The following is a 57,671-nucleotide window of genomic DNA, read 5'->3' on the forward strand; positions in this document are numbered from 1 at the left end:
GTTCATTTTTGAAAATATGCGCAGCCAGTAGACGATATCCTTCAGCCGATAATGTATCTCGCAACAGCGTAATTACAGGTACAGCTAATTTGAGATCTTGATAATTGAAATAGATTTGAAAATCACTGATATAGACCGCATCCAGCCCGCACCCTTTCTCAGAAGGATCATCTTCTGACTCGGTAGGCTTAGCAGCTTGTGAATATGTGACCTTGAGATACCCGATCAACAACATCGAAGCAGGCGAAATGGTAGATTGATCATCCGATACAATCGTAGAACTATCTGTAGACCCTTCGAGCGCTGGTTCTGGTCTGTGCATATAGATATTTAGACTATGGGAGTGCGGTTCAAATGCAATATAAAAATCGCCAATTACACGACTGCACAGTGGAATATACCCGTCTGGCATAGAGCACTCCTGCCTGTTATTCATTATTTTTGTAGAAATTGAATTGTAAATTGAATCGCTTCTAATGCTTCTTGCACAAATGCTTTATTTTCTTTTTCCCATTCATTCGGATCGTCCATAAATGAATCATCTAACCAATCTTCAAGTCCAGCCACGATTTTGCGACGTTCATTAGGTGCAGGTGCTTTTCCACGTAATGCTTGAATAGCACTGCGCATCACTTTGCAAGAAGATTGGATAAAAGGATAATCGTCTTTATCCCATGCTTTGGCATTATCCATATCGTAAAAAGCAATCCATTTTTCGATAATTGAAGCGGCTTGCTTTGGTTCTAACTGAGGCATATTGCTATTCTCCATTTCTATAATTAAAAATTGAACTATAACCTACTACGATCTCGCTGATTTGCTCATTGAAGCGGAGCGACTCTGGGACTCGTCTGCGATTCGTTGCAATTGATCTGACATATATATGTGAGTACCTGACTTGGAGGTCTGAGCGATCCGATACATCGCTCGTGCAACGTCACTTGCTTCGATACCTCGATATTTGCGAAGAGGACCTATCATTAGAAATGATAGTGCTTGAGAGACTACAGCACCGAATTGCTCTCCTGCGCGGCTATTTTTGCGTTTGCCTAGCAATAAGGATGGACGAACAATCGATAATGAAGAATAACCAACTTGTTGTAACCGTTGCTCCATATCTCCTTTGGTACGTGTATAAAAAATACTGGATTTGGGATCAGCGCCCATCGAGCTGATCACGATAAACTGCTTGGCTCCTTGTTTGTACGCCACCATAGCGACAGACACCGGATACAATACATCAATCTCGATCATCTGCGCTTGCGTTCCTGCTTGCTTAATCGTTGTACCGAGACAGCAAAAGACATCATCTGCTTTCATCTCTGCTCGATAATCTTCTAATCTACGATAATCCACTACGATCTGTTGCAACTTCAGATGTTGTAGTTGTTGCACAGGTTCACGGACAAGAGCAATCACTCGTGTATATTCTGTGCTATCTAATAACTGACGCAACAACTTTTTGCCCACAAGACCTGTTGCTCCAGCGACGAGTGCTGTTTTACCGATCACAACGATCATCTCCATTCTGCGCATCATCTTGGTTCTCTATCTTCTTTATTATCAAGATATCACCGACAAATTGCAAAATAAAATGATCGTTGGATCAGCAGTCTTTTTTTATAATAAAAACGAAGCGCTACTTCCATTGGTATGAATAATATAATCTGCACCCAAACCACGATAAATTAAGCGTGATTGGCTGCCTTCTGTAATGACATATAGCTTATCAGATGTCCATGCACGACAGATCTGGATATAACGACAACATAACGGTAGACTACGTTCAAATAAATAGATTTTGCCAATATTCAATTGCGGGATACGCCATAAGTCTTGTCGCTGAGTATCTATTACTAGAATATGCTCAATACCTATCTTTTCAAATCGAAGCTGATCTGCCTGACTGTTCACTATAATAGCAAACGGTATTTTTTTAACTTTGAGTAATTGAATAAATTGCTCCCCTGCTACTGTAGCAGGCGATACCAGTACAAATTCCTGTTCGTACTCCATGCGTGTTCGCGCTCCTCCACTCATTGTAGACAACAAAAAAAAGCCGTTAGAAGAGGACCTCTTCATCAGCTTCTAAGACAGGAGCAAAAAAGCCCCTGATATGGCATAGATGACTGTTGTCGTCTCTCTTATTGCAGCTTACGAGGTTAGCTGACGGATTCGGAAGTAAGAGTCTCCCTACAGATAGATCAACCTGAGCTGTCGTCTCTGATTCACCCCTGAATAGATCTCTAATACCCTGTCTATTCGTATGGTTCCCCCGCTTTCTGAAAGGTCTAGATTTAGCCTTTCAGCCATTAAGCTGTAATGAACTTGAATGAAATCATACGCCCGCCTTTTTCGTTTGTAAAGCAGTCTGACTCTTCATAAGGAGTGAATTTGAATCAATTCCTTTATCTTTTGAGCAGTATGCTCTTATTTTCATCATTCCATCCTTCTTTTTCTGCTGTTTGCGCAGTATTTATATAAACGGTTGTATCAGCAAGCATGATAGCCATTAGAACGTGATTGAGACCAATGAATCCGATTACATCGTTATTTTCAAGCATATAAAGCCTATTAAAAGCTTAGATTTGATTTTACTTCTACCCTTAACGGTACTATGATTGCTAACAATATCTGACATCAAAAAAGTGTGCCGGTTACTGATTTATCTGGTTTTACTATGTATAGAGATAGCGATTTTATTTGAAGGAGTGTAGATTTGAGATGAGTTTAATTTCGCCGATAGCGCCTGCTAGCAATACTGTATCCACGGTGGATCTGGCTACACATCATATTCATTCGATTGAAGTGTTCCAGTATGATAATCATCTGCTTGCGTTACCTGATATGGATGGGTATCTGCATTGTGGGCTGTTAAAAATAGCAAGTCATGGGATTACCGGTTGGGCGGAATATTCGTTTACCGATCAGGTTCAACATTTAGACCTGGTGAAATGGTGCCGGGTATTCTCTACGCTGAAAAAATGCTCGCTACAGCAAGCACAATCTCATATCGCTCAACATCATGCTAGCTGGGGAGATGTGCGTAGTCAGGTGATGGTAGAGGCTTTAACTGATCTATGCAATCGTCTACAAGATCCGCCCGATGTATGGGCATCTTCTGATATACTGGTGAATCATGCTTTTTTGTTAGATTATACAATCGCTTATTATTCCTTTTAAATAATTATGGTTAATGGATCATAACTACCTCAATAAAGGAGTGTATCTAGCTTGAATTCTGAAAAGATTATGGTCTGTGTGTATTATGGACCCAATGGAGAACGATTGATCAGGCGTGGTATTCATTTATCTCAACTTATTCAGTCTCCACTTTGTGTATTAAGTGTAATCGATCAACCTCTCGATGAAATGGATCAACAACAAGAGAACTATGTAGCGTTATGGCGTAAATTAACAGAAGAAGCTGGCGGTCATTTTGTGCTTTTAGAAAGTAACGGACAAGAAGCGGCTGATATTATTACTTCTACCGCTCAACAACACGATATTACGCAACTTATTATTGGACAATCGGCTCAGACTCGCTGGCAAGAAATTATAAAAGGTTCGATCGTAAACGATCTACTGGAAAAGCTGGGAGCGATCGATCTACATATTGTAGCGGTACAGCGTATGCAAGCCCATCTCGAAGAAACCCATGAACAAGGCGTAGATGTAGACGTGATTCAGACTTCGCGCGGATACGAAATTGCGTATGAGACGCATGGTCGACCGATCATTACAGAAGGTATCTTTTTCAAAGATATGCATACAGACTTCGATAATGGATTGCTCAAATTATGTATCGACGGGCAATATCAATATCTGAAAGTATTCAAAGGCAAGTTGATTGATGAATTGGTATTGGAACCTCATTCGGTGTAATATAGCGACTGTCGATCATATATTCATTACTAGCCTGCAATCCCTTCATCTATCAAGGGGTTGCAGGTAATTTGCTATGCGATCAGGGGTATCAATTGGAATATATTTTGATTATCAAAAATTTATATTCAAAAATGTTGTTAACTATAATCTTTCTCACTGTGCTCCTTACCTAGACATGATAATGTGAAGTTGTTCCCTTCCACTATCTCATATCAATAAAGGAGTTTATTGAATTATGAAAACAGGATTTGTTGTGATTACAGGCGCGTCGTCAAGTATAGGAGAAGCTACTGCCAAACTTTTTATCGCTAAAGGACATAATGTATTGTTACTTTCTCGTCGTGAAGATCGATTAAAAGCATTTGCTGGTCGTCAGGTGATGAAAGCGATTATTGATATTACAGATCGACCTGCTCTGGATCAAGCGATTGCAGAAGCAGAAGAACATTTCGGTCCGGTCAAAGGGATTGTAAATAATGCAGGTCGAATGTTGCTTGGTGATATTACGACTCAAGATCCAGCAGAATGGCAAGAGATGTATAATACCAATGTCATTGGACTTCTGAATGGGATGCAAGCTGTACTTCCATCAATGATTGAGCAAAAGTCAGGTACTATTATCAATATCAGCTCGATTGCAGGTAAAAAAACATTTGCCGATCATGTCGCTTATGGTGGAACCAAATTTGCTGTTCATTCAATCAGTGAAAATGTACGCGAAGAAGTAGCTCCGCACAACGTACGGGTCGTTACGATCTCTCCTGGATTAACTGAGACCGAGTGGAACGATCAGACGACCGGAGAAAAAGCTAAACTCAACTTAATGCCACAAACGATTGCAGATACGATTTACTTTGCATTCAGTCAGCCTCAAAGTATCAATATTCGTGAGATCGCTCTAGCTCCAACGCAACAACAAAGTTAAGTGTATTGACTATAGATATACGATCAATGATGGCTCTAGCATAGAACAAACACCATAGACTATATAAAAAAGCCCTCCTTTGATATGGAGAGCTTTTTGCGTTATATATTAATGAGTTTCCCCTACAATCGTCACATCGGCTACATAAGAACCTGCCCATAATAAAAATGTAAATCCTTCTTCTAACGGATCATCGGGATCGGTCAGAAATTGAACTTCTGCATACGTATTCCAAGAATCTGGCAATGATTCTGTAATTCGAATCTGGATATTCCATCCTTCCTCTGTAGGATCAACAGTAGAAGAATACAAGTCTACATTGAGTTGTTGATCGGTTAACCATTTCTGCTGTGGCAACGAAGTGGGATCTATATTCCATTCGATCAATGCTTGAGTTACCATCATATTTCGCTCCTTTGGTGCTGTAAGATAATATACTTTTCGATCCAAATTAAGAAGATCCATCGCTACGAAGCGCTCGTATTGCGCGGTAATCTGCCCAGTTAATCGACTGCCAGGATTGTTCTTTTTCAAATAAATAAGCTTTATCCTGACGGAAATAATGCTGAGATGCAGGCAACAGTGTCGCACTTCGCTGTAACAATACAGGAATCGCATCACTGGACAAATTGTTGAGATAATCGAAATCAATCTGTCCTGTCTGTTCATATCGATCTAAATTCTGCACAGCGATAATTCGATCCATCCCTACATAATTCACAACCACATAAGCGGTAAGCGCAAGCACGATATAACATTTGACAAGTGGTACCTTTTTCCAATAGATATGCAAGCCTGCGACCAGTAATAATACACCGAGAAAGATCATAAACGCATGCACAAGAAAACGGGTATACGTATATCCATAAGCTTGTTCATATAAGATAAGACGGGCAAATGCTGAATATAACATCACACCAGAGCAAATCAGTAAAATATACAACATACTATTGTTGATACGGCGCAAGATCAGATTGCTGTCTGCCATATACAAAAGTACACATACCATAATTACAAAGTTCAATGAAGTCACCATGACCAGTTCAACAAATCCACTGCGAGCATACTCTGCATAAGAATGCCCATCTGGAATCTGCCCTTGCCCTGCACCGAATAAGTAAGAGAACTGCACCACTACAAAGAGCACATACACGATATTAATCAAGATCAGTATCGTCGCCATAATAATAGGATCAATGCGTATGGGATGACGCTTAGCAACAGGAGACGCTAATAGCGGTTGCGGTCCATAGACAGGCGGAACAGGTGAAGATAGACCGACTCCAGAGGCAGCAGAAGCTGAACCGGGTAACGGTTGTTGTCTATAATCAACGACTGGCGGATAGATATAGGGTTGTACAAATCCCCACAAATATCCGAAAAAGATCAGTCCTCCAATCACAATCCATAGCACGCGAAAACTACCTTCTCCAAACGACAGTCCATCAATCCAGTTCGGCAATGTAGATAATAAATTCCCAAATATGCGATCAGCCGATGTTAGCAGACTGATAATAATCAATAGTAGCGGAAAGGCAATCACCAGACCGATTAATATTTTGGTTACGATTTTCTTTTTTTCCTGTTCCATTTTGCCTGTAGCAGCATTTTTGAGTATACGAAAAGGAGTAACCCAATGTCGTACTGCTTGTGGAATCACATGATCCAGTGCGTCGATCAACAGCTTGGGACGATGCCACGATAATCTGCGATGACTTAACATATAAGCAAGATGCAAAAAGATCAGACAAGGCACAAACAAAGCATTCAGTACCATAAAAATCGGATTGGTGAACAATCCATATGTGAGTGACAGTAAAATAATAACGGTCATCGCAAAACGGCTAAACCATGATCCTGCACGTAGCTTGTCCCCTGCATAAGTGTACATATACAAGTAAAATAAAAGAATAAATACCGGATACGAAATCCCCAGGCTATGCCCGTAAAATAAATACTGATGAACAGTCGCCAGTCCCAACGCGCCAAGCAAAGCAATCCACGTCCGATGCTTAGCCACGATCAATTTCTCGTACATTTTCGATCTCCTTTTTTTGAAAGTGCATCACTGTAGTAACCTATTTAGCTAACATATCCTATTTTTCTTATGGTCGCGCTTATCATCTGTTAGGTTTGTTGTTATTTTTATTGTAGATGATAAAATAAGAAGATAAAGAGAAGAATTATTTTATTAAATTTCCTATTTTAATAAATATATATTTCTAGCCTGCCCGCCCCACATTACAATCATTGAGGTGTCTCCATGCTCGGAGCGGAGGGAAAGAAATCGTCCGTAAGAAGCGAAGCGTTCGCCTTTGTAGCCGGATTTTGACCGCTACAGCGGTTATCCAAAAAATCCGGCTACAACAGCGATCGACAGGATGATTCCTTTCCCGAAGCGGTCCCTAGCATGTAACCCAAGGAGTATAATCCCTATGAAATTACATCATCAGTTTTTGTTATTACATTCACAGTATGGTCAGCATAGCGAAGTGCAGATTACATTAGATGAGTTAGCGACTACATTTGAGTGTACCCATCGTAACGCACTGAATTTAATCACACGAATGACAGAACAAGGATGGATCCAGTGGAGTTCACAACGTGGACGTGGACGGCGATCGACACTGACTTTTATTATTCAGCCTGAAGAAATTGCTATTGAGTCGATGATGCAGACGATTCAGCGCAAAGACATTCAGCAGACGTTAACCGAGATTCGGCAATATGCTCAATCCTCTACCTTAGAAAATCGGGTACAAGATTGGCTATTTGGCTACTTCGGCCCTCATTCCGAAATACAACGCAATCGACAGGTCGATACGCTACGATTACCGATTCGTCAGCAGATTCATACTGTCGATCCGCTATATATGAATTTGCTAGCCGAATCGTTTGTATCCAGTCATATTTTTGATGGATTGGTACGACAAGCTTCACATTCACAGCAGATTATTCCTCATCTTGCACATGCCTGGGAAGTGAATGAACAACGTACAGTGTGGACATTTTTTCTACGAAAAGAAGTCATGTTCCATCACGGGCAAATGATGACAGCAGACGATATTGTGTATACATTTCAGCGATTGATGGAGACTTCGCAACCGATGTTGTATCGCTTTATCGCCAAACAAATACAGTCTGTACAGGCACTCAACAACAATACAGTGCAGATCATATTGAAGCAACCGAGTGAATTGTTTTTGCCTTTTTTGTGCACCAGTCGAGCGGCGATAGTACCGAACGGATTGAACCGAAGAGGAGAAGAATTATTCGGAGTGAAGCCTAGCGGTACAGGCCCTTTTCGGATGGTAGAAATGAGTAAAGATAACTGTGTGCTGGAAGTGTTTAAGCCTCATTTTCAAGGACGAGCGCATCTGGATCAGGTGGAGATTATTCATATCCCATGGAATGTAGCACCCGATCAGCTAGAACAGCCTGATCGTCAATCTCCTTTTCATATGATGCATCAGCATACCTCGGGTTCAGCATCAGAACAAGGAGCTTGGAGCCAGATGCATTCCCCTGTAACGGTACGCAAATTCGTCACCTATAATACACGCAAAGAAGGATTACTACGTGATCCGCATATTCGCGCTCATATCAGTCGGTGCCTGCAATATGCGCGTGAAGCAGAGTCTTTAGCGATAACCAGCACTATCTTCGAAAATAGTTCCGATCACATCGAAAATTATACAGAAAACAATTCTACTACGAATAATAATACTTCTTCTGCATCTCATGATTCTTTGGATATGAATAGCCGTTCTAACTACAGTTATCCTAAAAAGCTTCATCCTGAACTGGATCAAGCAACGATAGCACAGATCGCCGAGACACCGCTTCGAATCCTCACGATTCCACAGTACCGCAAAGATGCTCACTGGATTGCGGATACCTTACAGCAAGCAGGATATCAGTGTAATGTGGTATCTACGCCTGTAGAGCAATTTAAAGGCAGTGTACGGATGGAATCCGATCTGATCGTCTTTTCACTGACAAGAGATCAAGATGAGCAACTACGATTATTCGATCTCTATCGCACATTAGCCAGTCATGTGGAGCATCATACGGTGATCGATATTGAGCATTTGTTAGAACAGATTCAGCGGCAACCTGATCCGCTTATCCGTACTCAATATTTTCAGCAGATCGAAGATCGATTACTGGCAGAATATCAATTGCATATTTTATATGAAAAGCCTTTTCAGACGACATATCTTCCTTCTGTACGCGGAGTTACTTTTAACAGTCAGGGCTGGGTCGATCTGCGTCATATCTGGTTCCCACCCAAATTATAAAATGTGACTCTATCTAATTTTGACAAAAAAGATGTAGCTGTATATGAAAAACCCTGCTTCCTTAGTGAATCAGGAGCAGGGTTTCATTTATTGCAGCTTCACTTGTATTCTAGTGTATTATCTAGTATTTCAATGTAACGACTGGACAATTACTTTCTTTATCGAATCGGCATCGTAATCTCATCGACATAATTGGTCGCCATCATTCGCTCTACTTCAGCTGGATGGTCTGTCTGACCAAGCACCCACATCATTTTGGTTGTTAGTGCTTCAGTAGTCATATCGTAGCAAGGGATAACACCTTTTTCGAGTACCTTTTGCCCGACTTCATAGATCGTCAGATCGCCACCTTCATATAGACACTGAGTAGTGACTACAATGCTGATGCCGCTTTTAACCAACTCTTCGATCTTATCGATCAGATTGATTTCTTTGAAAGGCACACCACCCATACCGAATCCCTCAACGATAATTCCTTTATATCCTAACGCTTTGACCGCATCGAAAATATCAGGCTGCATACCAGGAATCAATTTGAGTAGAAATACATTAGGCGAATAATGATCATTGTATACATGCCCTGCTGGACGCTGAGTATGTGGAATCTCATTATAGACAATCGTATCTTCTTCCAGATAACCGATATACGGATGGTTAATACTTTCAAATGCATTGTAACTTTTGGTTCTGACTTTGGAAGCACGTGCTCCATTAATGATTTTGCCATTAAAAACAACGAATACGCCGGATAATTCAGTGGATGCTGTACGGAACGCATCTTTGATATTAATACGTGAATCACTATGTTCTGCCAGTACCGATACTTGAGAACCTGTAATGACCACAGGCTTATCCAGTGCACCTAACATAAAGCTAAGGGCGCTTGCTGTATATGCCATCGTATCTGTTCCATGAGCAATAACAATACCATCGTAATGAGGCAAATGTTCATGGACGGTCTGAGCAATCGTCACCCATTCTTCCGGCTGAATATTGGTGCTGTCTACACTCATCAAAGTCATCGCTTCAATATTACAAATATCTTTGAGTTCTGGCACAGCGGCAACAATATGTTCTGCGGATTGAGTAGGAGTAAGTCCTCCACCTTGCTCGCCAGAAGAAGAAATAGTACCGCCTGTATTGATAAACAAAATATTTTTCATTAGTGTAAGTCCCTCCGCTGTTCTTTTACCGCTATACTAGCCTTGCTTGCTCATTTCAGTATATCACTCAAAGTGCCTTTTTTCCTCTTCTATTCTGGATATAATACGCCAGATAACACAGCACCATAAAGGCAATTCCACAATAAAAAGCAAGACTTTGATTAGGGTCAAAAGCAATCCCGATACAAGAAGCAAAACAGAGTACAAATGCAGCAATCGGCACAATCGGATACAGTGGTGTTCGGTACTTCAGCTCGCTAAGATGATGCCCATCACGTACAAATTGACGACGGAACATGTATTGAGAAGCCGCAATTCCCATCCAGACGACCACGACAGCGAACCCAGATACCGATACTAAGAAAATATAGATCGTGTCCGGCGCAACGACACTGGATAACAGCGATAATCCACCGCCAACCATACTGATAATCATCGCGTTCAGTGGAATACCTGATGAAGTCAGACGTGAAAATACAGAAGGCAACATTTTTTCTTTGGATAATGACCATAACATCCGTGAAGAAGCATATAGCCCTGAATTCGCCGCAGACAATAATGCTGTAATAATCACAAAGTTCATAATATCTGCTGCATATGGAATCCCAATTCGATCAAATACAACAACAAATGGACTTTCGATTACTCCTGCATCTCGCCACGGAATCAACGCAGACAGAACAAAAATCGTACCGACAAAAAAGATAATCAATCTTCCGACTGTTGCTTTGATCGCGCGCGGAATCGTTTTGTCTGGATCTACACTTTCCCCTGCTGCTATCCCGATTAATTCTGTACCGGAAAACGCAAAATTCACTGATAACATCGCCATAAAGATCGGCAAAATTCCGTTCGGAAATAGCCCGCCATCACTGGTGAAATTACTAAATAACGGTGCACCCGCTCCTGCTTCTCGCATCGGAATAACACCAAACACAGCAGCTCCACCTAATATAATAAACAGTAAAATAATCGCGACTTTGATCCCTGAAAACCAGAACTCGGCTTCTGCAAAAAAACGCACTGAAAAAGCATTTAACAGAAACACAAGTAAAGCAAATACGCCACTCCACATCCAGACCGATGTGTCCGGGAACCAGCGTTGCATCAACAACCCTGCTGCGGTAAATTCAGAACCGAGCGCTACTGTCCATGTTAACCAGTACATCCATGCCACCATATAACCTGTACCCGGCCCGATAAACTTGGCAGCATACGCATGAAAAGCTCCTGTAACCGGCATATGCACCGATAGCTCTCCCAGACATAACATCACTAAATACACAATCACAGCGCCCACTAGATAAGCAAGAATCGTTCCGAGTGGCCCTGCTTGATTGATCGTATAACCGGAACTTAGAAATAACCCTGTTCCAATAACACCACCCAAAGACAACATCACTAGATGTCGGCTTTTCATTTTCCGCTGAAAAGTACCTTCTTCTATACCTGTTGCTTCAACTTGCTCTTGCTCTAATGCCATCGTCCCCCGACCTTTCCTAGCTTATCTTCGAAAATAGCAAACCTTTGACAGAATCTATTTCGTTAGTTCATGATTTCTTTAATTTGAGCAATATCTTGAGGTGTCGTCCGACAACAACCGCCGATAAGACGTGCGCCTTTGTTATACCATTGATGTGCTTGTTGACCGTAATGTTGATCACAAGAGTTACCATGCCATGTTTTGGTCACCGGATCATATTGTTCACCCGAGTTCGGATAGACAACAATAGGCTTATCGGTGCTTGTAGCGATCTGCTCGATCAGTGATGGAATATATTCCAGCGCTGTACAGTTAATACCCACTGCCGCTACTTGCTCATGAGTGTGTAACCATTTTGCACAATCAGCTATACGTTCTCCATTGCTAATATGCTGTTGGTCTTTGGCACTGAAGCTAATCCATGCGTAGGAACCCGGGAACTCTTCTAGCACTTTGACGATCGCACGTGCTTCGACCAGACAAGGAATCGTTTCACAAGCTAAAATATCTGCTCCAGCTTCGATTAATAATTGAATCCGTGGACGATGAAAATCGATCAATTGCTGTTCAGTCAGATCATAGTCTCCTCGATATTCAGAACCATCTGCCAAGAAAGCACCATAAGGCCCAACAGAAGCAGCGACAAGTGGCTTAGGACGATCATATTGATCGGTTGGTTGGAGTGTATCGGCTGATCCTTCGATCGGTTGCTCTGTACGATATTTTTGCACATAGGTTGCCCAGAACTGGTCTCTAGCTTCTACAGCGATCTGCACTGATTTTTGTATTAACTGAATAGCTTCTTGTTCTGTGTATCCTCTAGCAACAAAGCCTTCGATAGTCGCTTGATAGCTAGCCGTTATCGCACAATCTGCGCCTACTTCAAAATATTGACGATGCACATCAGCGATCAATTCAGGATTTTCAATTAATAATTTGGCAGACCAGAGACTATCATTCAGATCAGCGCCCTGACGCTCTAATTCGGTTGCCATTGCTCCATCCAACACCATAAGTGGAAAGTGTTGCAAAATATATTGTATAGGATTCATGTTTTACTCCTTTTATGCGGTAATGTGAATGAGTCTGAACGTATTCTAGATGATTATACATCCTTTGTAAACCTTCATCCTACTCTTCAAATACATCTTTTTTAAAAGACCGATGAAAGAGGAAATCAATATCATATACCATTTTAGATATAGATGCTGTAAAAATTATTGTTGTAAGCCTTTTCCTAAATGATGTAGAATAATGTTATTAATTGGTTTATTTATGTGTATTAAGGTTCTTATGGGTTCAAATGGTTATCTAAAAGCTATTGAGATTACAACGAAAGGAGGAAAATGTTAACGTTAACAATTAAAGTAGAACAGATGTATAGAGGAGTTACATATGATAGTCATTATAAAGCGAGGTGCCATTCACAATGGAACGAACGATTAAGACACGTCATACACTTGCTTATGGAAGCGGTAACATCTTAGGAAGTGGTGCACTGGCTGTTAGTGGAGCATGGTTATTATACTTTTATACTACTTTTTGCGGACTATCTCCTGTTCAAGCGGCATTAATCTTTTCGATTGCGAGTATTGTTGATGCAGTCAGTAATCCTATTATGGGTTTTGTCAGCGACAATTTCCACCGGACACGACTCGGGCGACGGTTTGGACGACGTAAATTTTTTATTATGCTAGGTATTCCTTTGATGCTAGTCTATCCGTTGATGTGGATGGATGGTTTTGGATTCTGGTATTACTTATCTACTTATATACTATTTGAATTGATTTATACATCGGTAATGGTTCCTTATGAAGCACTTGCATCAGAGATGACACGTGATTTTGGAGCACGTTCACGTCTCACAGGCTGGAAAGCGATGTTTGGTAAAATGGCGAACTTTGCAGCTGCTTTTATTCCCGGGCGCTTTATTGCTGAATATGGCAAAGATTCACCGTTACCGTTCTTTTATACAGGGTTGGTGTTTGCCGGATTATTGATTATAGCATTGATCTTTCTGTATAAAAACACATGGGAACGTCCATCCGAAGAATTGCAAAAAGAATTGGCAGATGAAGCTCCACTGTCATTTATCGATTCAATGAAAAAACTGTTTATCGATATTTCTTCAACGTTTCGGGTCAAAACGTTCCGTCATCATTTGGGGATGTATCTAGGTGGATTTTCAGCAGAATGGTTATTCACATCTGCATTTACGTATTTTATTGTATTTTCTTTATTTCAAAGTTCAGAACAAGTATCCAATCTTAACAGCTTTAACTCGGTTATTCAGTTGATCTCTACCTACTTTTTTATCCAATTCTGTGTACGTAAAGGATTCAAAATGCCATTTATTATGGCACTTACGATTGTCTGCTTCAGTGTCGCAGGATACGGTATTCTGTATCTGACCGGTGCTTCTAATATGATGGTCTGGTTGTATGTGATCACTTTATTTATGGGTCTGGGTACAGGCGGTGTCTATTATATTCCATGGAATCAATATACATTTCTAGCCGATGTCGATGAAGCACTCACCGGACGCAGACGAGAAGGCATCTACGCGGGGATGATGACATTTGCAGGTAAAATGGTTCGAGCTGTCGTCGTATTTATACTCGGCTGGGTATTACAGTACTTTGGCTTTGTCTCCAAAGCATTAACACAACCGGTCAGCGCGCAACATGCTATTTTCGGTGTACTCGTATTTGGAACGATTATTTTAGCGATTGTCGGTATTTTGGCTACACTTGTAATGAAATTGACGATTGATAATCACAAAAAAATGATTGACGAGATTGATCGACTCAAAGCAGGCGGTTCTATGCAAGACGCTACACCTGAGACACGTACTATTTTTGAACAACTGACTGGATTTGCTTATGAACGCTGTTGGGGACACAATAATGTAGGTTACAAAAACGTTCCTCGCGATCAAAGTATTCCTGTCAAAACATAATAAAAGCGCTTTGGAATATGTACTTCTGTTATCTACACTCAATGCAGTGTACAATAGTGACAGTAAGCAATATCCGTTTAAACAGTCGTTATTTCAACTTTTTCCGCTTTATTATGTAAGCACTTCTATTTACTTATATTCCAATAATAAGTAAATAAAATGCAACACAAATTAATGATTGAGGTGAATAGTGTAATGACAAGTACAGTATATGATGTAGACACAATTCAAAATTGGGCAGCACGAATGAGCGATTCTGTGATGCAGCGTACTCCTGAATTGAAGCACAAATGGGAATACGACAACGGTGTTATTTTCAAAGGGATGGAACTGGTATACGAGTTAACGCAAGATCACAAATACTTAGATTATATTCGTACTAATATGGACTTTTTTATTGAAGAAGCAGGGGGTATTCGTGGTTATACGGTTGACGAATACAATATTGATCACGTGAACAATGGTAAATTATTATTCCCTCTGTATCGTGCAACCGGTGAAGAGCGGTATCGTATCGCCGCAGATCTGCTACGTCAGCAATTGATGAATCATCCACGTACCAGTGAAGGCGCATTCTGGCATAAGCAAATTTATCCGTACCAAATCTGGTTAGATGGGCTGTATATGGGTGCTCCATTCTACGCCGAATATATTCGTGAATTTGCCGATATCAAAGACTATAGCGATGTGACGCAACAATTCAAATTATGCTATCAACATACACGTGATCCACAGACAGGACTGCTCTATCACGCATGGGATGAAAAAAAAGAGCAACCGTGGTGTGATCCTGAAACAGGGTTATCCAAAAATTTCTGGGGACGTTCAATCGGCTGGTTTGTGATGGCATTGGTCGATGTACTCGATATTTTGCCAGAAGATCATGAAGATCGGGATGCTATTATTCAGATGCTTACAGAAACGATGGAAGCATTGATGAAAGTACAAGATCAAGAGAGTGGTGTATTTTATCAAGTTCTAAACTTGCCAGATGCGAAAGGCAATTATCTAGAATCGTCAGCTTCTTGTATGATTCTGTATGCTGTTACCAAAGGACTGCGTAAAGGTTATCTACCCGAACGCTATCGTGTCAAAATGGAGCAGATTCGCAACGGAATTATTGAGGAATTTATCACGATTACCGAAGAAGGTCTGATCAATCTGAATAAAACTTGTCAGGTTGCTGGTCTTGGTGGTAAAGACAAACGCGATGGCACGTATGCTTACTACATTAGCGAACCGATTATCTGTAACGATCCCAAAGGAATCGGTGCTTTTATTCTAGCGATGGCTGAAGTTGAACTGTTGAACCAACCTGTGAAATAAATAGAATTGGCAGATAGAACACTCATACGATCTAATTTCCGATCTATAAAAGATAGTCCTATCGAATAAGCGCTGTGAAGCTGTAACGATTCTGTTATCGCTTCACAACGCTTGTTTTTGTTTTATGATGAGAAGAGCAATGATCTCAAAGGAGGTACCATTTCTATGAAATTGATTGATACTGCACCGCTCGTCTCTCAACTGACTGAGCGAGAATTATATAGTTGTCTGATCGTCCAACAGGGCGTGCAAATTTTAGATTATTATCGTGAGCCTGATCAAAAAGAGGTTCCACTCAAAATCAATTCCTGTACCAAAAGTATATTGTCTAGCCTAGTGAGTATTGCGATTGATCAAGGTATTATGCCTGCTCCAGATACAGCGATCTCTACTTTTTTTCCACAGCTTCATCAAGACCCTGATCCACGTAAAGCTCAAATTACAATCGAGCAGTTACTTACGATGTCTGCTGGATTCAACTGGACTGAATTTGGAGGACAACATTCATTTCCTACAATGAGCAAAACGTCCAATTGGATTGAATTTGTACTGTCGCAACCGCTTGTTCATGAGCCTGGCACCGTGATGGAATACAATTCAGGTTGTTCGCAGTTGTTAGCGACGATTCTAGCGCGCACGTCAGGACAATCTGTAGCTTCTTTTGCTGAACAGCATCTATTTGCACCACTGGGTATTAATCATTATATCTGGGAGACTGATCCGCAAGGTGTACATACAGGTGGATTTGGACTGCAACTACCTCCAGCGGCGATGCTACAATTTGGATTGTTGTATTTACATGAGGGCAAAGTGAACGGGAAATCATTGATTCAATCATCCACTGTACGACATGCTACAAGCCCATTAATCGCTGTAGATAGCCCGCAAAAAGCACATTACGGTTGGCACTGGTGGCATTCTTCTTTTACATTGGACAGCCAGCCCAAAGTCGATATTCCCTATTATTATGCACTAGGGTTCGGCGGACAGTATATTGTCGTTGTGCCTTCTTACGAGCTAGTCGTTACAGTATCAGCAGACCGATTCAAACGCAAGCGCACACCGCTTGATGTATTTCGCGATTTTGTAGTGCCTTTGCTAGAAGAACAAGACGTATAATCATGGTACCTAGCGTATACATGTGATAAATAAAATATACAAAAACACGACTACGATTATAGGCAGTCGTGTTTTTGCTATTTCGTTATTATTAAACTTGTTATACTGTCATTCCTAGAAATTGATCCAATCGATTTTTTTGAAGCCAGTGATGACGGTAATGCATATCAATAATCGTAAACCATTCCTGAGCGTTTAAATGCCCAAAGCGCGGATGAGCTACTGTATATTGTGGATTCACTGTTGCTAAAAGAGGCTCAATATTCTGCATACGTGCACGCACTTGTTCTAATCCTTCTAGCAATTCAGCTTTGGTAGAAGGTTGTGTGGGTGTATAAAATGGAGAAGCTGGAACCTGTACACGAATAGGTGGAAAATTGCCTAATTCCAGTATTGCTTCCCCTGCATAGGTTTTGTAGTTCACTTCGGTAATCTCTTCTTCTGCTTGCTGACGCTTGATACAGGTATCAATATTGGCAAGATGCATCTGTTGCGCCGATTGTATCAAATGATTGTACATTTGACCGAGTGACCATTGTTCTGCCTCAGGTTGTAACGTTAACTGTTCAATACTATACGGTTCCAACGCTTGAATATACTGATCGACTTCCTGTTCAAATTGTTGCAGTACCTTTTTCGTATCCATCAATATCTTCTCCTTGGGCGCTTCACGATCTGAAGTAGCGATCTGAGCGGTTGATTTGTATTTACTATACAAAAACGCTACTGACAACATTATGTCAGTAGCGTTTTAACATATTATTTATTTTTTCAATTATTTGTAATCGCAACGATGTTGGTTCTAACACAGTCACCTGATCTCCCCAACTCAAGATCCAGAAAAGCACATCTTCTACCTGCCGTACACGTAGCGTAACGATCGTAGCAGATGGTTCTTCTTCTATTTTTTCGATATAAAAATTACCCACTTCTTGAATACGTTCGGTCATATGTGGATCAAATTGTAAACGTATCAACATGTTCCGATCATCAGGCGGGCGGTACTCGGATAATTTGAAATGCTCGGGTAAAACAAAGCTATCCTGTAATTCCACCAGATCAGAAATACGTGACAACCGAAAATGCCGAATATCTTGCCGTAATTCACAATAAGCTACCAGTACCCAGTGATTCGTATTAAAGGCTAGACCGTATGGACAGACTGTTCGTGTAATAGCAGAATGATGTGGCTTACTATATCCAAATTTTAATTTGCGTTTTTGGACAATCGCTTGTCCGATCGGTTCAATATATTGCCTGTCGTCTATTGTCGCTAGTGTTCTTTGTTGAGCCAATAAGCGAATCCCTTCACGCATCGGATTCGATTGTTCACGTACGATAGCTGGCAAAATAGATTCGATTTTGCGCCGGGCCACTTCTGCATTACGGCGATAATGTTGTCCGAATTGCTGTTCTACAAAATCGGTGCCGATTAATAAAGATACTGCTTCAGAAGCTGTAAAATGAACCGGTGGCAAAAAGTACCCTTCCATTAACAAATAGCCTTGCCCGGGAGAACCAAGCAATGGCACACCTGCTTCACTGAGTGCTTGCATATCGCGGTAGATCGTCCGTACGCTGATCTCAAAGATACTCGCTAAATCTTCTGCACGTACCCACGATTTGCGCTGAAGCTCCAGTACAATCGCTAACATGCGCTCTGTTTTGTTCATTGCTTCACCTCATCCGCTCCCACAATTACTATTTAAAAATACTATACTGTTATTTACTTTGTTTGACCAACTTTTTACGGATAGCTATCTATAATCCACAATCATGACTGGGTAGCACAAAAAACCGTTACTGCATATTTACAGTAACGGCTAGGTAAGGATGAATTTGTACAAATATTACGTGGTTTGCGAAGAAATCCCTGTCTTCACTTGAGTGCTATCTCCAGCATCAGATGCCATAGCACTCGAATTTTCGTTGTCCTCTGGATTGTCGAACATTTCACCTTTACGCGATAAAATAATATTTAACAAGACCGCTGTAATCGAACCGGTCACGATCCCGTTTTGCAAAAGAGTCTGGGCAAAGCTTGGCAATTGACCAAACATATCTGGCAATACCGCAGAACCTAATCCAACAGCAATACTACATGCTACGATCATCAGATTGCGATCATTACGCAAGTTCACTTCTGACAGGATCGAGATACCCGATGCCGCTACCGATCCGAACATCACGATCATTGCTCCGCCTAATACTGCATTTGGAATCACAGTCGTAAGAGCTGCTAATTTCGGCAATAAACCAAGTACAATCATAATACCGGATGCTGCAAAAATGACATTACGTGTTTTGACTTTGGTAAGCGAAATCAGCCCTACATTTTGAGAGAACGCTGTATACGGAAAAGCATTGAAAAATCCACCTAACATAATCGCTAGACCTTCAGAACGAAGTCCGTTGACGATCTGTTTTTGCTCGACTTTCTGCTCAATCGCTTTCCCGACCGCAATATACACCCCTGTCGATTCAACCATACTCACAATATTAACAATGACCATCGTAACAATGGCGGTTAAGCTAAATTCCGGTATACCGAAGTAAAAAGGCTGTGCTACACGTACCCAAGAAGCATCTCCTACCGAACCGAAATGCACCATCCCCATACTATACGCAACAACAGTACCGACAAATAATCCGACCAATACCGAGATCGAACGCAAAAATCCTTTAGCCAGACGATTGACTAACAAAATCACTAATAACGTTATTAGGGCAAGCATAAGATTACGAGGTGCGCCAAAATCGCTACTGCCTTGTCCGCCTGCTACATTGTTCATCGCTACTGGAATCAACGATAAGCCTATAATCGTTACGACCGAACCGGTAACGATTTTCGGGAAAAAGCGAAGCAGTCGACCATATAATGGCGCGATCAAGACAACGAATAATCCAGATAAAATAATCGCTCCATAGGCGGTGGCGAGATTCGAGGTCGACGCGATGGCAATAATTGGCCCTACAGCAGTAAACGTACATCCCAATACAACCGGCAATCCACTACCAAAATAACGTGTTCCTAGTACTTGTAGCAATGTAGCAATCCCGCAGGTAAATAAATCGGCGGCGATAAGATAAGCCATTTGTTCGGCAGTCAGATGCAAGGCTCCACCGACAATAAGTGGTACAGCAATCGCACCTGCATACATCGCCATCACATGTTGAAGCCCTAGTGTAAATATTTTGCGTCTACTTAACATGGAGAATCCTCATTTCCAGAAGCTACGGTCACCAGAGAAGGAATCAATGGTGTCTCTTCGATAAAATCAACATGCCCTGGAGACATCGATGAAATGCGTGCTAGCGATTGAATCGGAATCTGGCGTTCTTCCAGTAGTCCGCGTCCCTCCTGGAACGTCTTCTCGATCACACAACCGACACCAACCAACGTTGCTCCTGAAGCTTTGACGATATCTGCTAGACCAACTAGCGCCGCTCCTGTGGCTAAAAAATCATCAACGATCAAGATACGGTCTTCTTTATTCAGATAACTTTGGACGATCGTCACTTGATACGTTTCTTGCTTGGTAAATGAGTGTACAGAAGCCGCATAGACCACATCACCTTGCGTGATCGCTTTTTTCTTTTTGGCATAGACGAAAGGAACACCCAAAGCAATTCCCGTTGCCATCGCAAATTGAATCCCGCTTGCTTCGATCGTTAACACTTTAGTGATCTTTTCATGGGCGAAAAGTCGGGCGAATTCTTTGCCGATCTCAACCGCTAATCCAGTATCCACCTGATGATTCAGAAATGAGTCCACTTTCAATACCTTTTCGGACAAAATCTGTCCTTCCTGACGAATACGTTCTTGTAATTCTTTCATATGTTCTCTCTCCTTTAGAATAACGATGTAATTTGTGGGGAAATAAAAAAGACAGACTTCCTTGAGTGATTGCTCTCAAGTGAAGTCTGTCTGTATCGATCCTCTATAATCATCATGTCCAATTATAAAAATACGATCTGCATAACAATGTATTGATCCCAAGCGAACGTTATCGCTATGCTCCAATACATGCTTCACTCATAGTCAGATCATTACAGTGGTGATCCGGTAGAAACTTTTGGGCCATATTCCCAATATTATATGAGGACGATTGCCGATTCCTCGCGCAATCTGTATAAAATTATATATGTATACTACACGTATTCATGTAACGTTTCAAGAATAATTTTCACATTTTCATAAGAGAAGAGCCTTTATAAGATATTCTCTTTCAACAAATACATGTAATTACATATACTTCTATTCATTATCTATTTCAAACAATCCCACGAATCTCGTCTAGCGACTGTACCTTTTCCTTTTCCATCCAAGCAGTGAGTCCAGATACCAATTCCTCACCTGCATGTAAATTCACAAAATTATACGTCCCGATCTGCACGGCTTCGGCGCCTGCCATAATATATTCAATCATATCTTCTACCGAGCTAATCCCGCCCATCCCGATCACTGGAATAGAGAGTGCTTGAGAGACTTGATGCACCATTCGTAGCGCTATCGGCTTGATCGCAGGGCCAGATAGACCTGCATACGTATTTTGAAAAGCACTACGCCGCTGAGCAATATCGATCTTCATCGCTGAGAAGGTATTCACCAGCGATACAGCATCCGCACCTTCTTGCTCACACATATACGCCATTGCGACAATATCCTGTGCATTAGGCGATAATTTGACGATCAACGGAATACGAGTAACCTGTCTAACTTCTCGTACAATCTGGCGAGCCACTTCGGTATCGACTCCGAACTGAATACCGCCTTCTTTGACATTAGGGCATGAGATATTCAGTTCCAGTAGATCAACAGCCTTCTGTCCCTGACGTTGACGGAGATCGCAAGATTCGCTGATCTGCGCCGCACCAGTTACGTATTCTTCCAGATGTGCTCCGCCCAAATTAGCAATAACCACCGCCCCACTGGCAACCATATGATCTAATTCATTTTCCAGAAAAGACGTTATGCCTGGATTCTCCAACCCGACACTGTTCATCATACCTGATGGTGTCTCCTGCACACGACAACCGGTATTGCCTGAACGTGGATGCAAAGTCAGACCTTTACTCGCTATCCCGCCAAGTATACTGAGATCGTACAACTCGCCATATTCTCGTCCGAATCCGAATGTTCCAGAAGCCATAATGATAGGATTACGCAGTGCTACGCCTGCTAGATTACATATGAGAGAGGTCATTCCAGTTCACCTCCTCTGCTGTAAATACAGGGCCTTCTTTGCACACACGAGCATTGCCGTTCACCGTCTGAATTGAGCAAGTGAGGCAAGCGCCGATACCACATGCCATTCGTTTTTCTGTTGAAATGTATAATAATGTGCGCGCATGGAGTGATTTTATTTTTGTAGCCAAAGCTTGTAACATACCCGCAGGCCCACAAGCCATAATGACTGAATACAATCTAGGGTCTACGATATCAACGATATTGGTGTGTTGCCCCTGAGTGATATGAATCTGCTGGCTGTCCTGTAGGATCTGCTCGAAAGACTCGACCGCAAAGGAATGATGATTAAATCCTACATAAATATCTGCCTGACGGTAATGTTTAGCCGCTAATAGCAACGGTGCTACTCCCATTCCTCCGCCAACCAAAGCAACCGATTCAGAAGGATCAACGACCGGGAATCCATTTCCAAAAGGGCCGGACAATTGCAATTCCTGTCCTACCGATAAGCTTGCTAATAGAGCTGTTCCTCTACCTGTCACTCTATATAAAAAGGCGATATAATCATCGCCTTGATCATGAATACTCAGCGGACGAGACAGCAAAGGATCGGTTATAGCAATCCCCTGCGTAGCACGATGACGTATCATATAAAATTGTCCCATTGCTCCTGCCCATTGACCTGCTACCTTGATCACATACACGCTTGGAGATACTTCTATATTTGAGATAATCGTTGCCATTCACACTTCCCCCTTTTCACCGCTCACTATCTTACAGGGAAGTGTAGGATTTGGTTGTAACTATTTTCACAGTTGTCTTATCTTTTTAATCGTTTATTTAGCGTACTAGATTAATATTCAGCAGACTAAGCCCTATCACTGTTAACAAAATAAAAGCAGTCATCATCACATGTACTTTGCGGTACATTACCAGAATAGCGATATATTCGCGGATAAAAGCATTTGGTAAATAATAAAATGCAGTACGTGAACCCACACCATCGCCTGTAATCCCTGCTTCTCGTGCATAGATACCTGCGCGGAATAAATGGAAATTGTTCGTCACAAATATACAGGAATATGGATTACCTTCCATCAATGCATCCATTTTTTGTTTGGAAAATTGCATATTTTGTAGTGTATTTACAGATTGATTTTCGACAATAATCTGATCATTAGGGATTCCTTTGGATCGCAGATAATTGCGTATCGCTTCTGCTTCAGCAATCGCTTCGTCACTACCCTGTCCACCTGAAGCAACAAATCGAGGGGGTGATTGTATTTTTTGTTGTCGATAATAAAAAGTAATCGCACGATCAATACGACTTGCTAATAGCGGGGGAACACGATCTTTAATCAATCCACTGCCTAAAATAATAATAAAATCTTGATTGAGCTTTACTCGGTTGAGGTTGTACAAAGTGGAGGATACCAGATAACAAATAAATAAAAATCCATAATACACAAAGCATAACTGAATAAAGATAATAACAGGTTGCAAAATACCGACCGAAGGCATCAGGAATGTAATAACAGGTAAAGTCGCTATCCCTATGCCTACAAGCAAAGATAGCAAGTTAGGTAATTTCCAGCCTTCTTTGGATAATAACGTACGTCCATTGTAGATCAGTGCAATTCCAATCACTAATAACATGACAGGAGCAAGTAATACTAGAATAAGTACTAATAATAGACCGATATATGGAATAACCCCATCCAGATTACTGATTGCATACACAATCGAACTGAACAAAAGAAGCAATATTCCAATCGTCAGAAAGACTCCATTTCGTACCCGCCGCTGATCGATTGCGTAATTGATAACGAACAAGATAAGAAAAAAGACAGTCAAACTGTATATATAAATCACGTATTTTCCTCCTGTTGTCTATGTTCCATTTTGATCATTCAGACTTCTTTTTTAGCATATCGGGTTGGTACGATAAATCAACTTACAATACTGTAAGGTAGACGTAAGCCAAATCGATAGTACACATAGCTAGTTGGTTAGTAAAGTAGATCGTAAGATCTCTACACGAAAGGAACGATCATTATGCGTAACGGAACTAAGCTTTTACTATTTGTACTCACGATAGTTATCTTGCTTGTTATCACATTGGTTAGTCAATTATCTGAGAAAGACCTGACCAAACTTAATCCGTTGATTCCTAAGCAAATCTATTATGTACAAGTTCATAATTCGTCTTCTAATACTTCATCTTCACAGGATACAACTGTCGAATACACATTACCCGCATGGGATGACAAAGGAAACCCTCAAACGATTACATTTTTCGGTATGCATTCATTACGTGAAGGTGCTTATCTCCAATTAACACTCAAAAATCAACAAGTGCTATCTTATAAGGAAATTTCTTATGACCAGATTCCCACAGTAGTCCAATCCTATTTGCGTCACTAACTATTTATTGTACCGTTGAGAGCTACTTCATCTCATAACAGGTTGCCAGTCTATAAATAATTAGAATACTTCTTTTATGTAAAAAAAGGACTCTCTTTTCTTCGTGTTTGCGATAACATGAAATAGAAAAGAGTTCTTTTTAGGTTAAATAATACCGATGAACTGTAGGTAAGGAGTGAATAATCATGCAGACTATTTTGATTGTCGAAGATGATCGTAAGATTGCCGAATTATTGCAATCGTATATTGTGAAATATGGCTACCATGTTATTGTAACCACAGACTTTGAACATGTGCTACAACAATTTCAACAAGAGCAACCGGATATGGTACTTCTGGATGTTAATCTCCCCAGTTATGACGGGTATTACTGGTGTCGTCAGATTCGTGCCCATTCCATCTGTCCGGTGATCTTTATTTCGGCACGTGCAGGGGAAATGGATCAGATTATGGCACTCGAAAATGGAGCCGATGACTATATTACTAAACCGTTCGATTACGGTATCGTCATGGCCAAAATTCGCAGTCATCTACGGCGTGCTTACGGAGAATATGCTTCCAAGCATGAAGAGATTATTTTGCATAAAGAAGGATTATCTTTATACCCTGAACGACTAGAACTTCATTACAACAATCAGAGCGTATTATTAACGAAAAAAGAAGCAGATATTATTGAAAGTCTGATCGAACGCCATCCACGAGTAGCTAGCCGGGAAGCGTTACTTGAAAAGTTATGGGACGATCAGACCTATGTCGATGAAAATACACTGAACGTCAATATCACTCGTGTACGCAAAAAGTTTCTTGATCTGGGTCTATTGGATGCGGTAGAGACGGTGCGCGGCATCGGTTACCGACTGTATATTTCGTGGAATCAGGATGATGGATTATGAAGCTTTTTTTGAAAGAACATGCGCTGTTAATCGTTATTCAGATTATTCAATTTAGTGCCGTTATGAGCATTTATTGGTTAGATGGATACCGGAATGTTGGCCCTGCTCTGTATTCGATTATGTTAGGGCTGTTTTTCTTAGGTGGATATTTATGTTATCAGTATTACAGCCGTCGTCATTATTATCGGCGCTTACAGGAGCCTCTACTCTCATTAGATGATTCGGTTCAGCAGTTAGATCAAGCTCCTGTCTCAGAAGCATTAGAACAATTGCTACGCCAGCAGTATCGATACTACCAACAACGTCTTGCTACGATTAATCAACAACAGCAAGAGCATTTAACATTTATGAATCAATGGGTACATCAGATGAAGACACCTTTATCTGTGATCGAATTAACAGTACAAGATGTGGATGAACCTGAATTTGCAAGTATTCGTGAAGAACTGGAACGGATGAGTTCAGGGCTGAATACGATTTTATATATGGCACGTTTAAGAACATTTGAACAGGATTTTCATATTCGCTCGATCTCGTTATCTGAAGTAATCCGCGAAGTGGTGCAAGAACATAAGCGTCTCTTTATTCGCAATCAAGTGTATCCTGATGTGAAGATCAAAGACGGTGATCTCTGGACAGAATCGGATCAGAAATGGCTCTTTTTTATGGTCTCTCAACTGGTCGTCAATGCGGTCAAATACTCGGCACACACCAACAATAAAGTGATTCTTTCTTCATATATTGTAGGTCATCAAGCGGTGATCGAAGTACAAGATTATGGTGTAGGGATTCCAGCTTCGGATATAAAGCGTGTATTTGAACCTTTTTTCACCGGCGAAAATGGTCGGCATTTCCGCGAATCAACAGGTATGGGCTTATACCTAACACACGAAGCAGCTCAGCGACTAGATCATCAGTTGGAGCTAGAATCTACGGTAAATCAAGGTACAACAGTACGTATTCTTTTCCCATCATATCAGCGTTAATGCTATCTTACAGCGCTGTAAGGTGATTGAAAGAGAAATCGATAGTTCCTTTAATCGGTTCTATCTATACTAAACGTATCGAATCAATCACCGAGGGGGATAAGACATGTTACACGTTAATCAGGTTAGCAAAATATACGAGGGCAAAGTCACTTATCAAGCGTTATCCAATATTCAATTTACGATCGAAGATGGTGAGTTTGTCGGTATTATGGGGCCTTCAGGTAGCGGTAAAACAACACTGCTTAATATGATTGCCACTATTGATGAACCAACCACTGGAGAAATTTTGATCAATAATCAGAATATCAATCTTTTGAAAAAAAATGATCTTGCTACATTTCGGCGACGTGAACTTGGATTTGTTTTTCAAGACTTCAATCTTCTGCATACACTGACGGTCGAAGAAAATATTGTACTTCCTTTGACACTGGATGGGGTAAAAGTCAGTGAAATGAAAGAAAAAGCGGCTGTTATCGCTGATAAGCTAGGTATCACAGGAATTATGAATAAGCGCACTTATGAAATTTCTGGTGGACAAGCACAACGTGCCGCTATAGCGCGTGCAATGATTCATACGCCACATCTTTTATTAGCGGATGAGCCGACAGGTAATCTGGATTCCAAGTCTGCTCGTGATGTGATGGAACTACTGGAAACGATCAATCAAGAACAACAGACAACAATGATGCTTGTCACTCATGATCCGCTTGCTGCTAGTTATTGTCAGCGTGTGATCTTTATACGCGATGGCAAATTGTATACCGAAATTCATCGCGGGGAACACCGTCAGACGTTTTTCCAAAAGATTATCGATACGTTATCACTGCTAGGGGGTCACGCTAATGACATTTCGTCAATTCGCGTATAACAATATCGCCCGTAATAAGCGGTTGTATGCCGCTTATTTTCTAAGTAGTATGTTTACAGTTATGGTCTTTTTTACGTTTTCGATTTTTGCTTATCATCCAGCGCTCAATCAAGGTACGCTAAATCATGATGCTGCTACTGGACTATCTGCTTCCAAATGGGTCATTTATGTATTTTCGTTCTTTTTCGTGCTTTATTCGATGAGTTCATTTCTACGTTCCAGACAAAAAGAATTTGGATTATTAATGATGCAGGGAATGTCTGTAGGGCAACTACGCAAGATGGTATTTTTGGAAAATATGATGATCGGATTTGCCTCGACACTGGGCGGTATTGGACTTGGACTTGTATTTGCTAAAGTCATTTTGCTCATAGGTGAACGGATGCTTATTCTGGAGGAATCTCTTTCTTTTTATATCCCTTTGCAAGCAATGATCGTAACGTTTATTTCATTTATGATCCTGTTTATGTTGATTTCGTTATTTATTACGTTTGTGCTACGTAATCGGCAATTAATCACTTTAATCAAAAGTAATCAGACTTCCAAAGGTGATCCTAAATCATCCATCTGGTTATCAATGATAGTCGTTTTATTGATCGGGATTAGCTACTTTGTCTCCTTAACTGCTTCCGGAGAAGAAGCGATCTATTTACTATTCCCGGTTATTATTATGGTCAGTATTGGAACCTATTTATTATTTACACAATTAAGTGTCTATATTATTCACCGCTTAAAAGCACGTAAATCATTATTTTGGTATAAAACAAATATGTTGTTATTTTCGGATCTAGCCCATCGCATGAAAGATAATGCTCGTACCTTTTTTCTTGTCGCTATTGTATCAACTGTTTCTTTTTGCGCGATCGGTTCATTGTATGGTCTTCAGTCTGTATTAATGTCGAATACCGTTTCATCTAGTGCTTATCCGATGACTTATTTTTCTACAGAAAAAGATACAGCACGAGCACAACATATTCAAGATATTAATGACGCATTAAATACACATCATATTGATATGACTCCTGCTGAATTACATCTATTGCGTTATAAAATCAATGATTCTAAAGACACCGTCACAATTGTCAGTCTTGCTGATTATAATCGATTGGCTACTTTGCTAGATGAACCTACTCTTACTTTACCGAATCAACAAGCAGTCATTCGCAAAACATCTACGATTGGAGATCAATCGAAAAACGATGTGTTACACGGGCAGATTACGTTAGAAAAAGGATTGTCTATTCAAATAGCCAATCAATCAGCTATGTCTCAAGTCATTCCAATGGTTAGAGATTATATCGTTGTACCGGATACTTTTTATCAAAAGCTTCAACATCCGTATGCTACCAATCAGATTAATGTATGGAATGGATCTGTAGAGCAATCGACTGCTATACAAGTTGCTTCAGACATTCAGCAGTCTGTTAAGCCTTATGAAGCTGATTATCAATTTTTCGCTAAAGACTATGAAATCTATATTCAAAAGAAACAATTTGGTTTGCCTCTGTTTATTAGTTTGTTTATCGGGATTGTCTTTTTTGTCTCGGCAGGAAGCTTCTTATACTTCCGTCTATACAGCGATCTGGATGAAGACAAACAGAAATTCAAAGCTATTTCCAAATTAGGATTAACAACCAAAGAGTTACACAAAGTACTCAACTGGCAGATTGCATTACTGTTTTTCGCTCCGATCGTCGTGGCTTTGGTTCATGGAGCTGTAGCGTTAACAACATTATCGAATATGTTTAACTTTTCGCTTGTAAAAGAATCCAGTATGGTGTTAGGCATATTTTTATTGATACAGATTATTTACTTCTTTATTGTGCGACACTTTTATATCGGGCAAGTGAAATCGGCTTTGCGCTAATAAATCATAAAAAAGCATCCTGTTTATCTACAAATCTCTGTAGTATAAATAGGATGCTTTTGGCTTTTGTTTATCTGTTATTCCAGTTCTGATCTAGCATGATTATGGAGTGACTACACCTGTTCCACCATATTGAGCAATCGTTGATTGTAATGTACTTCCACTGTCCAGATTGTAGGTGTAAGGTACACTGGTTAAGCTTCCAACTTGTCCAATCGTATTATTTCCACTGCTTACATACACATTGTTACGCTCTACTACATATCCATCGATTCCTTTTGTTTTGGTCGTCATAATCGGAGTTTTGACATTGTTAAAGTAATTCCCTTCTACAAGAACCTGAGCTCCGATACGTGAATTGACGCCTGTTTCTGCATTTTCATAATAGTTGTTGTAGATATGCCCTGTTCCAAAGCGTAAAGAAGGTAAGCGAGAATTGGTATTTACAAATGAATTATGATGATACGTCACATGGAACTTACCTGTATCTTCGCTAGCATTGTTATCACTATGCCCTACAAGTGATGTTTTGAAATGATCATGGAATTTGTTCCAGGAAGCAGTAACGTAATCTGATCCATGAGAAATATCAAGTAATCCATCATAATAATCTTTGTCATGAGACAGGTCACTCGATAGATCATTATGATCTACCCATACATGATTAGAAGCTTGTACTGTGATGGCATCGGTTCCGGTTGCTTTGGAAATATTTAAGTTTTGGATAATGACATTACTGGAGTTTTTAACACGTAATCCGCCACCGGTTAAGCCTGAATTTTTGCCTACACCTACTACTGTTTTATTAGACGTGATATCGACTTGTCCGCTTAGATTAATCGTACCGTTGACTTTGATAATATATTTACCTGATGCAGTACCGTAATTTTTTAACGAAGCTAGATCACTAACTGTAACGGTTGTTCCTCCTGCACCACCTGTTGTCGATCCGCTGACTGTGGCATATCCTTTTATCGCAAAGTCAGGTGCTGCTGAAGCAGGTGCTATTAAAGCTAAAGAAGTGACAACGCCCAGACAAAGTGCCATGATCGATTTCTTGTTCAATACTTTCATTAACTATTTTCCACCTTTCAAATGTGAGATAACAACCTGGCATCAGCATAAGTTTATTTGTAAATAATTACCATATAAAAATAAAGAATATGATAATAATGAAATATAAATATAGAATTATCCCTTTAATGTTAACGTTTACATTTTGAAAGTAGTAAGAAAACGAACAAAAAAAGAAGAAGATCCTCTTATCCTAACAGAGTATCTTCTTCCCTTTGATATAGAACTAAATTGAAATATCACTACTGATTACTGATATTACATTACGATTCACTTTGTGGTTGAAATGAAATATTGATTTCGACGATCTCTGAACGTGTTCCTATGCGCATCGGTGTTCCCCAGAATCCATAACCTGACGATACGATCGAATGCAGTTGCCCTTTTTGCAAATAGCCCCAATCATTCTCATAGATACGCTTCGTGATCAAATACGCTGGAGCCACCTGTCCACGATGCGTGTGACCGGAGACAACAAGATCGGTTCCTAATTTCTGCTCAGCATCTAATTCATACGGTTGATGATCCATCACAATAATCGGCTTCGAATGATCGACCGATTCTAATAACTTCGCTAATTCTGCACGTGGACGATCACTGTAATCTTGACGACCAACCAGTGTAATCCCATTATCCAGAACTGTCGATTCATCATAAAGTATATTGAGATCACTATCATCTAACACTTGAATCAAATTAATCCCTTTTTCAAAACGATCATGGTTCCCAAGAGACGTGTATACAGGGGCTTCGATCCCTTTCAAAATCTGCGGAATATTTGTTTTCACAAAGTATGGCAGATTATCATCGATCACATCACCTGGAAATAGCACCAGATCAGGCTTTAATTCGTTGATCATTTTCACCATTCGTCTAGCATGCGATTCATTGGACAAAACACCAAAGTGAGTATCCGATACCATAATCACTTTCATATCCTGCTTGCCTGTAACTGGCTTATCAATCGTAATATCATAATTACGTACCACCGGACTGTACGCATTGAACATACCTATACACGCTACAATCACAAATACAAACAGTGTAGTCCATCCCGCCCAGACAATCACTAAATGTTGAGATAAAGAGGTAAAACGAGTAATAAGTACACCTAGATTCATAATCGGTAACCATAAGACTAAAATATATAACACCATAAACCAGACAGCACTAATGATCTTAATTGTTATACTTTCACGTACCCAGAAGTTCAAAAAGAATGAATAGGCTAAAACAATCAGCACCGCAACAAAGATGTATCTCACAAAATGATGATCTGGCAAAATCTGTCCAAACCATACCCAACCATTCCATCCCATATACAGCAAGATCAAATTATAAACAATAAAAATAATGATTCCTATTAACAAATAAGTTGACTCCTATCTCTGTTGTATAATGATTACTTTTTGCTTGTAACTATCTCTATATAAGTATATACGATATACAATCATGTACCAAATGATAAAAATAGTATAAAACTATTCTTACGTAAAAAATACGCAAATACATAACTAAATAGATTTGATTTTACTACCCACTTAGCTATAGGAGGTTATCATCTGTGTCTGAATTACTCGATCCCAAAAATGTTTTTTTATTTAAACGTATTTTTGGTAGTGAAAAGAACAAAGATGTATTGCTTAGGCAGTCCATTAGTGAATTGGTTATTATTTCTTAAAGGTACTGATCCATCACACTGGGAGGTGCTATCTATGAATGAACCTGAATTAAAAAAAGCGATGACTACGCTCGAATTCCTAAGTCAAGATCGCGAAGCTCGTATGCGTTACGAAGCGCGCCAGAAATTCCTGCATGATGAAGCTTCACTTGTCGATTCTGCGATGGCAGAAGGCGAACGCCGTGGCGTTGAAGCAGGTTTTCAAAAAGGAATCGAACAAGGTATAGAAAAAGGCTTAGAGCAAGGCATTCAGCAGGGGAAACATCAAGCACTGTTAGACATGGCTCGTAATATGCTTTCTCTTGGATTAGATATTGAAGTGATTGCCAAAGCAACTGGTTTATCTCAAGAAGCTATTCGTTCTCTATCCTGAGTCTAGAATTCAATCAGCATTGTCCTCTATGATGTTGCTTCAGATTCGTAATACAAGTAAGAGCCTATCATCGCGATAGGCTCCTTTTTTAACTTTATATTAGCTTTGAAGCTACAAATAATTGTACGATTATCTTACGTATTCATAATTACTCGCATGCAATATGCTAGGCTTTAACTTTATTTCAACGCTTTGTGCACTTTGAGTAATTTGCCTTTGACAGTAGTATCCTTCATCACTTTCAAAACATGAGGACCTTTGCCATTCAGAATCTCAACGTAAGTCACGTTATCCTGAATCGTAATAATTCCAATGTCTTCAGCCGTTACGCCTTCGATCCGAGCAATCGTGCCTACAAAATCGACTGCACGTAATTTTTTCTTTTTGCCACCATTAAAATACAACTTCATGATTTCTTTGTTCAATTGCTCACTTTTGGCAGGTTTGCGTTCTGCACGAATTCCCATTTTACCCTCAAATGCTTCACGCGCACGATCCACCTCTGTCGCTTCAGGTGCTTCTTTGTGCGGAATCGCAAATCCGATATAGTCTTGAATTTCACGCAAAAATTTATCTTCAAATGGAGTGACAAATGTGATCGCTAGACCGCTTTTACCTGCACGCCCTGTTCGTCCTGTACGGTGCACATAGCTTTCTTTTTCCAGCGGTAGATCATAGTTAATCACATGTGTAATATTGTCGATATCGATTCCGCGAGCAGCCACGTCGGTTGCTACTAAATAACGGAATTGTCCACGTTTGAAATCTTCCATTACAGCAAAACGATCTTCTTGCAACATCCCGCCATGAATCTTCGCACAGGTATAATCGTTCGCTGTTAATCGTTCACTCACCATATTTACATTATCTTGAGTACGGCAGAAAATAATACAGCTATCTGGATTCTCAACAACCGTAATATCTTGCAACAGATTAAATTTATCTGCATCTTTCACTTCGTATAATGCATGCTCTATCGTTGCCGTCGTAAGCCCTGTCGCTTGAATCTCAATATGCTCCGGCTGACGCATATGACGGTGGCAAAGACGTTCGATATCTTGTGGTAATGTGGCAGAAAATAGCAATGTAGTGCGGTCTTTCGGCAATGCTTTGATAATATTTTCAACCTGTTCTATAAAGCCCATATTTAACATTTCATCGGCTTCATCAATAATCAGAAATTCTATTTTGTCCAAAGCCAGTGTACCGCGCTGAATATGATCCAATACACGTCCAGGTGTACCGACTACAACATGACTTTTTTGCTTCAATTCGAGTGTCTGCTTGGCATAAGGTTGTTTTCCATAGACTGCGGTTGCTTTGATGCGCTTAAAGCGTCCGATATTAGTAATATCTTCTTTTACCTGTGCAGCCAGCTCACGTGTCGGGGTGAGGACTAACGCTTGTGGTTTGTTCTCATTCCAGTCTACTAACTCGCACAACGGAATACCGAATGCAGCCGTTTTACCGCTACCTGTCTGCGATTTAACGACTAGATCTTGACGTTCCAACGCCACAGGAACCACTTTTTGCTGTACTTCTGTAGGCTGGGTGTAGCCCAGTTGTTGCAATGCTTTTAAAATATCTTCACTTAATCCATACTCTTGAAAATTAGACTGACTCATGAAATACCTCTTCTTTTTATAAATTAACATGCTCTTTCATTTCACTAAGCATGCTGAATAATGAACATAAAATCGCTTCAACAATAGCACAAATAGATCGCTTGCTTGATCGTATACATTTTTACTCACTCTATTCAGTATACGCTATATTGACAGTTAACATCTGAGAAAATAGCAAAAAAGACGTAGCTTACTGCTCAAATTCAATAATTTTTATATTTCGTAAAAGTTCTTCTAGTTCATGTGTGACTTTATCCCAGATCACAGTCGCTTCTTGAACCAATACCTGTTCACGTTGATCCTGATGATGCTCTATTTGGACGGATGTACATAGTATTAATGTTCTGTTTGCAAAAGAGCGTAACAGGTCTGCAACTGTAGACATACGATCTGACAAATTAGACAAATCTAATCGTTTAAAGTAATATTCCATTTCCTCGGATAATTTACTGCGTATCTTGGTCGTATCTGTTCTAGATAAATCTGCATCCTGAAAAGCTAATTCGATCGCTGTCGTCATCATATATCTTGCTTCATACATATTCAAATTGTAGTGTCTTTGCTGGATATGTAGTAAAACTGCTACTTGCAACGCAGTCAGACGGAACCAATACAGCTCTGCATATACTGAATCCAATTCCCTTTTAGAAAATAATACAGAAGATGTATTACAGATATGTAGTGATTCTATTTGAGGCCAACGAATAATTGTTCGAGCAACTTGCCGTATCGCTTTGCCCAAATGTATACGACTTGGTGGTTGATCCATAGTAAGCACATCTCCTTCCAGTAAGTAAATTAGAGGTAACCTACACCTCCTTACCCATTTCACTGTAAAAGAAAAAGGTAGTCATTATATTCCTTTGCAGGAGTACAATAACTACCTTTAATACTCATTTACTTTATTGCATTTTAATATTCGTTAGCATCAAAAGTAATGATTTTATCAAATACTACATTTTCAGTTCTTGCTTTGAAAGGTCCCATATTCCATGTTTTGTTGAATGTATAACGACTTGGACCTGTTCCATTTGCTTTAGCATCATACCAAGATACAAATTGAGCATACTCAGAACCACTCAAATCATATTCTTTTTCTAACCCGTTAACCATAGTAATAACCAATAGAACACGACCACCTGATGGCGTAGTTGTTCCTGTCGTTAGTTCTGCATTAACTTCGTTAGAGTCATAGCTTTCGCCTGTAGGTAGAACAGCCGAAACTACATAATAATAAGCTTGGTTTTTATCTGCTTTAGTATCTTTATACGTAGCTTCAGTTACATTAGCAGCAATAGTCTCATATGGACCACCAGCAGTAGTAGCACGTTTTACATTGTAAGCTGTAGCATTTTGCAACGCATCCCAAGTTAAGCCAATAGAAGAAGTTGCTTTATCAGATGTAGCTACTAGATTTTTAGGCATTACAGGAGCATCTTTTCCAAATAATTGCATTTCATGAATAGTAAGCTTTACACTATCCGCCGTATTACCATTATTAGCAGTAATATTCACACGATAAAATGTATACGGTAACGTGTTATTCAACAAAACTTCTTTAGCTGTTGGATCTTTCCAATCAGAAATATTAGATTGAGTATCTAAAACAACCCAAGTTTTATTATCATTTGAAGCTTCGAATGTCCAATTCTTCGGAGAACTAGTATCCATTGGTTGATTACGGTTAGACGCACTAGGACCATAATAAATAGTATATTTTGATACTATTGTTGCTTGATTGAATTCAAAAGCTAACCATCCAGTAGTTGAACCTGTTCCCCAAGCTGTCCAAGCATCCGGTACTTTTGTGCTATACGATTTTTTACCATCAAATGCTTTCCAAGCAGGTAGTCCATCATAGCTAGAACTTGCACTTGCTTTTCCAACTGAATTAGTAGTTGTAGTCATTGTAGGAATAAGACTTGTATACGTATCTGTTGCTGCATATGTAGAATGACTCCACCCTACTACTAAAAAACTTAAAAACATAATTGCACTTAATAATTTCTTTTTCATGTTCTAAATATTCCTCTTTTCACTGTATATTTATTCAAACTATTTTATTACCCTATTACTTATCGGCATTTGAGTTGCCACTTGTTAGAGTAAAATTCTTTATTATACAAATTTATATTATACATAGGAGACTTTCTCCTTTTCATTGCAAGATTCAAAGAACCATTTTACAAATAGCAAAAAAATATGTATGATAGATATATCGAATTATCTCGATATATCTATCATATATAAAAAGGAGTGAATTTCTGTGCGAAACATTAGAGTTTATCATGTCGATGCTTTTACAGATCAACCGTTTACAGGAAATACCGCAGGGGTCGTATTGGATGCAGAACAACTAACTGGAGAAGAAATGCAACAGATTGCAAAAGAACTTAATTTATCTGAATCTATCTTTTTACTTCCTTCGGATCAAACAGGTATCGATTATAAAGTCAGATATTTTACACCTACTGACGAAATTCCTTTTTGCGGACATGCTACTATCGGATTAACCTGGTTACTAGCTACAGAACTTGGACTATCTCAGCAACAAGATGGAGTCGTTCTAGGAACAGGAGCAGGTGCTATTCCAGTCGTCTGGCATCAAGAAGAAGGTCGTGTACAACGGGTTGAAATGACTCAGATCACTCCGCAAATCAAAGCGTTACCTGTAGACTTACAAGCAATTAGCGAAATGGTAGGCGTTCCTGTCGATGCGATAGATCCTGCTTACCCAATCCAATTATCCCATACTGGTAACTGGCATTTATTGATTCCTGTACATAGCCAGCAAGCTATAGACCAAGCAACACCTGACCTTATAGCACTAAGTAAGCACAATAAAGAATACCAGATTGCCACAACTCATCTATTTACGTTTACTCCGGATGCTGAGGACGATTATGATTTGTACACTCGTGATTTTGCACCCGCTATTGGAATCGCTGAAGATCCTGTAACAGGCGCAGCGAATGGTGCTTTGACCGGATATCTGTATCTCAATCATATGATTCCACAGGATCAGATAACACAGCTCAAAATTGCTCAAGGGCGTGCTATCGGTCGTCCTGGATTTCTATATGTACAAGCGATCCCAAATGGAGAACATCCAATTATCAAAGTAGCAGGTACTGCAAAGATTACGATTCGAGGCACATTAGATATCTAATGATAGATAGTAAAAAAGCAAAGTCTTTAGCTATGGCTAAGGCTTTGCTTTTTGAATAAATGCCTTGTAGATCAACGGGTCAAATCTAACACCATAAATTCCTCATCCCAATACTGACCTTCATACTTTAGTGCATTGCGTTCGAATCCATATACGATAAATCCTAGACTCTGATATAGTTGCTTGGCTGCACTATTATTAGATATAACGGTTAAATGTATCTGCTCTAGCCCGTCAAATAAACGTGCTCTTTGGACTAACTCTGTGATCAAAGCTTTACCTAGCTTTTGACCTCTAGCTTCTGACGAAACGTACATCGCATAGATATTGCCTTTATGTATCGTTTTGACATTACTTTCTCTTATAAAAGTTACCATTCCTACAAGCTCGTCCTGATCAAAAGCACCTAATGTGAATCGACTATTAGAATATTGAAGCTTATGTTGTACATCTTCTATCGGTTTGGAGACTTCACTATCATATGTAACTAAAAAAGCTTCGGGATTTTCTTGCAATGATCTTAACCTAAGTGCACGATAGGATACTGCATCTTCAGAAGTCAAAAGCCTAATATCCATCTTACAACCTCCTATACTTATATAAAAAAACAAAGCCTTTAGAAAATCTTTGGCTTTGCCTTTTGAACTACAATTATACGATTCTAATTTCCAACAGCTTATACTTGAATGTTCCCATAGGCGCTTCAAAAGTAATCGTGTTACCGACTTTTTGTCCGATCAACGCTTTACCTAGTGGGCTTTCATACGATAATTTGTTGTTAATAACGTCTGCTTCAGCAGGTCCGACAATCTGGTATTCGATATCTTCACCGAACTCCAAATCATGTAGGAGTATAGTAGAACCAATACTGACTTTGGAAAGATCCAGGTTATCTGCATTGACCACTTGTGCATTACGTAGCATTTTTTCTAGAATAAGAACGCGTGTCTCCATAAAAGCTTGATCGTCCTTCGCTGAATGGTATTCACTATTCTCTTTCAAATCTCCGTAACTGATAGCAAGCTTCAAACGTTGCGATAACTCTTTACGGCGTGGCCCTTTCAGTTCTTCAAGCTCATCTTCCAGCTTTTTGATACCTTCACGGGTCAAAATAATTTCTTCGTGTTCCTTAGCCATATGCGCTCAACTCCCTCATTTAACAGTATACGCTATATTGGCACACTTTCGTTACTTTAATTGTAAAATAAAGTGATTAAATTTATAAGATATCTAAGTTAACCACAAATAAAACGCATACATTGTATAAACATCAACTTTCATCCTTATTGTATTGCCTATGATAAAGACAATGTACCAAAAAAGCTAAATTCTATCTCAACGCTTGAGAAATGAATTTAGCTTTTGGTGAATATCTTTTACTTGCTCGGAATAAACTGTCTGATCCAATTACCGAATCCAGCCGGATTACGAGATTGAATCAAAACAACCCCTTCGCCCCGGAAGCGACACACAATGCCCTCTCCACTGGTTACACTGGATAACCAACCTTTCGATGCTTTTTCAATCTGGTAATTCATATATCCCGGCCATGCCACCAGATGAGCATTATCGACGATTACTTCTTCACCATGAGCTAGATTGATTGCATGAATCGAACCATAAGAAGACAAGAATACAGTTCCTTTACCCCGAATTTCGATAATAAAGAAACCTTCACCTGAAAATAATCCTTTTTTCAGATTTTGCATTTGTGTACCCACTTCAATACCTTCTGTACCTGCTAAAAAGCCATCTTTTTGAACATACAAACTATACGATCCATCTAATTCTACAGCAGTTACATCGCCAATACTGGAAGGTGCTAACAACACTTCCGCAGGGCCACGTGTAGAACGCAACTCTTGAAAAAAGAATTTTTCTCCTGATAACATACGACCCAGACCACCCATCAGTCCGCCGTCCATCGTTCCTTTAATTTCTACATTGGGAGACATCGAGACCATAGCGCCAGATTCAGCTTTGATCGCTTCTCCTTGTTCTATATGTACCTTTAACATGGCAAACGCGCCTTCATACAAAATGTCATATTTCATCTTTGTTCACCTATCCTTTCAATATATTAAGCTTATTTATATTATGACACTTCACCTTTGGCATTGTATATATGCACTACGTTTAATTGTCTTTGTAATTTCTCATTGATGATATGCAAAATATGTTGTATTCTGATGGTTCGATTGCTGAAGTGACGTGTAAATATTTTCGATAGCCCTATATGTTGATATGTAAGTATTTAAGCGTGTAATTCTGTAATGAATCTATTCAAATAAAAGATAGTTAGATCAGGAGGTTCATTTGTGTCAGAAGTGAATAAGCAACAAGTAGTAGACAGCGTACCGCAAAAAGGATTCTTCGGTCATCCCAAAGGATTGTTCACTTTGTTTTTCACTGAATTCTGGGAGCGGTTCTCTTATTATGGAATGAGAGCGATTCTTGTATTCTACATGTACTATGAAGTATCTAAAGGTGGACTTGGATTCGATGAAGCGACAGCGCTTGCGATTATGTCGATTTACGGATCACTTGTCTATATGTCCGGTATTATTGGAGGATGGTTAGCTGACCGCGTGTTTGGCTCATCCCAAGCGATATTCTATGGCGGCGTCTTGATTATGATCGGGCATATTGTGCTCGCTATTCCTAACAGCGTACCGCTATTATTTGTATCGATGGGCTTGATTGTACTCGGTACAGGACTACTCAAACCGAACGTTTCTAATGTAGTTGGTGAATTGTATGGGGAAAAAGACAATCGCCGCGATTCTGGTTTTAGTATTTTCTATATGAGTATCAATCTAGGTGGATTTATCTCTCCTTTGATCGTCGGTGGATTGCAGACTAGTTATGGTTTCCACTGGGGTTTTGCTACAGCAGCGATCGGGATGTTTTTAGGGCTGGTTGTATTTGTATTAACGAAAAAGAAAAATCTAGGTCTAGCAGGTACTGTAGTAGGTAATCCACTATCTGCTGATGAGAAGAAAAAAACGATCAAAATTTTTGCAATCAGTGCGGTGATTATTGCGATTATCGTAGTACTGGCAATTATGATGGGTTGGTTAACGTTAAAATCATTTGTCACTGTAGTGGCTATACTGGGAATTTTGATTCCTATCTGTTACTTCGTTACGATGTATCGTAGCCAAAAAACAACAGATGTCGAACGTTCACGTCTGCTTGCTTATATTCCTTTATTTATAGCGGCTGTGATGTTCTGGTCTATTCAAGAACAGACGTCAACCGTACTGGCAACTTATGCAGATAAACGTACTCAATTGGACTTTATGGGTATTCATATTGCTCCTGCATGGTTCCAATCACTCAATCCGCTATTTATTATTGCGCTATCTCCTGTGTTTGCAGCGATCTGGCTCAAACTTGGAAATCGTCAACCGATTATTCCGCGCAAATTCTCTTTAGGATTGCTGTTTGCAGGGTTATCGTTCCTTGTTATTCTTATTCCTTCTTACTTCGGTGGTGAGAATTCGCTTGTAAGCCCGCTATGGCTTGTACTGAGCTATTTTATTATTGTAGTTGGAGAGTTATTCCTTTCTCCTGTTGGGCTGTCTGCAACAACCAAGCTCGCTCCTGCGGCTTTCTCTGCGCAAACGATGAGTCTATGGTTTTTATCTAATGCTGCGGCTCAAGCGATTAATGCGATTATTGTTCAATTTTATAGCCCCGATACCGAAATGATCTATTTCGGAGTGATCGGTGGTGTGTCTATCGCACTTGGTGTGATCCTGTTCGTGATGGGTCCCAAAATTCAAAGCTTTATGAAGGGTGTACTGTAACAACCAAACCTATAAAAACAACCTTGAGGACTTTAAAGTCATTCAAGGTTGTTTTTATTTAATATAATTGTGCCAACTCTATATTTAATGCTTCTGCTATACGTTTAATTAATTTAATATCTGGAGCAGAAGCGCTAAATTCAAAGTTTTCAATAACTTCCTCATCTACTCCGACCCGATTAGCCAATTCTAAATGGGTATAACCTAACTGATCTTTAGCAATGATTAATTTATCTCGCATCATTATTCTTGTAGTCTCATCCACTTCAAACTGATCTTCTACAAAAACTTTTTCTATTTCTCCAAGTTTGAAAACCATAATCGTAAATTCTGATGTTTGAGATACCGCTTTAAATCCTCTTTTATGATAAAACTCAACTGAATTAGGTAATGCCTCTATCGTAATAAAATTGCATCCACTTTGCTGTGTGACATCTGTAGCTATTTCGATAATTTCTTGCATTAGATGCTTACCATAACCTAGACCTCGGTACCTTTTATCTATAGCAAAATAATGAAGTTTAATAGCCGGGAAATAGTACTGTTCATCATTAGGTAATTCCCAACCATATTTATCTCCAAATTCATTAACCTTATTCCTTTCTAATTCAATTAAATCATTATGTAAAGTAAAGAACCCGACTAAATTTTGATCTTCATCAAAGTATAATCGGGTTGTAGCTGTTTGGAGTTCATGAAAATATAATGCTTTGGTTAATAAAAACTCTTTTATCGTATTCTCATCAAAACTTCCAAATTGAAAATTGTTTAAATGACCAGTATAACTAGAAGAAATGTAGTCAAAAGTTAGCACTTCTCGACCTACTTTCTACGTGAGGAGCGCTTATGATTACTCAGATCTCGACGAACATTATCCATAATATCGCTATGCGTTTTTTCTTTTTTAGTTGCATATTCCACAAACTCGGAGAGCTCTTTGTCATTTTCAAAACTGATTTTGGTCGGTCGAATAGGCTTGAGTATATTTGTACTGGCCACTTTATAACGACCTCCTTCTTTTTAATCAATATACTATATTATATCATCGCTCATATTCTAGTGTAAATAAATAACATGATACTTTCTTTTAGCCAAAGCGCTTGGTTTTGTACCATTTGCTTTCTCTACCGGTAATCCGATCATACGTAATCGAGAAGAATGCTTTGACCGAGATAATCAGGAACAATTGGGAATACGTAAAGTAAGAGACGCACGATAAAATAAAGTTACGTGTATTACTTTGTCCGATATCTGTTGCCAGTGCCATATTAATCTGCAATACATAGATGTAATACATAAGCGCCCAACCAATAACCAGATATACATATACGTCTCCAACAAATTGAACAGGAGATACGACCGCAGGATTAAATAGCTCTATAATCTGATACACAATATTAGCTAAAAAAATAATATCCGAGACAATAATAGCGATCATAAACCAGAAATAACTAGCTGCATAATACATAACATGTAGCTTGATACGCCAGCTTGTTTTATCAAATAAATGATGAATATTGTCCATCACTACACTGTAATTGCCTTTAGACCAGCGTTCCCGTTGCTTCATATACACACTGAGCAGTTCCGGTTCTTGTTGATACGCTTCGGCTTGAGGAGCTAATGCGATCAGCTTCCCACGCGTCAAAATTTCAAATGAAATCGCGGTATCTTCTGTTATGGCTTGCGGGTCCCATCCACCGATCTCTTCCATTAAGTCTTTGCGCACAATAAAGTTCGTGCCCGGAATCGTACCCAATCCGAATAACTCCCACATACCTGTATGATGCACGCGCTGAATCGTGACAAGTTCCAGATTGATACAACCGGATAAGAAGTTCTGGCTGCGATTACGTGCTTTGTTGCGACCGAATACAGCACCGTATTTTTCAGGTTGTTCCATTGCTTTTTGGGTTAGAAAAAGAAGTGCATTTTTCTCGGGTGCGGCATCTGCATCATACACGCATAACCATTCGCCTTTGGAGATCACCATTGCATCATTTAACGCACCGGATTTACCACCACTACCCGTACGCTCCATAATAGTAAAGTCACGATCAGCATAAGCAGGTTGTTCTTTCAAAGCTCGCAAACGAGCAGCCGTATTGTCACTACAATTATCAGCTACGATAATAATCTGTACTTTGTCCTGAGGATAATTCAACTTCAAAATATGCTCAACGGTAGACATAATGACGATTTCTTCATTATGTGCAGGTACAATCACTGTTACATTCGGGAAATGATCCATATTTTCAGGAATCACCATCGGAATTTTATTCTGCTTGAACATAAACCGAATCGCGCCCCACATAATGACGATCGATTCGAATACAGCAATCCATATACTCATAATCGAGATGAGCAAAATAGCATCAGACATGATTTTTCCCCCGGTCATACTTTTTATTTACATTTGCACGGAAAACCAATGTCATAATGGTAAGTACAATAATAGCGATACCGAATAAGCTACTAATCACAATACAAAGCGGGATAAACCAGCTCGTATATTCCATCTCTATCAACCTCCTTGTGAACAAACATGTATTTAAATATATTCTGCAATCAGATCGGTTTCTGTATTGCGTTCTAGCGCAGAGATAATGCCATCAATATTCTCATAGGTGCTGAATTGTTCTTTTTGAAATACGAATGCTCCTGCGCGAATGACAAATTTCAACTCTTTGCCTTTTTTATCTAAAAATTTGATATTCATCATAGCGTTTTTGATACGATCGGTTAACAATTGCAGATATTGTTGATCGGTCATAGGACACAAAATAATAAAACGCCCCTCTTCAATCGAGAACTTATAATCTTCATACCGAATTTGTTTTTGAATCGTCTCGGACAACTCCAACAGAAATTGCGAATAGAGCTGGCTACCTAACGATTCTTGTACCAGTGCTAGAAATTCAATCTTGAACATCGCCATCGAAAATGTATAATTTTCGGAATAGCGTCTAGCCAGGTTAGACTGTTTGATAACAGTAGCTTCTAACGCCTTTTTGTTGCCTAATGTCGTATACAAATCAATTTCAGGATCACGCTTGCGCAAGTCTTCTAATCGTTCACTAACTCTTTGATTACGAATCAACGTCGATTTGATAAAAGCAGCAATCAGAATATTAGCTGGGATCAAAAATAGTTCAAAAAAGATCAGTGTATTGACTGGCGCATATGTCACCATCCATACAAAATAGGTCACTATAAATATAAAAATAACCACGACAGCAATGCCCATCGAAACGACAAACCCGAACAACAATGCAACCATTGCGCCTATATTCAAAGCAATCTCTAATAAGCTATAGCCACCATCTGCATAAATATTAAAAAACACAAGCACTTCCTGTGCGATCGCCAGCACAATCAAAATGATATAACCCAAACGCATTTGATTAATAATGCTGGTGTTGGTACTTAATTCTTTACGTTTTCGACTTGTTCTCATTTACTTCGTGTCACTGCCTTTCTGCAAATGTGTCTCTGCTAAAAGAGGAAATAAATCATCAAAAATATGAGTATCTCCATCAAATACATAGCCTCCCGGATAAGCTTGATCCCATCCTCTCATCGTTAGCATTTGTGCATATAATTGGTCTGCCCACTGCTGATCGTTCTCCTGTAAAGCTAACAAAATCGCAAGTCCGTACACTGCTGGCGATTCATATGCTACATCTGCGGTCTGATCAGCACGCTTATAGCGTCCGGCTAACTTATGATTCTGCTCAAATTCTTTTTTCATAAAAGTGATCAGTTGATCGGAAGGCTCACCTAATTCACTCCGATGGATCGCTAAAATCAGTTGATCTATCAGATTAATCGTATCGTCATAGTTGTATTTGCCTGTAGCTACGCTGTATGTTCTGGGGTAAAAGACTCCATCATTGGGCGTATTGTGAAGTAGATCGGTGTACTTCGTGTACTCTTGAGTGGTGATGATGTTGGTCTGCTTCATCTGTTCCAAAGCAGGCACATCAATATATGTTAGGCTGAGTACATCTGCGGAATATCCATGTTCAAAATCATGATAATCGACAAGATAACCATGTTGCTGATCTGAAGCAAGCAACGTATCGACAATTTGCTTGGCAGTTGTATGATAAGTAGGCTGTTTCCACTGGGTAGATGCTTGTAACAGCGCGCCTACGATACGTAGATCATCTCCAAGTGCGTTGGTATTTACTTTCGATTGTCCATTCGGCTCTAATTTCCAGTAAATATAATGCTTGTCTTTATCCAAAAAATACTGTTGCAACAACGTATAACTGTGTTCAAAACTTTTGGAGTCATCGGTTAGTAGCGCATATTGCATCCACAATCCTAGCGATTCAGATAATGATTCTCGGCCAGCTACAATATCAGGATCTGTCGAAGTAGCGGGTAAAAGACGACTCGCTAACGTCCCATTCTCATTGACCATATGGGATGTAATAAACGCTGCTGTAGGGGAGGCTTCTGGTTGAGAACGATATGTATACACTCCGCCTATGATCACAATAACTGCGATACAACCTATCATAAGTAATATCCATTTCTTCGGAAAATGATGTTTCTTTCTTTTCATATCTTTCTCCTATTGCATACATTTCTGCTTTAGAAATATACGTATTCTACTTTATTTATCGGCTACTCTTGAAGATATAGTTACTTTTTTCTATCAAAATTCGACAATATATGCATCTGTTATATTTTGAAAAGCAAAAAACCAGATCATTCGCAGTCATATGCTACGAAATATCTGGTTTTATCATATAATCTCGTTCGATAGCTGTCTAGTTGATTAATACACTTCTATCGATTGTAATGTTGGACAATAACGCGATTCGACAATAGATATTCGAATATGCTGTGCACTAATATCTGAAAAACGACAAATATGCTTATATCCGACAATGGAACCATGATAACATTCGATCCATTTTTGATGACGATCCTGATAAGAAATCGTAAAGAACTCGATACGTTGCCCTGACTCAATATGTTCCATTAATACGATTCGATGAAATGTCTGGATTGTTCCCAAATCCAGTTCGATCTCAGCTTGCTCTGTTCCATAGGGAGTACACCAATACGTCTCTTCCGCGAGATCGATAGCGAGAGGAGCAGGATGCTCTGGATCTGAATCAGATGCTTGAATTAGAGCATGTTCAGCTAGATTATATTGATAATAATTCTTTATTTTCTCTCCTAATTGTTGCAACTCATACACATCTTGTTCATGAATTAATCCTCTACGATCAGGCGGTATATTTAGCAAAAAGCAAGCATTCCCGCCTACTATTCTTTCATATAATTCCATAAGTTCTGTGGATGTTTTGACCTGATCATCTTCAGCCGAATGATAAAACCAGCCCGGGCGAATCGATGTATTAACTTCCGCAGGATACCAGATCAAATGCTCTGTTTCGGCAATCATATGGCGACTGCCTAAATCGTCTTGATCCGAACGCACCAATGTAGCAAATTCTCCATTATCTTCAGTTTGCGAGTTGGCTTGTATCTTTTCGTTATCCTGCATACTTGCAGGTACAACACTCCATTCAGAAGAACGGGTATGCCCTGCTTCATTACCACACCAGCGTACATCAGGGCCACATATTGAAATCACCGCTTGTGGTTGGAGTCTGCGAATAACCGCGTAATAGCGATCCCAATCATACACTTGCTTTTTCCCTTGTTTGCCTTCTCCACAAGCCCCGTCAAACCATACGCTAAATAATTCACCATATCCAGTTAACAGTTCTTCAAGCTGATGTACAAAATAATCGTTGTAGGCTTCAGAATCTCCATATGTAGGTTCATGACGATCCCATGGAGAAAGGTAAATCCCAAATTTCAGACCTGCTTTGCGGCAAGCTTCGGATACTTCTTTGACCAGATCTCCTTGTCCATTGCGCCACGGACTATTCTCTACCGAATGATCTGTATATTGACTGGGCCACAGGCAAAATCCATCATGATGCTTGCACGTTAGAATAAGTCCTTTCATACCTGCCGCCTGACAAGCATCTACCCATTGCTCTGCATCCAATTGCTCTGGATTAAATAACGCAGGTGACTCATCACCCATTCCCCATTCCCTATCGGTAAATGTATTCATCGAAAAATGAATAAAGCTATAAAATTCTAACTTTTGCCAGGCTAATTGTCTGGCTGATGGATAGATATGAGCCGCTTGTTCAATCGAAATCACCATATGTGGTTCTTCCTTTCGTATCATCAGTATGCTATATCGGATCTGTTATCTTTTTTTACTGTCCTAGATCAGCAGTATCCACCAACTGCACTTGCAATTGTTTGTATCCATGTAATTCGAACAGGATTAACTCATTATCGCCTTGCTTTAACAATGGCGCAGGAATATATAGTGTTTTCTGCGGCCCTACTTGCCAGTATCGACCTAGATTAAATCCATTTAAAAACACTACCCCTTTGACCCAACCATCTACTCTTAGAAATGTATCGGCTGGAGATTGTACATGAAATATACCACGGTAAAAAGCTGGTTGATCAAGTGGGGCTGATAGCGTCTCTGTCTGCGTATAGATAAGGTCGCTAAGCGAATGTAGCGGTAATGGATAGATCGTCCAGTCATATAGAAACGCATTGCCATGCCGTACACCTTCCGTAATCCCTTTAGGATCGCGCAAGTAAGGCCCATAATTAATACGTCCCATATTTTCGACTAGAATATCTAAACGTATGCCTTGTTCCGGTACTTCTAAAGGAAGATTAGACGGGGTCCAGCGCTCGATAATCCCTTGATATGTTTCATCTACATATACGATAGCCCGATCACTTACCTGTTGAAGAACAAGTTCCATTTCGGTTCGTGACCCTTTGACTATAGTGGAATATAAAATAAAGCCATACGCTTGCCCTAGCTTTTCCATCGGTTCAGGTGAAGAAGAATGAATCGCTGTAGTTAGCACATCTAGATTCTGCAATAAAGGACTATATTCATGTAAAGTTACAGTGCCGTAATTAGCAGTCGGGATCGGTACAGGTAATTCCAATGCAGGTAAATCTATATATTCACCAAGCACTTCTCGAACCGCAAAAAATTTATCTGTCGGCTGTCCCTGTTCATTTAATAAAGCTCCATAATCATAACTTCCTACAGTTGGTTCATACTGCTTAATATGATTGGCTCCATTGTAAAAGCCAAAGTTTGTTCCTCCGTGGAACATATAGAAGTTGAGTGAAGCTTGTTCATATCGCAAAATGTCATCAACAGTCTCTGCGGTATCTTGTGCTGAACGGGTCTGATGAGGTTCCATCCAATGATCAAACCAACCATCCCAGAACTCCATCACCATAAGTGGAGCATCCGGTTGATACTGCTTGAGCTTAGCAAAAGCAGACGTCGCATTCGATCCAAAATTAACGGTCGCCAGTACACCGGGAACCATCCCACCCTGCAACATAAAGTCTTCCGGCCCATCTGAAGTGAACAACAATACATCCATTCCCCGTATCACCATTGCTTCTTGAATGTATTGAAGATATGCTGTATCGTTGCCATAACTTCCGTACTCATTTTCGATCTGCATCGCTATAATCGGCCCACCTTTGGTACATAACAAAGGTTGAAGAAGCGGTAGTAACACATCATAATAAGCATCTACTTTATCCAGATAAGATATATCATAACTACGCAGTCGCATATTCTGATCAGCAAGCAACCATGCAGGCAATCCTCCAAATTCCCATTCGGCACAAATATAAGGGCTCGGTCTAACAATCACATGCAATCCTAATGATCCGGCTAACTGAATAAAAGCTACAACATCTGCGATACCTGTAAAATCAAAAAAACCTTCTTGTGGTTCATGCAGATTCCATGGAATATACGTCTCCACTGTATTTAAGCCGAGAGCTTTTAGCTTGAGCAACCGATCTTCCCAGTATTCAGGCACGATGCGAAAATAATGTATTGCACCAGACAGCAGACGCATCGGCTGACCGTTATAGACAAAGTCATTGCCAACAACTTCAAAAGTGTTCAACAGCGCTTCCTCCCTATGATCTGATCTACTACGATCAACCTTTGACCCCGCCCATCATCATGCCTTCGGTTAATCTTTTCTGCAATAATGCATAGACAATGACGGTAGGAATCAATACAATCACTAATCCTGCAAACAGAGAACCCCAATCTGTCGCATATTGTTGAATCTGCATCAGATTAGCCAGCCCGATCGGAATCGTTTTTTTCTCATCACTTGTGACTAATGTTAATGCCAGTACATATTCATTCCAAAAGTCAAAAAAGCCGAATACCACCAGAGTTACAATCGCAGGACGCGTAATCGGTAAAATAATACGGAACAAAATATTCATATATCCTGCTCCATCAATCAGCGCCGCTTCTTCAAAATCTTGTGGAATCGACTTCATAAATCCAATCATCAGATAGACAGAAAAAGAAAGGCTACCTGTTGCATAGACTGCACTTAGCCAGAAGCGATTATCCAGCATATGTAGATTATTCATCAGAATAAATAGCGGTACAATAATATACGCACCTCCGATAAACAATCCTGCCATATACAGATTCGTAATCAATCCTCTGCCTCTAAATTGCATTCTACCTAACGCATACGCTGTCGGTAAAGCTACCGCTAACAGAATAACCATCGACATCGCAACCACTAATACCGAATTTAGCATATAATCGCCAATACGAGCGGTAGTAAAAGCATTCACATAATTTTCCCAGTTTAATGTCTTCGGTAAGCTCCACGGACTTTCCATCACTTCTGTATTTGTTTTGAACGAAGCTAATACATTCCAGATCAAAGGATAAACGACGATTAATGCCTGTATGATCAAAAAAATACGTAACACGATATGACCTACCCAGCGCAGCGGTGTTTTGGATACACTAACCTTAGGCTTTGTGCTCCCGCTTTCAAAGTTGGCTGTCATCGACATGTTAAGATGCCTCCCTTCGTGTTAAACGGTTGCTTAAAATCGCTAACAAAAACGACATTACAAACACAAATACACCGATCGCCATCGCATAGCCAAAATTGGAATTGGAAAAAGCCTGACTGTACAGATAAGTCATAATCACTTCAGAATGACGATTTGGCCCTCCGCCTGTCATAATCGATACGATAATAAAGCTAATCGTAAGCACACCGTTAATACTGAAGATAATCGTAATTCGAATAATTTCCCATAACATCGGAATCGTAATATGGATAAACTGCTGAATTGGGGTAGCTCCATCTATACCTGCCGCTTCATACAAGTCAGGAGATATACTATCAATTCCTGCCATATACATCACCATATAATAACCAACCGCTTGCCAGATCATCGTGATTGCTAACGCCCACAATACTGTCCGTTCATCACCTAACCACGGAAGCGCCCAGCTACTTAATCCGATGAAATCAAGCCCTGAATTGAGAAATCCAATCGTCGGATGATAAATAAATGACCATAGAATAGCAATGACGACAAAAGATAAAATACTGGGAAAGAAAAATAAAGTGCGATAAAGTCCACGTTCTTTCAATTTGGAACGTGTCAGAATCGATGCATTAATCAATGCGATAAATAACGTCAACACAGGCACCACTAACATCAAAAATCCGGTATTTCGTAACGATAACAAAAATACATCATCATGGAATAAATCGATAAAATTTTGGAATCCTACCCATTTCGGCTCATCTCCGATACCTGTCCATAAGTAAAAAGATTTCTGGAATACTTCGACCGTAGGATACAACTTAAACAACGTAAGCAATAACAGTCCGGGCAACAAACAAAATAATAAAAACCAACGCCGTCTTGTCTTCATTTTCATAGGATGCGAAGACTCCTTTCGATCAAAGAGGACGATATTATCGCCCTCCTTAGTTTTTACTTATGGTGTATTATTCACTAACTCTTGATTCAGTTCAGTATATAATTTGGTCATTTGCGCACTATATTGATCTAATGTCATCTGCTTATTCATCAATGAAGAAATAGGATTATACACTTCTTCGCTTGGATTGTATTTGCTACCTTTAGCTACCGATTTAAACGAACCGTTTATGGCTACCATACCGCTATCGACTGTTTTATAGACATTGTAAGTCGTATCAGAAATATACTCTTTGACCAGATCGGGTGCTCCTTTAACAGCAAGGATTCCTTTCGATTTTTCAGCATTAAGTTTTACACTTTTATCAGTATACAGATACGATAAAAAGGCTTTAGCTAATTCTGGATTTTTGGCTTTGGCTGGAATAACGATCTGCTCTACACTGGTCATCGCTGTAACCGGATCACCTTTTTTAAAAGCAGGTACGCCTAGAAATCCAAACTCAAATCCTTCTTCACGCGGAGCATCTTTCATTTCATCTTCAAACCATGTGCCATTCGGAATAAACATCGCATGACCTTGCATAAATTCGGTCTGTGCTTGTGTATGATTCAAAGCGACTGTACCTTTCATCAATCCGTTATCTTCGGTAGCGATCTTTTCCAGTACACCCCATACCTGACGGAATGTGTCACTTGTCCAAAATGTAGGATTGTAATCAAAAAAATCAGTTAATCCCTTCTGCTTACTCACACTATAGATCGAAGGTACAATGATTTCTTCCAGATAACCTGGATATAACCCTTGATACGTAAATAGCGCTCTATTATTTTGTTGTGCTGTTGTATTGAGTGCTAACAACTCATCCCATGTTTTTGGAACTTCAATTCCTTTTTGTTTAAAAAGAGTTTTGTTATACCACAATCCCATTACACCAAAGTTAAACGGGGCAGCATACACTTTGCCATCTCCATAAGGAGCCATCGCTCTGGATTCTAAAGCACCCAGTAGAATTTTATTTTTGAGCGGCTGTGTTTCTCCTTTTGGCGTGCTATCAAACACATCGGTTAAATCTAGTAAAGCATGGTCTTTGACCAGACCATCTAGCAACGATGTATTATCACTGCCTGCAATATACATTAAATCCGGCGGATTACCGGCTACAATTTTGGGGCGAATCAATTCAGCGATTTTGGGACTGGCGGTAATATTGATCTTGGTTCCCGGATAATCTTTCATAAAGTCTTCTGCAATCGTATCCCAGTATTCCCGTCCATATCCTCCTTGAAAAACAGCGATATTGAGGTCTGGATCAGCAAATTGGCTATTGGCTGCTTGAGTGCTTTTATCTGCACTGCCTGCATTACCCCCACATCCAGCCAACAACGAAAATGACAATACAACTGCACTTAACATATTTAATGTTTTGATCCCCTTCATACATTCACCCCATTTATATAATGAGCTTCTGGATAGAAGCGACGCTGCATGTATTCAGTATAGAAGGGTTGTGATGATAGTAAAATGTACAATACAGGTAAACCTTATAGATGATTTTTAGTTTTTTTATATACGATGAACAAAAAACTAGACAATTTTATGATCATACATAAAATCATCTAGTTTTTTTATTTTTATCTATCATGATAAGACAGGTTTTATCTGTTTAGGTGAGATTCCATAACGTTTTTTAAACAAGCGATTGAAATAAAATGGATCATGAATACCTACTTCTAACGCTACCTGTTTGACCAGCCATTGTCCTGAGGATAGCATTTGATACGCATGATTCATTCGAATATCGTTTAGATATGTTAGAATACTTTGCCCTATTTCTACTTTAAATACCTGACACAAATAAGGTTCAGACAGATTCACATAAGCCGCAATTTCAGATAAATGAATACGCTCTGCATAATGAGTCTGCAAATAATCGATCACTTTTTGTACTTCTGGCCGAATCATCACTTTATGATTGGAATGAGGTGGACTTAATCTATGGGGTGTTGGCTTTATTGCTAAAGGTAGAGGGGATTCTTCGATATTCAGACAGTACTGGATATGTTGTCTAAGTTCATGCTCATTACTTGCTCCTATCGTGTACACAATCTGTAAAGGAATATTGTAATACATGTTGGATAAACTGATCAGCCGTTGCGCTATTGTTTCACTCCAAGAGGATGGATTCGCAGATATTAACGAAGAACTTTTTTCACAAGTTACGCCTAAAATAAATTGATGATTGTTCAGTTCAGCTAACATTACATGATGACTATTGGAAAAGAGTTCATCTGATAATCCAGATAAAGCTGACTTTAAGCGTTGAGCTGCATTCAATAGATTGTCGTTAGCATTAGCTTGTTCGATATTGACTGCAAATAAAAAGAGGAGTTGTCGCTCGGTATCCAATGGACGATAAGAAGAGTCTGAAGATGCAGATGATTGTGTATTGATCTCTGCACGTTGAAGTAACTGGATAGCGGAATGATCTATACCGCATATCTCCAATAATTGCTGCTGAAAATCACTATATTCTACAGGGTCAGCGATACTGAGAGATGTATTTTTTTGGAGTACGGGTTCTTTTTGATCTATTTTAGCAGCCATTTCTTCAAGCACTTGCATAAAGTTATCTGTCTGCAATGTTAATTTGAGCATATAATCATGTGCACTATGTTTGAGTGCTTCACGTACCAATTCAAAATCATTGTAGTTGCTCAATACTAAGATCTCTCCATGATACTGATCAGCTCGTAATTGCTTAATAAGCGCTATCCCATCCATATCAGGCATCTTGATATCGGTAATCACAATATCAATATCAGTCTGTGCGATAAGTTCAAGCGCAGTACGTCCATTCGAACATGACCCCGCATATTCAAATCGACTGCCTTCCCAATGAATAAGCGTTTTTACAGCATGACGAACAATCAACTCATCATCAACAATCAACACTTTATACATCATTTTTGTCCTCCTTTGTACGATCTCGCTTAGGTAATATAATCTCAGTCGTTGTTCCATAATTAATTCTACTATGTGTGATTAGACCATAAGGTTCTCCATAATGAAGCCTGATTCGTTCATGTACATTTGTAATACCTATTCCAGATAATGAGCGATACAATGCTTTCTGTTGACGTTGTTCGGCCTGGTCAAATCCTTTGCCATTGTCGCAGATAAGAATCTGTATTCCTTGATCAGATAGACTGGCTTCTATTCGAATATTTACTTTAGCATGTTCATCTGCTCCAGCATGCAAGATCGAATTTTCGACAATCGGCTGTAAAATAAATTTGGGTACCATCCATGTAGCAGTGTCTTCATGCAACTGCACTTCCAGATGAAATGAATCACCATAACGAATACGCTGAATATTTGCATAATGTTGTACATTCTCAATTTCTTTTGCTAACGGGATCATTTCTTCTTTGACTAGAATCGTATTGTGAAGCAGTTCAGATAATGAGCCAATCCCCTGTGTTAGCGAAGCATTGCCACTGAGCATTGCACTCCATTTCAACGAATTTAATGTATTAAATAAAAAGTGAGGATTAATCTGAGCTTGTAACATTTTGAGTTCTGCTTCTCTTTTGGCTTGCTGTTCGGTCTGGATCTGCACGATCAATTGTTTGAGTCTATCTACCATGTTGTAGATAGTTGATGTTAATTGCTGCATTTCATCTGGATAAGGCCCTTGTTGAGGCATTCCGTCTAACTTCCCACGATCTACCCGTTTGGCAAATAACAAAAGCGAACGCATCGGCGAACTAATACTAAAATATATCCACATAGATACGATAGCAGACAATAGTAACGTCAATAGACATAAGGCGATAATATGATTTCGTAATCCGGTAAGTTCTGACACGATAAAAGAATGAGGAATCAAGCCGATAATATGCCAATTTGCCATCTGAATCTCTGCACTGGTCACCAGCATTTTTGTATTCAAAATCGTTGATTCAAATTCTTCAGATTGGCCTTGATGTTGTTCGCTGATCATTTTGGATATGATATCTTTGTGAAAAATATTGCCTTGTACAATCGCTGGATTCAACGAAGAAATTACCATTCCATTATCATTGGTTATGTAGATACTACTACCTTTTCCTAGATTGACAGACTGATATAGATTACGGGCAAAACTTTTTTCATCAAAACAAAGAACAATATAGCCTAGATATGAATTTAGATCATTTTCGGAATAGATTTTGCGGGTGAGGGCTAATGTTGGCGTACCACGATTAGAACGAAGGTAAGACCAATACGCATTACGAGCAACGCCTTCTGTTTGAGTCATCACTTCACTTAATTGATCACCTGGATACCATTGATAGCCCAGATCAAAAAAAGCCGCGCCTGTATTGGTCATAATAACGACATTAGAAAGGTTACTAAAGCTGAAAATCTGCTGATCCAGTTGTTTGCGAATCAACGTTTGCAACACATTTTTGTCCAGATCGGTTAACTGATTGTAATTGGCTAGCCCTGTCTGAATCGAAGGATTAATAATAATATTTTCACTTAATGTCTCGTATTGTTCCAGTTCTCTAGCGATATTACGAGCTAATTCATCTAATGTCTGTGTAGATGTCTCACTGATCTTGGTTGTGGTCGATGTCTCATAGATTTGATTGGAGTAAAAGGCGACAATAACGACAGGTAAAAGAGAAGTAATTAGAAAAGCGATAAGTAAGCGATGCTTGATCGAAAGATGACGAAGTAGGAACGAGGATTTTTTGAACCATTTCAATTTAGCGTTAGAGGGCATACCAGAACACCTTCTTGCATCATTTTTCATACTATAATAGCAGAAATTAGAACGCTTGCAAGATCACATCAAGATGATATATTGCAAAAAAGACTGCCGGAATTCACCGACAGCCTGCTTTATTTCATCTTCATACTCTCTCAATTCATTGGAATCATGAACCAACCACAACAGGATTGTCTTCATTTTTCGCTTGTGCTGCTTTTTTAATTTGTTTACTGCGCAATTGTCCGCAAGCTGCATCAATATCTGTTCCATGCTCCAGACGAACTGTACAGTTCACACCATTCTTTTTCAACGTATCGTAGAATGTAATAATCGATTCTTGAGAACTACGTTGATACTGGCTATGCTCATCAACCGGATTGTATGGAATCAGATTCACACTGGCTGACTTGTTCATATGAGCGATTAGATCAGCCAATTGCTGTGCATGTTCTTGATGATCGTTCACATCACGTAGCAAAATGTACTCTAACATAATCCGGCGATTTGTTTTGGTTAAATAGTACTCTACAGCAGACATCAATTGCTCTAACGGATAAGCACGATTAATTTTCATAATGCGTGTACGCAGTTCATTATTCGGTGCATGTAAAGAAAGAGCTAGATTCACCTGTAGATCACTATCGGCAAATTCTCTGATTTTGTCAGGCAGACCACTTGTGGAGACAGTGATACGTTTAGGCGCAATTACCAGACCTTTGCGATCTTTCACAATATTTAAGAAATCGACCATATTTTCAAAATTATCAAATGGTTCGCCGATTCCCATGACTACGATATGCGTAACCAATTGGTCTTGCGCGGCTGCATCCAGATGAAATTGCACTTTCATAATCTGTTCCACAATCTCACCTGCGGTGAGATCACGACTTTTCTTAATTAGACCACTTGCACAAAAGCTACAGCCGATATTACAGCCTACTTGAGTGGTTACACATACCGATTGACCATACTTCTGACGCATCAATACCGTTTCGATCAAGTTGCCATCTTCCAAACGGAACAGAAATTTCACTGTACCATCAGCAGATTCTTGCTTCACATGTTCGGTTAATGTCTGAATTGCAAAATGCTCGGCAAGCAAAGCGATACAAGCCGGATTCACTTCAGTCATTTCATTAAATTCAGTTACACGTTGACGATACAAATAATCCCAGACCTGACCGGCGCGGAATTTCTTGTGTCCACGTTCACCAAGCCATGACGATAATTGATCTAATGTTAATCCATAAATGGATGGTTTATTCATGGTATACCTTCTTTCAAAGCTATTAAATTTGAGGAAAAACAGATTAGAGTAGATCTTTTTCTTCTGTTTGAAGAATAGATGCTAACAATCCAGGAAATTGAGTGTCTAGTTCACTTTGGCAAATACGATAAAAATGTTGCCTGCCATCAATGCGTAATTGGATTAATCCCGTTTCGCGTAATATTTTAACATGATGAGACAAGGTGGATTTGGAAATATGACTCATTTGAAAACCTGCACAACTTTTTTCTCCATGATGTGCAAGACACAATAGTATTTTCAATCGCACAGGATCACTTAGTGCGCTGAATACATCGACAAGCTTGATCGGTGTCGGTCTGGTAGCTTCTAATATTTTCATACTTTTCAACTTATCATTTATTGGAGCAACTATCAATTGAAAAGTACGATTTTGGTCGAACTATTTATTATGTTAGATGTATGATACACTTTAACAGTTCGAATTTCATCAAACTATTAAATACAATGAGAGCAAGATTGTGTTTTTTTATCAAAAAGGAGCCTTATTAAATGACAACAGCTATCCAAACATTAAATGACTATTTCCGCTTATTCGATGCTTCACGTACTGATCCACAAGCGATGGAACAATTGTTGGATTTATTTATTCCAGATGTAGAGATTGTACTGAACGGAGCTACACGTAACGGGTTCAA

54 protein-coding genes, 1 pseudogene and 2 riboswitches (2 of these 57 cut by a window edge) are annotated in these 57,671 nt (G+C 39.6%); of the genes and pseudogenes, 16 read left to right on the forward strand and 39 right to left on the reverse strand.

Going from position 1 to position 57,671, the window contains the following annotated elements; genetic code table 11:
* The 4 genes from PQ456_RS21870 to PQ456_RS21885 form a co-directional block, all read right to left on the reverse strand.
* Positions 1-412, reverse strand: the 5' portion of a protein-coding gene (locus PQ456_RS21870; protein ID WP_273614113.1) for a hypothetical protein. Its footprint begins 131 nt before the window's first position; the window shows 412 of its 543 coding nt (coding positions 1-412); its start codon is at positions 410-412; the stop codon falls past the left edge of the window.
* Between the two features lie 23 nt (positions 413-435).
* A complete protein-coding gene (locus tag PQ456_RS21875; RefSeq protein ID WP_273614114.1) occupies positions 436-756 on the reverse strand; it encodes a hypothetical protein in 321 nt (106 codons plus the stop codon).
* A gap of 45 nt (positions 757-801) precedes the next feature.
* Entirely contained in the window at positions 802-1,539 is a 738-nt protein-coding gene (locus PQ456_RS21880) for an oxidoreductase (protein WP_273614115.1), read from the reverse strand.
* A gap of 81 nt (positions 1,540-1,620) precedes the next feature.
* The gene (locus PQ456_RS21885; RefSeq protein WP_273614116.1) at positions 1,621-2,016 is read right to left on the reverse strand and encodes a hypothetical protein; all 396 of its coding nucleotides are present in this window, start codon (positions 2,014-2,016) and stop codon (positions 1,621-1,623) included.
* A gap of 120 nt (positions 2,017-2,136) precedes the next feature.
* Positions 2,137-2,313, reverse strand: a riboswitch (cyclic di-AMP (ydaO/yuaA leader).
* 411 nt (positions 2,314-2,724) lie between these two features.
* Here PQ456_RS21885 and PQ456_RS21890 point away from each other — a divergent pair.
* The 3 genes from PQ456_RS21890 to PQ456_RS21900 all read left to right on the forward strand — a co-directional run bounded on the left by PQ456_RS21890 (position 2,725) and on the right by PQ456_RS21900 (position 4,813).
* Positions 2,725-3,183, forward strand: a complete 459-nt coding sequence (locus PQ456_RS21890; RefSeq protein WP_273614117.1) for a hypothetical protein — start codon at positions 2,725-2,727, stop codon at positions 3,181-3,183.
* Between the two features lie 51 nt (positions 3,184-3,234).
* A complete protein-coding gene (locus PQ456_RS21895; RefSeq protein WP_273614118.1) occupies positions 3,235-3,885 on the forward strand; it encodes a universal stress protein in 651 nt (216 codons plus the stop codon).
* Between the two features lie 238 nt (positions 3,886-4,123).
* Positions 4,124-4,813, forward strand: a complete 690-nt coding sequence (locus PQ456_RS21900; protein ID WP_273614119.1) for an SDR family oxidoreductase — start codon at positions 4,124-4,126, stop codon at positions 4,811-4,813.
* 108 nt (positions 4,814-4,921) lie between these two features.
* Here PQ456_RS21900 and PQ456_RS21905 read toward each other — a convergent pair whose 3' ends face one another.
* Both PQ456_RS21905 and PQ456_RS21910 read right to left on the reverse strand, forming a co-directional pair.
* On the reverse strand, positions 4,922-5,215 hold the full coding sequence (locus PQ456_RS21905; protein ID WP_273614120.1) for a hypothetical protein: 294 nt from the start codon (positions 5,213-5,215) through the stop codon (positions 4,922-4,924).
* Between the two features lie 49 nt (positions 5,216-5,264).
* Entirely contained in the window at positions 5,265-6,851 is a 1,587-nt protein-coding gene (locus tag PQ456_RS21910) for a DUF4153 domain-containing protein (protein ID WP_273614121.1), read from the reverse strand.
* A 397-nt stretch (positions 6,852-7,248) separates the two neighbouring features.
* Between PQ456_RS21910 and PQ456_RS21915 the strand changes: the two genes are divergently transcribed.
* Complete coding sequence (locus PQ456_RS21915; protein ID WP_273614122.1) at positions 7,249-9,114, forward strand: ABC transporter substrate-binding protein; 1,866 nt, start codon at positions 7,249-7,251, stop codon at positions 9,112-9,114.
* A gap of 158 nt (positions 9,115-9,272) precedes the next feature.
* Here the strand turns inward: PQ456_RS21915 and PQ456_RS21920 are convergent, their stop codons facing one another.
* The 3 genes from PQ456_RS21920 to mmuM all read right to left on the reverse strand — a co-directional run bounded on the left by PQ456_RS21920 (position 9,273) and on the right by mmuM (position 12,812).
* Positions 9,273-10,277: an asparaginase gene (locus PQ456_RS21920; RefSeq protein ID WP_273614123.1), complete on the reverse strand. Its 1,005-nt coding sequence runs from the start codon at positions 10,275-10,277 to the stop codon at positions 9,273-9,275.
* 67 nt (positions 10,278-10,344) lie between these two features.
* Positions 10,345-11,760 carry an amino acid permease gene (locus tag PQ456_RS21925; RefSeq protein ID WP_273614124.1) on the reverse strand — a complete coding sequence of 472 codons (1,416 nt, stop codon included), beginning with the start codon at positions 11,758-11,760 and terminating at the stop codon, positions 10,345-10,347.
* Between the two features lie 62 nt (positions 11,761-11,822).
* The gene (gene mmuM, locus PQ456_RS21930) at positions 11,823-12,812 is read right to left on the reverse strand and encodes a homocysteine S-methyltransferase (RefSeq protein ID WP_273614125.1); all 990 of its coding nucleotides are present in this window, start codon (positions 12,810-12,812) and stop codon (positions 11,823-11,825) included.
* A gap of 377 nt (positions 12,813-13,189) precedes the next feature.
* Between mmuM and PQ456_RS21935 the strand changes: the two genes are divergently transcribed.
* The 3 genes from PQ456_RS21935 to PQ456_RS21945 all read left to right on the forward strand — a co-directional run bounded on the left by PQ456_RS21935 (position 13,190) and on the right by PQ456_RS21945 (position 17,164).
* Positions 13,190-14,719: an MFS transporter gene (locus PQ456_RS21935; protein WP_273614126.1), complete on the forward strand. Its 1,530-nt coding sequence runs from the start codon at positions 13,190-13,192 to the stop codon at positions 14,717-14,719.
* Between the two features lie 195 nt (positions 14,720-14,914).
* A complete protein-coding gene (locus PQ456_RS21940; protein WP_273614127.1) occupies positions 14,915-16,045 on the forward strand; it encodes a glycoside hydrolase family 88/105 protein in 1,131 nt (376 codons plus the stop codon).
* 165 nt (positions 16,046-16,210) lie between these two features.
* Entirely contained in the window at positions 16,211-17,164 is a 954-nt protein-coding gene (locus tag PQ456_RS21945; protein ID WP_273614128.1) for a serine hydrolase domain-containing protein, read from the forward strand.
* Positions 17,165-17,264: 100 nt separating this feature from the next.
* On the opposite strand, the gene PQ456_RS21950 is transcribed toward PQ456_RS21945, so the two are convergent.
* From PQ456_RS21950 to PQ456_RS21980, 7 genes are all read right to left on the reverse strand, one after another.
* Positions 17,265-17,810: a DinB family protein gene (locus tag PQ456_RS21950; RefSeq protein WP_273614129.1), complete on the reverse strand. Its 546-nt coding sequence runs from the start codon at positions 17,808-17,810 to the stop codon at positions 17,265-17,267.
* Positions 17,811-17,904: 94 nt separating this feature from the next.
* Positions 17,905-18,837, reverse strand: coding sequence for a helix-turn-helix transcriptional regulator (locus PQ456_RS21955; protein WP_273614130.1), 933 nt, complete (start codon positions 18,835-18,837; stop codon positions 17,905-17,907).
* A gap of 177 nt (positions 18,838-19,014) precedes the next feature.
* Positions 19,015-20,376 (reverse strand): nucleobase:cation symporter-2 family protein, encoded by a 1,362-nt coding sequence (locus PQ456_RS21960; protein WP_273614131.1) that lies wholly within the window; start codon positions 20,374-20,376, stop codon positions 19,015-19,017.
* A complete protein-coding gene (locus tag PQ456_RS21965; protein WP_273614132.1) occupies positions 20,370-21,002 on the reverse strand; it encodes a xanthine phosphoribosyltransferase in 633 nt (210 codons plus the stop codon). The genes PQ456_RS21960 and PQ456_RS21965 overlap by 7 nt, the downstream gene beginning before the upstream one ends.
* 181 nt (positions 21,003-21,183) lie before the next feature.
* A riboswitch (purine riboswitch) is annotated at positions 21,184-21,287 on the reverse strand.
* A 151-nt stretch (positions 21,288-21,438) separates the two neighbouring features.
* The gene (locus PQ456_RS21970; protein WP_273614133.1) at positions 21,439-22,371 is read right to left on the reverse strand and encodes a dihydroorotate dehydrogenase; all 933 of its coding nucleotides are present in this window, start codon (positions 22,369-22,371) and stop codon (positions 21,439-21,441) included.
* On the reverse strand, positions 22,352-23,098 hold the full coding sequence (locus PQ456_RS21975) for a dihydroorotate dehydrogenase electron transfer subunit (protein WP_273614134.1): 747 nt from the start codon (positions 23,096-23,098) through the stop codon (positions 22,352-22,354). The genes PQ456_RS21970 and PQ456_RS21975 overlap by 20 nt, the downstream gene beginning before the upstream one ends.
* 97 nt (positions 23,099-23,195) lie before the next feature.
* A complete protein-coding gene (locus tag PQ456_RS21980; RefSeq protein WP_273614135.1) occupies positions 23,196-24,227 on the reverse strand; it encodes a YdcF family protein in 1,032 nt (343 codons plus the stop codon).
* A gap of 183 nt (positions 24,228-24,410) precedes the next feature.
* Between PQ456_RS21980 and PQ456_RS21985 the strand changes: the two genes are divergently transcribed.
* From PQ456_RS21985 to PQ456_RS22005, 5 genes are all read left to right on the forward strand, one after another.
* Positions 24,411-24,779, forward strand: coding sequence for a YxeA family protein (locus PQ456_RS21985; protein ID WP_273614136.1), 369 nt, complete (start codon positions 24,411-24,413; stop codon positions 24,777-24,779).
* 185 nt (positions 24,780-24,964) lie between these two features.
* Positions 24,965-25,672: a response regulator transcription factor gene (locus PQ456_RS21990; RefSeq protein WP_273614137.1), complete on the forward strand. Its 708-nt coding sequence runs from the start codon at positions 24,965-24,967 to the stop codon at positions 25,670-25,672.
* The gene (locus PQ456_RS21995; protein WP_273614138.1) at positions 25,669-26,658 is read left to right on the forward strand and encodes a sensor histidine kinase; all 990 of its coding nucleotides are present in this window, start codon (positions 25,669-25,671) and stop codon (positions 26,656-26,658) included. Before PQ456_RS21990 ends, PQ456_RS21995 begins: the two co-directional genes overlap by 4 nt.
* A 106-nt stretch (positions 26,659-26,764) precedes the next feature.
* Positions 26,765-27,529 (forward strand): ABC transporter ATP-binding protein, encoded by a 765-nt coding sequence (locus PQ456_RS22000; RefSeq protein ID WP_273614139.1) that lies wholly within the window; start codon positions 26,765-26,767, stop codon positions 27,527-27,529.
* Entirely contained in the window at positions 27,504-29,396 is a 1,893-nt protein-coding gene (locus tag PQ456_RS22005; RefSeq protein ID WP_273614140.1) for an ABC transporter permease, read from the forward strand. Before PQ456_RS22000 ends, PQ456_RS22005 begins: the two co-directional genes overlap by 26 nt.
* 102 nt (positions 29,397-29,498) lie before the next feature.
* Here the strand turns inward: PQ456_RS22005 and PQ456_RS22010 are convergent, their stop codons facing one another.
* On the reverse strand, positions 29,499-30,470 hold the full coding sequence (locus PQ456_RS22010; RefSeq protein ID WP_273614141.1) for a pectate lyase family protein: 972 nt from the start codon (positions 30,468-30,470) through the stop codon (positions 29,499-29,501).
* A gap of 263 nt (positions 30,471-30,733) precedes the next feature.
* On the reverse strand, positions 30,734-31,840 hold the full coding sequence (locus tag PQ456_RS22015) for a metallophosphoesterase (protein WP_273614142.1): 1,107 nt from the start codon (positions 31,838-31,840) through the stop codon (positions 30,734-30,736).
* Between the two features lie 285 nt (positions 31,841-32,125).
* Between PQ456_RS22015 and PQ456_RS22020 the strand changes: the two are divergent.
* A pseudogene (locus PQ456_RS22020) lies at positions 32,126-32,524 on the forward strand (Rpn family recombination-promoting nuclease/putative transposase); the annotation flags it as partial.
* Between the two features lie 179 nt (positions 32,525-32,703).
* Here PQ456_RS22020 and PQ456_RS22025 read toward each other — a convergent pair.
* The 3 genes from PQ456_RS22025 to PQ456_RS22035 form a co-directional block, all read right to left on the reverse strand.
* Positions 32,704-34,149, reverse strand: coding sequence for a DEAD/DEAH box helicase (locus PQ456_RS22025; protein WP_273614143.1), 1,446 nt, complete (start codon positions 34,147-34,149; stop codon positions 32,704-32,706).
* 190 nt (positions 34,150-34,339) lie between these two features.
* On the reverse strand, positions 34,340-34,918 hold the full coding sequence (locus tag PQ456_RS22030) for a hypothetical protein (protein WP_273614144.1): 579 nt from the start codon (positions 34,916-34,918) through the stop codon (positions 34,340-34,342).
* Positions 34,919-35,061: 143 nt separating this feature from the next.
* Positions 35,062-36,165 carry a discoidin domain-containing protein gene (locus PQ456_RS22035; protein ID WP_273614145.1) on the reverse strand — a complete coding sequence of 368 codons (1,104 nt, stop codon included), beginning with the start codon at positions 36,163-36,165 and terminating at the stop codon, positions 35,062-35,064.
* Between the two features lie 250 nt (positions 36,166-36,415).
* On the opposite strand from PQ456_RS22035, the gene PQ456_RS22040 reads away from it, so the two are divergent.
* Positions 36,416-37,318, forward strand: coding sequence for a PhzF family phenazine biosynthesis protein (locus tag PQ456_RS22040; protein WP_273614146.1), 903 nt, complete (start codon positions 36,416-36,418; stop codon positions 37,316-37,318).
* Positions 37,319-37,389: 71 nt separating this feature from the next.
* Here PQ456_RS22040 and PQ456_RS22045 read toward each other — a convergent pair whose 3' ends face one another.
* The 3 genes from PQ456_RS22045 to PQ456_RS22055 form a co-directional block, all read right to left on the reverse strand.
* Entirely contained in the window at positions 37,390-37,896 is a 507-nt protein-coding gene (locus tag PQ456_RS22045) for a GNAT family N-acetyltransferase (protein WP_273614147.1), read from the reverse strand.
* A gap of 73 nt (positions 37,897-37,969) precedes the next feature.
* The gene (gene greA, locus PQ456_RS22050; RefSeq protein WP_273614148.1) at positions 37,970-38,455 is read right to left on the reverse strand and encodes a transcription elongation factor GreA; all 486 of its coding nucleotides are present in this window, start codon (positions 38,453-38,455) and stop codon (positions 37,970-37,972) included.
* Between the two features lie 239 nt (positions 38,456-38,694).
* Positions 38,695-39,372, reverse strand: coding sequence for a TIGR00266 family protein (locus tag PQ456_RS22055; protein WP_273614149.1), 678 nt, complete (start codon positions 39,370-39,372; stop codon positions 38,695-38,697).
* A 264-nt stretch (positions 39,373-39,636) separates the two neighbouring features.
* Here PQ456_RS22055 and PQ456_RS22060 point away from each other — a divergent pair, with 264 nt between their 5' ends.
* The gene (locus tag PQ456_RS22060; RefSeq protein ID WP_273614150.1) at positions 39,637-41,130 is read left to right on the forward strand and encodes a peptide MFS transporter; all 1,494 of its coding nucleotides are present in this window, start codon (positions 39,637-39,639) and stop codon (positions 41,128-41,130) included.
* A 58-nt stretch (positions 41,131-41,188) separates the two neighbouring features.
* Here PQ456_RS22060 and PQ456_RS22065 read toward each other — a convergent pair whose 3' ends face one another.
* The 15 genes from PQ456_RS22065 to PQ456_RS22135 form a co-directional block, all read right to left on the reverse strand.
* On the reverse strand, positions 41,189-41,944 hold the full coding sequence (locus tag PQ456_RS22065) for a GNAT family N-acetyltransferase (protein ID WP_273614151.1): 756 nt from the start codon (positions 41,942-41,944) through the stop codon (positions 41,189-41,191).
* A gap of 8 nt (positions 41,945-41,952) precedes the next feature.
* Positions 41,953-42,129 carry a hypothetical protein gene (locus PQ456_RS22070; protein ID WP_273614152.1) on the reverse strand — a complete coding sequence of 59 codons (177 nt, stop codon included), beginning with the start codon at positions 42,127-42,129 and terminating at the stop codon, positions 41,953-41,955.
* Between the two features lie 88 nt (positions 42,130-42,217).
* On the reverse strand, positions 42,218-43,513 hold the full coding sequence (locus PQ456_RS22075) for a glycosyltransferase family 2 protein (RefSeq protein ID WP_273614153.1): 1,296 nt from the start codon (positions 43,511-43,513) through the stop codon (positions 42,218-42,220).
* Positions 43,506-43,649, reverse strand: a complete 144-nt coding sequence (locus tag PQ456_RS22080; protein WP_273614154.1) for a hypothetical protein — start codon at positions 43,647-43,649, stop codon at positions 43,506-43,508. The genes PQ456_RS22075 and PQ456_RS22080 overlap by 8 nt, the downstream gene beginning before the upstream one ends.
* Before the next feature lie 32 nt (positions 43,650-43,681).
* Positions 43,682-44,587, reverse strand: a complete 906-nt coding sequence (locus PQ456_RS22085) for a GGDEF domain-containing protein (RefSeq protein WP_273614155.1) — start codon at positions 44,585-44,587, stop codon at positions 43,682-43,684.
* A complete protein-coding gene (locus PQ456_RS22090) occupies positions 44,588-45,703 on the reverse strand; it encodes a glycosyl hydrolase family 8 (RefSeq protein WP_273614156.1) in 1,116 nt (371 codons plus the stop codon). It abuts the gene before it with no gap.
* Positions 45,704-45,919: 216 nt separating this feature from the next.
* A complete protein-coding gene (locus PQ456_RS22095; RefSeq protein ID WP_273614157.1) occupies positions 45,920-47,335 on the reverse strand; it encodes an alpha-L-fucosidase in 1,416 nt (471 codons plus the stop codon).
* A 55-nt stretch (positions 47,336-47,390) separates the two neighbouring features.
* On the reverse strand, positions 47,391-49,148 hold the full coding sequence (locus tag PQ456_RS22100) for a glycoside hydrolase family 35 protein (RefSeq protein WP_273614158.1): 1,758 nt from the start codon (positions 49,146-49,148) through the stop codon (positions 47,391-47,393).
* A gap of 34 nt (positions 49,149-49,182) precedes the next feature.
* Positions 49,183-50,076, reverse strand: a complete 894-nt coding sequence (locus PQ456_RS22105) for a carbohydrate ABC transporter permease (protein WP_273614159.1) — start codon at positions 50,074-50,076, stop codon at positions 49,183-49,185.
* 1 nt (position 50,077) lies between these two features.
* Positions 50,078-50,962, reverse strand: a complete 885-nt coding sequence (locus tag PQ456_RS22110; RefSeq protein ID WP_273614160.1) for a carbohydrate ABC transporter permease — start codon at positions 50,960-50,962, stop codon at positions 50,078-50,080.
* A 60-nt stretch (positions 50,963-51,022) separates the two neighbouring features.
* Entirely contained in the window at positions 51,023-52,405 is a 1,383-nt protein-coding gene (locus PQ456_RS22115) for a carbohydrate ABC transporter substrate-binding protein (RefSeq protein ID WP_273614161.1), read from the reverse strand.
* Between the two features lie 201 nt (positions 52,406-52,606).
* Complete coding sequence (locus tag PQ456_RS22120) at positions 52,607-53,932, reverse strand: response regulator transcription factor (RefSeq protein WP_273614162.1); 1,326 nt, start codon at positions 53,930-53,932, stop codon at positions 52,607-52,609.
* Entirely contained in the window at positions 53,922-55,739 is a 1,818-nt protein-coding gene (locus tag PQ456_RS22125; RefSeq protein WP_273614163.1) for a sensor histidine kinase, read from the reverse strand. Before PQ456_RS22125 ends, PQ456_RS22120 begins: the two co-directional genes overlap by 11 nt.
* 154 nt (positions 55,740-55,893) lie before the next feature.
* On the reverse strand, positions 55,894-56,994 hold the full coding sequence (rlmN, locus tag PQ456_RS22130; RefSeq protein WP_273614164.1) for a dual-specificity RNA methyltransferase RlmN: 1,101 nt from the start codon (positions 56,992-56,994) through the stop codon (positions 55,894-55,896).
* A gap of 43 nt (positions 56,995-57,037) precedes the next feature.
* Positions 57,038-57,355, reverse strand: coding sequence for an ArsR/SmtB family transcription factor (locus PQ456_RS22135; protein WP_273614165.1), 318 nt, complete (start codon positions 57,353-57,355; stop codon positions 57,038-57,040).
* A 170-nt stretch (positions 57,356-57,525) separates the two neighbouring features.
* Here PQ456_RS22135 and PQ456_RS22140 point away from each other — a divergent pair, with 170 nt between their 5' ends.
* Positions 57,526-57,671 carry the 5' end (the start) of a nuclear transport factor 2 family protein gene (locus tag PQ456_RS22140; protein ID WP_273614166.1) on the forward strand. The gene runs 232 nt beyond the window's last position, so 146 of the gene's 378 nt are visible here — the first part of the coding sequence; the start codon lies at positions 57,526-57,528; the stop codon falls past the right edge of the window.

The sequence above is a fragment of the Paenibacillus kyungheensis genome (assembly GCF_028606985.1).
GTDB classification, from domain to species: Bacteria; Bacillota; Bacilli; order Paenibacillales; family Paenibacillaceae; genus Saccharibacillus; species Saccharibacillus kyungheensis.

What these genes read in the sequence shown, in the direction of transcription:
- PQ456_RS22090 (WP_273614156.1), bottom strand. Translation starts at nt 45,703, where the DNA reads ATGAAAAGAAAGAAACATCATTTTCCGAAGAAATGGATATTACTTATG.
- mmuM (WP_273614125.1), bottom strand. Translation starts at nt 12,812, where the DNA reads ATGAATCCTATACAATATATTTTGCAACACTTTCCACTTATGGTGTTG.
- PQ456_RS21955 (WP_273614130.1), bottom strand. Translation starts at nt 18,837, where the DNA reads ATGAACAAAACAGAGCGCATGTTAGCGATTGTACTGGAGCTTCAGCGC.
- PQ456_RS21910 (WP_273614121.1), bottom strand. Translation starts at nt 6,851, where the DNA reads ATGTACGAGAAATTGATCGTGGCTAAGCATCGGACGTGGATTGCTTTG.
- PQ456_RS21885 (WP_273614116.1), bottom strand. Translation starts at nt 2,016, where the DNA reads ATGGAGTACGAACAGGAATTTGTACTGGTATCGCCTGCTACAGTAGCA.
- PQ456_RS22045 (WP_273614147.1), bottom strand. Translation starts at nt 37,896, where the DNA reads ATGGATATTAGGCTTTTGACTTCTGAAGATGCAGTATCCTATCGTGCA.
- PQ456_RS21920 (WP_273614123.1), bottom strand. Translation starts at nt 10,277, where the DNA reads ATGAAAAATATTTTGTTTATCAATACAGGCGGTACTATTTCTTCTTCT.
- PQ456_RS21985 (WP_273614136.1), top strand. Translation starts at nt 24,411, where the DNA reads ATGCGTAACGGAACTAAGCTTTTACTATTTGTACTCACGATAGTTATC.
- PQ456_RS22095 (WP_273614157.1), bottom strand. Translation starts at nt 47,335, where the DNA reads ATGGTGATTTCGATTGAACAAGCGGCTCATATCTATCCATCAGCCAGA.
- rlmN (WP_273614164.1), bottom strand. Translation starts at nt 56,994, where the DNA reads ATGAATAAACCATCCATTTATGGATTAACATTAGATCAATTATCGTCA.
- PQ456_RS22120 (WP_273614162.1), bottom strand. Translation starts at nt 53,932, where the DNA reads ATGATGTATAAAGTGTTGATTGTTGATGATGAGTTGATTGTTCGTCAT.
- PQ456_RS21935 (WP_273614126.1), top strand. Translation starts at nt 13,190, where the DNA reads ATGGAACGAACGATTAAGACACGTCATACACTTGCTTATGGAAGCGGT.
- PQ456_RS22000 (WP_273614139.1), top strand. Translation starts at nt 26,765, where the DNA reads ATGTTACACGTTAATCAGGTTAGCAAAATATACGAGGGCAAAGTCACT.
- PQ456_RS21875 (WP_273614114.1), bottom strand. Translation starts at nt 756, where the DNA reads ATGCCTCAGTTAGAACCAAAGCAAGCCGCTTCAATTATCGAAAAATGG.
- PQ456_RS22080 (WP_273614154.1), bottom strand. Translation starts at nt 43,649, where the DNA reads ATGGAATATACGAGCTGGTTTATCCCGCTTTGTATTGTGATTAGTAGC.
- PQ456_RS22055 (WP_273614149.1), bottom strand. Translation starts at nt 39,372, where the DNA reads ATGAAATATGACATTTTGTATGAAGGCGCGTTTGCCATGTTAAAGGTA.
- PQ456_RS21880 (WP_273614115.1), bottom strand. Translation starts at nt 1,539, where the DNA reads ATGATGCGCAGAATGGAGATGATCGTTGTGATCGGTAAAACAGCACTC.
- PQ456_RS21925 (WP_273614124.1), bottom strand. Translation starts at nt 11,760, where the DNA reads ATGGCATTAGAGCAAGAGCAAGTTGAAGCAACAGGTATAGAAGAAGGT.
- PQ456_RS21965 (WP_273614132.1), bottom strand. Translation starts at nt 21,002, where the DNA reads ATGAAAGAATTACAAGAACGTATTCGTCAGGAAGGACAGATTTTGTCC.
- PQ456_RS22005 (WP_273614140.1), top strand. Translation starts at nt 27,504, where the DNA reads ATGACATTTCGTCAATTCGCGTATAACAATATCGCCCGTAATAAGCGG.
- greA (WP_273614148.1), bottom strand. Translation starts at nt 38,455, where the DNA reads ATGGCTAAGGAACACGAAGAAATTATTTTGACCCGTGAAGGTATCAAA.
- PQ456_RS21915 (WP_273614122.1), top strand. Translation starts at nt 7,249, where the DNA reads ATGAAATTACATCATCAGTTTTTGTTATTACATTCACAGTATGGTCAG.
- PQ456_RS21940 (WP_273614127.1), top strand. Translation starts at nt 14,915, where the DNA reads ATGACAAGTACAGTATATGATGTAGACACAATTCAAAATTGGGCAGCA.
- PQ456_RS22085 (WP_273614155.1), bottom strand. Translation starts at nt 44,587, where the DNA reads ATGAGAACAAGTCGAAAACGTAAAGAATTAAGTACCAACACCAGCATT.
- PQ456_RS21995 (WP_273614138.1), top strand. Translation starts at nt 25,669, where the DNA reads ATGAAGCTTTTTTTGAAAGAACATGCGCTGTTAATCGTTATTCAGATT.
- PQ456_RS22010 (WP_273614141.1), bottom strand. Translation starts at nt 30,470, where the DNA reads ATGAAAGTATTGAACAAGAAATCGATCATGGCACTTTGTCTGGGCGTT.
- PQ456_RS21990 (WP_273614137.1), top strand. Translation starts at nt 24,965, where the DNA reads ATGCAGACTATTTTGATTGTCGAAGATGATCGTAAGATTGCCGAATTA.
- PQ456_RS22075 (WP_273614153.1), bottom strand. Translation starts at nt 43,513, where the DNA reads ATGTCTGATGCTATTTTGCTCATCTCGATTATGAGTATATGGATTGCT.
- PQ456_RS21975 (WP_273614134.1), bottom strand. Translation starts at nt 23,098, where the DNA reads ATGGCAACGATTATCTCAAATATAGAAGTATCTCCAAGCGTGTATGTG.
- PQ456_RS21950 (WP_273614129.1), bottom strand. Translation starts at nt 17,810, where the DNA reads ATGGATACGAAAAAGGTACTGCAACAATTTGAACAGGAAGTCGATCAG.
- PQ456_RS21960 (WP_273614131.1), bottom strand. Translation starts at nt 20,376, where the DNA reads ATGTTAAGTAGACGCAAAATATTTACACTAGGGCTTCAACATGTGATG.
- PQ456_RS22030 (WP_273614144.1), bottom strand. Translation starts at nt 34,918, where the DNA reads ATGGATCAACCACCAAGTCGTATACATTTGGGCAAAGCGATACGGCAA.
- PQ456_RS22115 (WP_273614161.1), bottom strand. Translation starts at nt 52,405, where the DNA reads ATGAAGGGGATCAAAACATTAAATATGTTAAGTGCAGTTGTATTGTCA.
- PQ456_RS21890 (WP_273614117.1), top strand. Translation starts at nt 2,725, where the DNA reads ATGAGTTTAATTTCGCCGATAGCGCCTGCTAGCAATACTGTATCCACG.
- PQ456_RS22110 (WP_273614160.1), bottom strand. Translation starts at nt 50,962, where the DNA reads ATGAAAATGAAGACAAGACGGCGTTGGTTTTTATTATTTTGTTTGTTG.
- PQ456_RS21900 (WP_273614119.1), top strand. Translation starts at nt 4,124, where the DNA reads ATGAAAACAGGATTTGTTGTGATTACAGGCGCGTCGTCAAGTATAGGA.
- PQ456_RS22125 (WP_273614163.1), bottom strand. Translation starts at nt 55,739, where the DNA reads ATGCCCTCTAACGCTAAATTGAAATGGTTCAAAAAATCCTCGTTCCTA.
- PQ456_RS22025 (WP_273614143.1), bottom strand. Translation starts at nt 34,149, where the DNA reads ATGAGTCAGTCTAATTTTCAAGAGTATGGATTAAGTGAAGATATTTTA.
- PQ456_RS22035 (WP_273614145.1), bottom strand. Translation starts at nt 36,165, where the DNA reads ATGAAAAAGAAATTATTAAGTGCAATTATGTTTTTAAGTTTTTTAGTA.
- PQ456_RS21970 (WP_273614133.1), bottom strand. Translation starts at nt 22,371, where the DNA reads ATGACCTCTCTCATATGTAATCTAGCAGGCGTAGCACTGCGTAATCCT.
- PQ456_RS22135 (WP_273614165.1), bottom strand. Translation starts at nt 57,355, where the DNA reads ATGAAAATATTAGAAGCTACCAGACCGACACCGATCAAGCTTGTCGAT.
- PQ456_RS21945 (WP_273614128.1), top strand. Translation starts at nt 16,211, where the DNA reads ATGAAATTGATTGATACTGCACCGCTCGTCTCTCAACTGACTGAGCGA.
- PQ456_RS22105 (WP_273614159.1), bottom strand. Translation starts at nt 50,076, where the DNA reads ATGTCGATGACAGCCAACTTTGAAAGCGGGAGCACAAAGCCTAAGGTT.
- PQ456_RS21905 (WP_273614120.1), bottom strand. Translation starts at nt 5,215, where the DNA reads ATGGTAACTCAAGCATTGATCGAATGGAATATAGATCCCACTTCGTTG.